At 39.7% G+C, this 57,671-nt stretch carries 56 protein-coding genes and 2 pseudogenes (1 of these 58 only partly in view); 20 read left to right on the top strand and 38 right to left on the bottom strand.

Annotated elements, in window-relative coordinates:
• Positions 1 to 438: 438 nt before the first annotated feature.
• The 11 genes and pseudogenes from rlmC to rpmH form a co-directional block, all read right to left on the bottom strand.
• On the bottom strand, positions 439 to 1,632 hold the full coding sequence (gene rlmC / locus ACXVWB_RS04390) for a 23S rRNA (uracil(747)-C(5))-methyltransferase RlmC (RefSeq protein ID WP_289901413.1): 1,194 nt from the start codon (positions 1,630 to 1,632) through the stop codon (positions 439 to 441).
• Positions 1,629 to 2,672 carry a beta-N-acetylhexosaminidase gene (gene nagZ, locus ACXVWB_RS04385; RefSeq protein WP_289901414.1) on the bottom strand — a complete coding sequence of 348 codons (1,044 nt, stop codon included), beginning with the start codon at positions 2,670 to 2,672 and terminating at the stop codon, positions 1,629 to 1,631. Before nagZ ends, rlmC begins: the two co-directional genes overlap by 4 nt.
• A gap of 3 nt (positions 2,673 to 2,675) precedes the next feature.
• The gene (locus tag ACXVWB_RS04380; protein ID WP_111387496.1) at positions 2,676 to 3,023 is read right to left on the bottom strand and encodes a DUF1425 domain-containing protein; all 348 of its coding nucleotides are present in this window, start codon (positions 3,021 to 3,023) and stop codon (positions 2,676 to 2,678) included.
• The gene (gene hinT / locus ACXVWB_RS04375; protein WP_005695575.1) at positions 3,023 to 3,373 is read right to left on the bottom strand and encodes a purine nucleoside phosphoramidase; all 351 of its coding nucleotides are present in this window, start codon (positions 3,371 to 3,373) and stop codon (positions 3,023 to 3,025) included. Before hinT ends, ACXVWB_RS04380 begins: the two co-directional genes overlap by 1 nt.
• Positions 3,374 to 3,473: 100 nt before the next feature.
• Positions 3,474 to 5,351, bottom strand: a complete 1,878-nt coding sequence (gene ppiD / locus ACXVWB_RS04370) for a peptidylprolyl isomerase (RefSeq protein WP_289901415.1) — start codon at positions 5,349 to 5,351, stop codon at positions 3,474 to 3,476.
• Between the two features lie 67 nt (positions 5,352 to 5,418).
• Positions 5,419 to 5,975: pseudogene (locus ACXVWB_RS04365) on the bottom strand (manganese efflux pump MntP).
• 10 nt (positions 5,976 to 5,985) lie between these two features.
• Positions 5,986 to 7,344, bottom strand: coding sequence for a tRNA uridine-5-carboxymethylaminomethyl(34) synthesis GTPase MnmE (gene mnmE / locus ACXVWB_RS04360; protein ID WP_197560648.1), 1,359 nt, complete (start codon positions 7,342 to 7,344; stop codon positions 5,986 to 5,988).
• Positions 7,345 to 7,471: 127 nt separating this feature from the next.
• Positions 7,472 to 9,100, bottom strand: coding sequence for a membrane protein insertase YidC (yidC, locus tag ACXVWB_RS04355; protein ID WP_111406815.1), 1,629 nt, complete (start codon positions 9,098 to 9,100; stop codon positions 7,472 to 7,474).
• On the bottom strand, positions 9,100 to 9,363 hold the full coding sequence (gene yidD, locus ACXVWB_RS04350) for a membrane protein insertion efficiency factor YidD (protein WP_005695569.1): 264 nt from the start codon (positions 9,361 to 9,363) through the stop codon (positions 9,100 to 9,102). The genes yidC and yidD overlap by 1 nt, the downstream gene beginning before the upstream one ends.
• Complete coding sequence (gene rnpA, locus ACXVWB_RS04345) at positions 9,318 to 9,686, bottom strand: ribonuclease P protein component (protein ID WP_111406817.1); 369 nt, start codon at positions 9,684 to 9,686, stop codon at positions 9,318 to 9,320. Before rnpA ends, yidD begins: the two co-directional genes overlap by 46 nt.
• A 12-nt stretch (positions 9,687 to 9,698) precedes the next feature.
• Positions 9,699 to 9,833 (bottom strand): 50S ribosomal protein L34, encoded by a 135-nt coding sequence (gene rpmH, locus ACXVWB_RS04340; RefSeq protein ID WP_005539760.1) that lies wholly within the window; start codon positions 9,831 to 9,833, stop codon positions 9,699 to 9,701.
• A 318-nt stretch (positions 9,834 to 10,151) separates the two neighbouring features.
• On the opposite strand from rpmH, the gene dnaA reads away from it, so the two are divergent.
• Genes dnaA through recF form a run of 3 tightly spaced genes read left to right on the top strand, consistent with a single transcriptional unit; the run spans position 10,152 to position 13,718 of the window.
• Positions 10,152 to 11,519 (top strand): chromosomal replication initiator protein DnaA, encoded by a 1,368-nt coding sequence (gene dnaA, locus ACXVWB_RS04335; protein WP_128787010.1) that lies wholly within the window; start codon positions 10,152 to 10,154, stop codon positions 11,517 to 11,519.
• Between the two features lie 10 nt (positions 11,520 to 11,529).
• On the top strand, positions 11,530 to 12,630 hold the full coding sequence (dnaN, locus tag ACXVWB_RS04330) for a DNA polymerase III subunit beta (RefSeq protein ID WP_014064018.1): 1,101 nt from the start codon (positions 11,530 to 11,532) through the stop codon (positions 12,628 to 12,630).
• 5 nt (positions 12,631 to 12,635) lie between these two features.
• Positions 12,636 to 13,718, top strand: coding sequence for a DNA replication/repair protein RecF (gene recF / locus ACXVWB_RS04325; RefSeq protein ID WP_070590556.1), 1,083 nt, complete (start codon positions 12,636 to 12,638; stop codon positions 13,716 to 13,718).
• Positions 13,719 to 13,781: 63 nt separating this feature from the next.
• On the opposite strand, the gene nagA is transcribed toward recF, so the two are convergent.
• The 6 genes from nagA to ACXVWB_RS04295 all read right to left on the bottom strand — a co-directional run bounded on the left by nagA (position 13,782) and on the right by ACXVWB_RS04295 (position 19,244).
• On the bottom strand, positions 13,782 to 14,927 hold the full coding sequence (nagA, locus tag ACXVWB_RS04320; RefSeq protein ID WP_289901509.1) for an N-acetylglucosamine-6-phosphate deacetylase: 1,146 nt from the start codon (positions 14,925 to 14,927) through the stop codon (positions 13,782 to 13,784).
• 36 nt (positions 14,928 to 14,963) lie between these two features.
• Positions 14,964 to 15,767: a glucosamine-6-phosphate deaminase gene (gene nagB / locus ACXVWB_RS04315; RefSeq protein ID WP_197546925.1), complete on the bottom strand. Its 804-nt coding sequence runs from the start codon at positions 15,765 to 15,767 to the stop codon at positions 14,964 to 14,966.
• A 90-nt stretch (positions 15,768 to 15,857) separates the two neighbouring features.
• Positions 15,858 to 16,736, bottom strand: a complete 879-nt coding sequence (gene nanA, locus ACXVWB_RS04310; RefSeq protein ID WP_049367080.1) for an N-acetylneuraminate lyase — start codon at positions 16,734 to 16,736, stop codon at positions 15,858 to 15,860.
• Between the two features lie 9 nt (positions 16,737 to 16,745).
• Entirely contained in the window at positions 16,746 to 17,612 is an 867-nt protein-coding gene (locus ACXVWB_RS04305) for a MurR/RpiR family transcriptional regulator (protein ID WP_289901416.1), read from the bottom strand.
• On the bottom strand, positions 17,605 to 18,543 hold the full coding sequence (locus ACXVWB_RS04300; protein ID WP_289901417.1) for an N-acetylmannosamine kinase: 939 nt from the start codon (positions 18,541 to 18,543) through the stop codon (positions 17,605 to 17,607). The genes ACXVWB_RS04305 and ACXVWB_RS04300 overlap by 8 nt, the downstream gene beginning before the upstream one ends.
• A gap of 11 nt (positions 18,544 to 18,554) precedes the next feature.
• Positions 18,555 to 19,244, bottom strand: a complete 690-nt coding sequence (locus ACXVWB_RS04295; RefSeq protein ID WP_070590546.1) for an N-acetylmannosamine-6-phosphate 2-epimerase — start codon at positions 19,242 to 19,244, stop codon at positions 18,555 to 18,557.
• Positions 19,245 to 19,459: 215 nt separating this feature from the next.
• On the opposite strand from ACXVWB_RS04295, the gene nagE reads away from it, so the two are divergent.
• Positions 19,460 to 20,926 (top strand): N-acetylglucosamine-specific PTS transporter subunit IIBC, encoded by a 1,467-nt coding sequence (gene nagE / locus ACXVWB_RS04290; RefSeq protein WP_128787006.1) that lies wholly within the window; start codon positions 19,460 to 19,462, stop codon positions 20,924 to 20,926.
• A 509-nt stretch (positions 20,927 to 21,435) separates the two neighbouring features.
• Here the strand turns inward: nagE and crp are convergent.
• The 5 genes from crp to coaBC form a co-directional block, all read right to left on the bottom strand.
• Positions 21,436 to 22,104 (bottom strand): cAMP-activated global transcriptional regulator CRP, encoded by a 669-nt coding sequence (gene crp / locus ACXVWB_RS04285; RefSeq protein ID WP_049357048.1) that lies wholly within the window; start codon positions 22,102 to 22,104, stop codon positions 21,436 to 21,438.
• A 16-nt stretch (positions 22,105 to 22,120) separates the two neighbouring features.
• Positions 22,121 to 22,339, bottom strand: coding sequence for a YheU family protein (locus ACXVWB_RS04280; protein ID WP_005695554.1), 219 nt, complete (start codon positions 22,337 to 22,339; stop codon positions 22,121 to 22,123).
• Positions 22,340 to 22,360: 21 nt separating this feature from the next.
• Positions 22,361 to 23,014: a nucleoid occlusion factor SlmA gene (slmA, locus tag ACXVWB_RS04275; protein ID WP_049357050.1), complete on the bottom strand. Its 654-nt coding sequence runs from the start codon at positions 23,012 to 23,014 to the stop codon at positions 22,361 to 22,363.
• A 3-nt stretch (positions 23,015 to 23,017) separates the two neighbouring features.
• On the bottom strand, positions 23,018 to 23,473 hold the full coding sequence (gene dut / locus ACXVWB_RS04270; RefSeq protein WP_049357052.1) for a dUTP diphosphatase: 456 nt from the start codon (positions 23,471 to 23,473) through the stop codon (positions 23,018 to 23,020).
• A gap of 73 nt (positions 23,474 to 23,546) precedes the next feature.
• Positions 23,547 to 24,749 (bottom strand): bifunctional phosphopantothenoylcysteine decarboxylase/phosphopantothenate--cysteine ligase CoaBC, encoded by a 1,203-nt coding sequence (coaBC, locus tag ACXVWB_RS04265; protein ID WP_289901419.1) that lies wholly within the window; start codon positions 24,747 to 24,749, stop codon positions 23,547 to 23,549.
• A 204-nt stretch (positions 24,750 to 24,953) separates the two neighbouring features.
• On the opposite strand from coaBC, the gene radC reads away from it, so the two are divergent.
• The 4 genes from radC to mutM all read left to right on the top strand — a co-directional run bounded on the left by radC (position 24,954) and on the right by mutM (position 27,143).
• Positions 24,954 to 25,619: a RadC family protein gene (radC, locus tag ACXVWB_RS04260; protein ID WP_289901510.1), complete on the top strand. Its 666-nt coding sequence runs from the start codon at positions 24,954 to 24,956 to the stop codon at positions 25,617 to 25,619.
• A 217-nt stretch (positions 25,620 to 25,836) separates the two neighbouring features.
• Positions 25,837 to 26,073 (top strand): 50S ribosomal protein L28, encoded by a 237-nt coding sequence (gene rpmB, locus ACXVWB_RS04255; RefSeq protein WP_005542826.1) that lies wholly within the window; start codon positions 25,837 to 25,839, stop codon positions 26,071 to 26,073.
• Between the two features lie 11 nt (positions 26,074 to 26,084).
• Positions 26,085 to 26,255, top strand: a complete 171-nt coding sequence (gene rpmG, locus ACXVWB_RS04250; protein ID WP_005613503.1) for a 50S ribosomal protein L33 — start codon at positions 26,085 to 26,087, stop codon at positions 26,253 to 26,255.
• 72 nt (positions 26,256 to 26,327) lie between these two features.
• Positions 26,328 to 27,143, top strand: a complete 816-nt coding sequence (mutM, locus tag ACXVWB_RS04245) for a DNA-formamidopyrimidine glycosylase (RefSeq protein WP_289901420.1) — start codon at positions 26,328 to 26,330, stop codon at positions 27,141 to 27,143.
• Between the two features lie 80 nt (positions 27,144 to 27,223).
• On the opposite strand, the gene ACXVWB_RS04240 is transcribed toward mutM, so the two are convergent.
• Positions 27,224 to 29,674, bottom strand: coding sequence for a YadA-like family protein (locus tag ACXVWB_RS04240; RefSeq protein ID WP_289901421.1), 2,451 nt, complete (start codon positions 29,672 to 29,674; stop codon positions 27,224 to 27,226).
• Entirely contained in the window at positions 29,646 to 31,496 is a 1,851-nt protein-coding gene (locus ACXVWB_RS04235) for an ESPR-type extended signal peptide-containing protein (protein ID WP_289901422.1), read from the bottom strand. Before ACXVWB_RS04235 ends, ACXVWB_RS04240 begins: the two co-directional genes overlap by 29 nt.
• A 358-nt stretch (positions 31,497 to 31,854) precedes the next feature.
• On the opposite strand from ACXVWB_RS04235, the gene nrfA reads away from it, so the two are divergent.
• The 8 genes from nrfA to ACXVWB_RS04195 all read left to right on the top strand — a co-directional run bounded on the left by nrfA (position 31,855) and on the right by ACXVWB_RS04195 (position 40,593).
• Positions 31,855 to 33,378 (top strand): ammonia-forming nitrite reductase cytochrome c552 subunit, encoded by a 1,524-nt coding sequence (gene nrfA / locus ACXVWB_RS04230; protein WP_289901423.1) that lies wholly within the window; start codon positions 31,855 to 31,857, stop codon positions 33,376 to 33,378.
• Between the two features lie 72 nt (positions 33,379 to 33,450).
• Complete coding sequence (nrfB, locus tag ACXVWB_RS04225; protein WP_289901424.1) at positions 33,451 to 34,116, top strand: cytochrome c nitrite reductase pentaheme subunit; 666 nt, start codon at positions 33,451 to 33,453, stop codon at positions 34,114 to 34,116.
• A complete protein-coding gene (gene nrfC, locus ACXVWB_RS04220) occupies positions 34,116 to 34,793 on the top strand; it encodes a cytochrome c nitrite reductase Fe-S protein (RefSeq protein WP_005695543.1) in 678 nt (225 codons plus the stop codon). The genes nrfB and nrfC overlap by 1 nt, the downstream gene beginning before the upstream one ends.
• Positions 34,790 to 35,755, top strand: a complete 966-nt coding sequence (nrfD, locus tag ACXVWB_RS04215) for a cytochrome c nitrite reductase subunit NrfD (RefSeq protein WP_289901425.1) — start codon at positions 34,790 to 34,792, stop codon at positions 35,753 to 35,755. The genes nrfC and nrfD overlap by 4 nt, the downstream gene beginning before the upstream one ends.
• Before the next feature lie 147 nt (positions 35,756 to 35,902).
• On the top strand, positions 35,903 to 37,807 hold the full coding sequence (gene nrfE / locus ACXVWB_RS04210; RefSeq protein ID WP_289901426.1) for a heme lyase NrfEFG subunit NrfE: 1,905 nt from the start codon (positions 35,903 to 35,905) through the stop codon (positions 37,805 to 37,807).
• On the top strand, positions 37,800 to 38,330 hold the full coding sequence (locus ACXVWB_RS04205) for a DsbE family thiol:disulfide interchange protein (RefSeq protein ID WP_289901427.1): 531 nt from the start codon (positions 37,800 to 37,802) through the stop codon (positions 38,328 to 38,330). Before nrfE ends, ACXVWB_RS04205 begins: the two co-directional genes overlap by 8 nt.
• A gap of 1 nt (position 38,331) precedes the next feature.
• Positions 38,332 to 39,387, top strand: coding sequence for a heme lyase NrfEFG subunit NrfF (gene nrfF / locus ACXVWB_RS04200; RefSeq protein ID WP_289901428.1), 1,056 nt, complete (start codon positions 38,332 to 38,334; stop codon positions 39,385 to 39,387).
• A 3-nt stretch (positions 39,388 to 39,390) separates the two neighbouring features.
• Positions 39,391 to 40,593 (top strand): BaiN/RdsA family NAD(P)/FAD-dependent oxidoreductase, encoded by a 1,203-nt coding sequence (locus ACXVWB_RS04195; protein ID WP_049357757.1) that lies wholly within the window; start codon positions 39,391 to 39,393, stop codon positions 40,591 to 40,593.
• Between the two features lie 65 nt (positions 40,594 to 40,658).
• On the opposite strand, the gene menH is transcribed toward ACXVWB_RS04195, so the two are convergent.
• The 3 genes from menH to ACXVWB_RS04180 are packed head-to-tail and all read right to left on the bottom strand — an operon-like array spanning position 40,659 to position 44,444.
• Entirely contained in the window at positions 40,659 to 41,402 is a 744-nt protein-coding gene (gene menH / locus ACXVWB_RS04190; protein WP_149785853.1) for a 2-succinyl-6-hydroxy-2,4-cyclohexadiene-1-carboxylate synthase, read from the bottom strand.
• Positions 41,403 to 41,451: 49 nt separating this feature from the next.
• Entirely contained in the window at positions 41,452 to 43,158 is a 1,707-nt protein-coding gene (menD, locus tag ACXVWB_RS04185) for a 2-succinyl-5-enolpyruvyl-6-hydroxy-3-cyclohexene-1-carboxylic-acid synthase (protein WP_128786994.1), read from the bottom strand.
• 5 nt (positions 43,159 to 43,163) lie between these two features.
• Positions 43,164 to 44,444 (bottom strand): isochorismate synthase, encoded by a 1,281-nt coding sequence (locus tag ACXVWB_RS04180; protein ID WP_289901429.1) that lies wholly within the window; start codon positions 44,442 to 44,444, stop codon positions 43,164 to 43,166.
• A gap of 154 nt (positions 44,445 to 44,598) precedes the next feature.
• Between ACXVWB_RS04180 and ACXVWB_RS04175 the strand changes: the two genes are divergently transcribed.
• The gene (locus tag ACXVWB_RS04175) at positions 44,599 to 45,813 is read left to right on the top strand and encodes a pyridoxal phosphate-dependent aminotransferase (protein ID WP_128786992.1); all 1,215 of its coding nucleotides are present in this window, start codon (positions 44,599 to 44,601) and stop codon (positions 45,811 to 45,813) included.
• A gap of 285 nt (positions 45,814 to 46,098) precedes the next feature.
• Here ACXVWB_RS04175 and era read toward each other — a convergent pair whose 3' ends face one another.
• The 5 genes from era to grcA form a co-directional block, all read right to left on the bottom strand.
• Complete coding sequence (gene era, locus ACXVWB_RS04170; RefSeq protein ID WP_128786991.1) at positions 46,099 to 47,013, bottom strand: GTPase Era; 915 nt, start codon at positions 47,011 to 47,013, stop codon at positions 46,099 to 46,101.
• Positions 47,010 to 47,693, bottom strand: a complete 684-nt coding sequence (gene rnc / locus ACXVWB_RS04165; protein ID WP_128786990.1) for a ribonuclease III — start codon at positions 47,691 to 47,693, stop codon at positions 47,010 to 47,012. The genes era and rnc overlap by 4 nt, the downstream gene beginning before the upstream one ends.
• 1 nt (position 47,694) lies before the next feature.
• On the bottom strand, positions 47,695 to 48,744 hold the full coding sequence (lepB, locus tag ACXVWB_RS04160) for a signal peptidase I (RefSeq protein ID WP_128786989.1): 1,050 nt from the start codon (positions 48,742 to 48,744) through the stop codon (positions 47,695 to 47,697).
• 12 nt (positions 48,745 to 48,756) lie between these two features.
• Positions 48,757 to 50,553 carry a translation elongation factor 4 gene (gene lepA, locus ACXVWB_RS04155; RefSeq protein WP_289901430.1) on the bottom strand — a complete coding sequence of 599 codons (1,797 nt, stop codon included), beginning with the start codon at positions 50,551 to 50,553 and terminating at the stop codon, positions 48,757 to 48,759.
• A 167-nt stretch (positions 50,554 to 50,720) separates the two neighbouring features.
• Positions 50,721 to 51,104, bottom strand: coding sequence for an autonomous glycyl radical cofactor GrcA (gene grcA / locus ACXVWB_RS04150; RefSeq protein WP_005628746.1), 384 nt, complete (start codon positions 51,102 to 51,104; stop codon positions 50,721 to 50,723).
• Between the two features lie 264 nt (positions 51,105 to 51,368).
• Between grcA and ung the strand changes: the two genes are divergently transcribed.
• Entirely contained in the window at positions 51,369 to 52,028 is a 660-nt protein-coding gene (gene ung / locus ACXVWB_RS04145; RefSeq protein WP_126469427.1) for a uracil-DNA glycosylase, read from the top strand.
• Here the strand turns inward: ung and tadA are convergent.
• From tadA to ampD, 6 genes and pseudogenes are all read right to left on the bottom strand, one after another.
• Positions 52,025 to 52,543: a tRNA adenosine(34) deaminase TadA gene (tadA, locus tag ACXVWB_RS04140; RefSeq protein WP_126469429.1), complete on the bottom strand. Its 519-nt coding sequence runs from the start codon at positions 52,541 to 52,543 to the stop codon at positions 52,025 to 52,027. The two genes, ung and tadA, sit on opposite strands and share 4 nt — an antisense overlap.
• Before the next feature lie 9 nt (positions 52,544 to 52,552).
• Positions 52,553 to 53,404 (bottom strand): thymidylate synthase, encoded by an 852-nt coding sequence (locus tag ACXVWB_RS04135; protein ID WP_126469431.1) that lies wholly within the window; start codon positions 53,402 to 53,404, stop codon positions 52,553 to 52,555.
• 10 nt (positions 53,405 to 53,414) lie between these two features.
• Entirely contained in the window at positions 53,415 to 54,224 is an 810-nt protein-coding gene (gene lgt, locus ACXVWB_RS04130; RefSeq protein ID WP_049357737.1) for a prolipoprotein diacylglyceryl transferase, read from the bottom strand.
• Positions 54,225 to 54,232: 8 nt separating this feature from the next.
• Positions 54,233 to 55,027, bottom strand: coding sequence for a sulfite exporter TauE/SafE family protein (locus tag ACXVWB_RS04125; RefSeq protein WP_289901431.1), 795 nt, complete (start codon positions 55,025 to 55,027; stop codon positions 54,233 to 54,235).
• 130 nt (positions 55,028 to 55,157) lie between these two features.
• Positions 55,158 to 55,620 (bottom strand): annotated as a pseudogene (gene rppH, locus ACXVWB_RS04120) (RNA pyrophosphohydrolase); the annotation flags it as partial.
• Positions 55,621 to 56,104: 484 nt separating this feature from the next.
• A complete protein-coding gene (gene ampD / locus ACXVWB_RS04115) occupies positions 56,105 to 56,668 on the bottom strand; it encodes a 1,6-anhydro-N-acetylmuramyl-L-alanine amidase AmpD (RefSeq protein WP_289901433.1) in 564 nt (187 codons plus the stop codon).
• Positions 56,669 to 56,809: 141 nt separating this feature from the next.
• Here ampD and ppdD point away from each other — a divergent pair, with 141 nt between their 5' ends.
• Both ppdD and ACXVWB_RS04105 read left to right on the top strand, forming a co-directional pair.
• On the top strand, positions 56,810 to 57,253 hold the full coding sequence (ppdD, locus tag ACXVWB_RS04110) for a prepilin peptidase-dependent pilin (protein ID WP_128786983.1): 444 nt from the start codon (positions 56,810 to 56,812) through the stop codon (positions 57,251 to 57,253).
• Between the two features lie 6 nt (positions 57,254 to 57,259).
• A protein-coding gene (locus ACXVWB_RS04105; protein ID WP_289901434.1) for a GspE/PulE family protein crosses the window boundary here: on the top strand, positions 57,260 to 57,671 show its beginning. The gene runs 971 nt beyond the window's last position; 412 of the gene's 1,383 nt are visible here — the first part of the coding sequence; the start codon lies at positions 57,260 to 57,262; the stop codon falls past the right edge of the window.

Raw genomic sequence — 57,671 nt, 5'->3', positions numbered from 1 at the left:
ACAATCAAGTAGTGTTAATTTACAAAATGCTAGATCAGATATATGTCCTAGAATGTCCATCTATAGTCTGTGGTACTATATAATCACCAAGAAATATAATATAAGCCTTGGAGGGAAACCTTTAGGGCTTTTCTTATACCCATTAGGAGATGGAAGGATTACCAAGAAAACCAAAGCGACCTTGCGCTTAAATCATTTTGAAATGTCTTAACGTATCCATGATAGTTTCTTCTTTTTCTGGTGTAATTGTGGAATAACCTGTTTCTCTTTTTGCGATTTATTATAATGCTCCCTCAGTACAACTCCACATTTCTTTTTGATTTGTGCTATATACGATGTAGAAACCTTAAATCCAAATTTCCCCAGTACATACTCTTTAATTTTCTCATAAGTAGCCTTGCTCTCAGCACTTGTCAAATCAAGTTCATCAAGCTCTATTTAAACACTTATATGTTCATTGACATTAAGTTTGGACAATAATGCTAGCGTCTCATAATGTGCCGTATGCGGGAACATATCAAATAATTGAATTTGAGTAAGCTTATAATTGGTTAGGTGTTGCAAATCTTTTCCCATGGAAATCGCGTTACAGCTGGAATAAAGAATAAAGTGCGGTTGCATTTCATTGAGAAATTCTGCGAGTTCCCTTCCGATACCTCGACGAGGCGGATTGACGATCACCAAATCCGGTTTATTTTCATCTTGTGTTAAAGCAAAATTAGCCGCATCCAAAGATTGGAATTTAACGTTGTTTAGCCCTAACACCTGAGCGGATTGCGTCGCTGCTTGAATAGCAGATGGGGAAATTTCAATCCCGGTCAATTCCACTTCTTGTTGATGTTTATCCTGTAAAGCTTTGGCACAATGCAGCCCAAACCCTCCAACGCCACAAAAGAGATCCCAGAGTTTAGCAATCGGCAAATCTTTAACCCAATCTTGGGCCGTTGCATATAGCCCTTGTGCTACCAGTGGATTCGTTTGGAAGAAACTTTGAGGGCGAATAAATAGCGGAATACCGTTAAAGCTTTCTGATAAAGTATGTTGGTCAGTTAAAAAGATTTCTTTCTCACCTTCTAAGATCGCCGCATGTTGAGGTTGGATATTTACGCTCACCACTTCAAGTTGTGGTAATTTTTCCAATAAGCCTGCAAATTCACGTTGAATTAACGATAATTTAGTTTCTGAACGCAATACAAAACGCAACATCAATTTTTTTGTATGTTGGCTTTCTGTAAGCAGAATGTATTTCAGTTCACCTTTTTGTTTAGCCACGTTATAAGGGACTAAACCAGCACGCCCAATGAAATCTTTTAGAATCGGGAATAGCTCTACAAAGCGTTGCGGATAAAGCGGACAATCACATAAATCGACCGCACTTTGTGGATCATTCGGGTCTTGTAAAATACCTAAAATGGGACGTTCCACCGCGCCACTTACCACCATTTTTGCTTTATTACGAAAGGCTGACTCGGAGGAATAAAAAGGCGGATGCCAAATTAAATTATCACAATCTAATTTGGCAAGTTGTTGTTTTAGATGCTCTTCTTTCTTGGCGAGTTGCTGTTCATAAGGCATTTCAAGCCATTGACAAGAACGGCAATCGCCTTTTTGATAATGATGGCAATCAATCATTTAGAAGCAAGCCACTCTTGTTGAATTGCGGTCAGTTTTTGATGATTTTCAATCCAACGTGAAGTTTTGGTGAGTTCTGACCAATCAAAGGATTTTTGTTTAAAGAGTGATTTCAAACGTTCTTGGCGTGCTACAAAATGCTCTGTGGTTTCCTCTAACTTCAGATTATCAAGCACTTGAATGACACCTTCACGTTCATTGCAAAGCAATAATAAGTCACAACCAGCATTCAAGGCTTTTTCACTACGAGCCACAAAATCACCCATAAAACCTGCGCCCTTCATACCTAAATCATCAGAGAAAATCGCCCCTTGGAAGCCTAGCTGTTTACGCAAAATTTCTTTCAGCCAATAACTCGAGCCACTTGCTGGCTGACTATCACACTGCGTATAAATCACGTGAGCCGGCATAATCGCATCAAGCTTACGCTGTTGAATTAATTGCTGGAATGGCAAAATATCATGATTAAAAATCACTTCTTTTGCACGCTCATCATAAGGGGTTTCAAGATGAGAATCGGCTAAAACATGACCATGCCCAGGGAAATGTTTTCCCGTTGTTGCCATGCCTGCTTGGTGCATACCATCAATAAAAGCAGCCGCCAAATTGACCGCACTTTTTACATCGCAGCCAAAACTACGATCGCCAATCGCACGACATTCATGCCCCAAATCCAACACGGGAGCAAAACTCAAATCAATATCTAGCGCCACCATTTCAGCCGCCATTTGCCAACCCGCTTCTTTCGCTATTTGCTGTTGCTGAGTTGAATCCTTAACTAATGTCGCAAAAGCTTGCATTGCGGGTAACTGAGTGAAACCTTCACGGAAACGTTGAACGCGACCACCTTCCTGATCGACCGTGATCAATAAAGGCTTTTTCACTCGTTGACGAATGGATTTAATTAGCGCTTGAACTTGCTGACGATCATAAAAATTGCGGGTAAATAAAATCAAACCGGCAACTAAAGGATGTTCCAGTAATTCAACTTCTTCTTGTTTGAGCTCATGACCTTCAAGGTCAATCAATAATGTGGACATAAACTATTGTAAATAAAGACGATAATTGGTGCTTTCTGTGCTTGGTTTTGGTAGTTCAAACACTTTCTTTTCTTGCGGTTGCAATAAAATATTGCCTGATTGGCTTTCTTGCTGATTCGGCCAAACTTGCGTTACACCTTGTGTGTTATACCAATAAAGATGGTAAAGCACATTGAGCTGTTGCGTAGTTTTATTTTTTAAAGCCGCGGTATTATCCGACAAATCGACATCTAAAGCCGGCGCTAAATTTGCCGTCATATTTAAAATTGGCTTATTGGTTCCCACAATATTTGGTGCGGATGAACAAGCCGTCAAAAATAATACCGTTGCTGTAATGAGGATCTTTTTCATTATTTCGCCAACATTCTACCTAAAGGTTCACCACCAACAAGATGCATATGAATATGGAATACTTCTTGTCCACCATGTTTATTACAGTTCACGATTAAACGATAACCGTCTTCGGCAATTCCTTCTTCTTTAGCGATTTTAGCCGCGACCGTAAATAAGCGACCTAAGGTGACTTCATCTTGTTCTGTCACATCATTAACCGTTGGAATCACTTTATTTGGGATAATCAAAATATGGGTTTTCGCTTGTGGTGAAATATCACGGAATGCGGTCACTAATTCATCTTGATAAACAATATTGGCAGGAATTTCTTTGCGAATAATTTTACTAAAAATGGTTTCTTGAGCCATAGTCTTCTCCTTATTTTATATAAAAAAGTGCGGTCAAAATTTACCGCACTTTGCTTTTATTTTCCATCAGAAATTGATGATGAATGACATTTCAATCGGCTTAGTGAGCCGCACCTTCTTCTGAATCATCTTGATTAATAAAGGTGTTATTAATCTCAATTTGTGCTTTTTCACGTAATGCTTGCATTAACTGTCCTTGCAATTCACCTTGACGTGCAAGAACAAGTTGAGTGCTAAATTTCGCTAATTCTTGCTCAGTTAAAGTAGGTTCTTCTACACGTTCAAGAGCAACCACAACTACATCACCTTTGCTGTTGCGAGCAACTTGATAAGCCGCTTTACCATCTTGTGGTTTAGCAATAGCAAATACCCCCTCATAAAGCATTGGATCTTTATTATCCATCAATGTAAAGGTTTGTGGTTCACTAAAACTAATACCTGCTGGTAATTTGGTAGGATCAGCAGATAACGCTTTAACCACTTGCTCTGCTTTTTCAGCTAATACTTTATCGGCTTTTTCACGTTTTAAGAATTGCTCAATCGTTGATTTTGCTTCATCAAGGCTTTGCAAACCTTCATCTTTGTGATCCACGACACGTACCACTACAAATTCATTTTCACCTACAGTTAATGGCTCAGAATTTGCACCGCCGTTTGCAATATCAGATTCAAAAATAGCAGAAGTCACATTTGGGAAATTTAATGCCGCAGGGACATTATTTTTACCAAAGTAATCCGTTTCTTCCATTTTCACACCAGCAGCTTCAGCTACCGAAGCTAAAGAATCACTGCTTTCTGCTGCTTTTTCACGAACCGCTTTTTCTACCGCTTGGAAACGGCTTTCTGCTAAGTTTTTACGTACAGTCTCTGCGATTTGTTCTTTCACTTCTTCTAAAGTACGTTCTTTACGATCTTGCACTAAAATAATATGGTAAGCCCCATCCACATTAACCGGTGTACTATATTGACCAACATTTAATAATAATGCTGCATCTTCAAAGTTTTTCGGTAATTCGTTGTCTTTTACCCAACCTAATTCACCACCTTGAGCACCAGAAAGTTTATCTAGGGATTTTGTTTTTGCTAACTCAGCAAAATCAGCGCCTTTTTGCAGTTCTTGATAAACGGCATCCGCTTCTTTCTCCGTTGATAATTGAATATGTGCTAATTTTTGGCTAATGAATTGCGCTTTATTTTCTTGATAATATTGTGCAATTTGTGTTTCAGTTACTGGTTGTAATTTACCTAATGCATCTGCTGAAACGCGAATATATTGCACTTTCGCTTGTTCAGGTTGAACAAGTGATTTCGCATTCGCATCGTAATACGCTTTAATTTCTTCGTCTGTTACTTTTTGTTTTGCAATTTCATCGGCTAATGGAAGAGTTGCAAGACGAGCGATACGTTTTTGGAAAAAGACTTGTGCGTTATCTTTTACTTGGGCTGGTACAACAAACTCACTGTCTGCCAAACCATTTTGCATTTGTTCAAGTGTTAATGCATTACGTAAAATAGCCGCATAAGTATCAGATGTTAAACCATTTTGAGTCAATAATTGTTGATAGCGCGCGTTATCAAATTTACCGTTAGATTGTAAGTTAGGATCGCTTACAATCGCACGTTTGATCATCTCATCACTTACACCTAATTTTAATTCTTTCGCATATTGACGGATTAATTCTTGATCCACCAAACGTTGAATTAAATTTTGACGAAGTGCAGTCACAAATTCCACAGAGTCAGTTTTCGCTAAGAAGCTCTCGCCTTCTTGTTGAGCTCGCGCTTCAAACTCTTGGTTATAACGATTTAAGAAATCTTGTTGAGAGATAGTCTCGCCATTTACTTTTGCCGCAAAACTATCATTGCTGCTATACAGATAACCTGACATCCCACCAATCAAAAATGAAACTGGAATTAAAGCAAAGATCGCTTTTCCGATAAAGCTATGGGCGATGCCATGCATTTTTTCAATTAACATTCAATTATTACCCTTTTAAAAAAGACAAAGTTCGTAAGATTATAATCTAAAAGGCGAAAATTCGCACTTAAAAAACACCATGTTCGTGTAGGATTTTCACAGCCATGACTAATAACACTAAACCGCCAAAAATCTCTGCTTTGCTTTTGAATTTTTTCCCTAAAAATGACCGCTCTTTACACCAATAAAAGAAATGGCAAAGGTTATTAAACCAATGATGAAGACAGCCAACAAAATGTCCACAGAAAGAAAAGCAAAAGAGACACCAACAGCTAACGCATCAATACTCGTTGCCACACCAAGTGTTAGTAAGTGTTTTAAACTAATCAATGAGGGCGCAGGTTCATCATCTGAGCTCAGCCCTTCTCGAATCATATTCACACCGATAATCGCAAGTAAAGCAAAGGCAATCCAATGATCCCAATTTTGAATCATCTGACTAAATTGTAGTCCGACAACATAGCCGATTGCCGGCATAATGCCTTGAAATAGCCCAAAACAGCATGCAATGGCCAGTGCTTGTTTCCATCGAAAAGCGCGCATTGCCAAACCTTTGGAAATGGATACTGCAAACGCATCCATCGAAAGACCAAGCGCAATGACCCACAACATATGAAAAGTCATAACCTAAAACCTATTTTCCGATACAAAAAGAGCTGAAAATATTACCGAGTAAATCATCCGAGGTAAATTGCCCCGTAATTTCACTGAGATTAGCTTGTACTAAACGAAGTTCTTCTGCTAACAATTCACCCGCATGAAACTCTGTTAATTGAACTAACCCAATTTGTAAATGTTCGGCCGCTTTTTCTAAAGCATCAAGATGACGACGACGTGCTAAGAAGCCACCTTCCATGCCGGTTTGGAAACCCATCGCCTGTTTTAAATGCTCACGTAATAAATCTACGCCTTGATGCGTTTGAGCCGATAAACAAATGGTCGTTGTTCCATTTTCTTCTTTTATCCCAACTGCCTCACCGCTTAAATCGACTTTATTACGAACAATGGTCACTGGCATATTATTTGGCAATTTCGATAAAAATTCTGACCGCACTTTTTCAATATTTTGGCTATCAGGATCACTGCTGTCTAACATTAAGATAATACGATCGGCTTGCTCAATTTCAGTCCACGCACGCGAGATGCCGATACGTTCAACTTCATCTGTCGCTTCGCGAAGCCCTGCAGTATCAATAATATGTAAAGGCATGCCATCAATATGAATATGCTCACGTAACACATCGCGAGTGGTTCCTGCAATATCTGTCACAATGGCCGCTTCTCTGCCTGCTAAAGCATTCAGTAAGCTTGATTTACCCGCATTTGGACGACCGGCAATCACTACTTTCATCCCTTCACGTAAAATCGAGCCTTGTTTCGCTTCGCTACGGACTAAATCAAGTTGATCAATAATTTCTCGTAATTTTGCTTCGATTTTACCGTCTGCCAAAAAGTCAATTTCTTCATCGGGAAAATCAATCGACGCTTCCACATAAGTACGAAGATAAATCACGGAATCCACCAACTGATTTACTTTATTGGAAAATTCACCTTGTAATGATTTTAATGCCGAACGAGCGGCTTGCTCCGAAGTGGCATCAATCAAATCTGCAATGGCTTCTGCTTGAGCTAAATCTAATTTATCGTTTAAAAAAGCCTGTTCTGAAAATTCACCGGGACGCGCAAGACGAACACCATCAAGTTGTAAGATTCGTTTTAGCAACAAATCTAATACTACTTGCCCACCATGACCTTGCAATTCCAATACATCTTCACCTGTAAAAGAATTCGGCGATTTAAAGTAAAGTGCAATGCCTTGATCTAATACTGTGCCATCAGCATCTTTAAAAGGTAAATAATCTGCCATTCTTGGTTTAGGACATTTACCTAGTACCGCTTGTGCCACTTCAACCGCTTTTGGACCTGATACACGCAAAATACCAATACCACCACGACCAGGCGCTGTCGCTTGTGCGACGATTGTTTCTTTCATAAAAACTCACTAAAAATTGACCGCACTTTTATCTGCGATAAAAAAATGAGAGGGCGCATTAATACGCCCATGTGATTATATATCAATCAATGATAGAAAAAAGGCATCTTTCGATGCCTTCTATTTGTTATTTTTTACGGGTATGTAACCCTTTTTTCTCTAAACCACGGTAGATCATTTGTTGTTGTACGATAGTGATTAAGTTAGACACTAACCAGTAAAGCACTAGACCTGCCGGGAACCAGAGGAAGAAGAACATGAAGATCAACGGCATGAAATTCATCACTTTTTGTTGCATTGGATCTGCAACGGGTGTCGGTGACATTTTTTGTAACAAGAACATTGATCCGCCCATTAAGATTGGGAGAATGTAGTAAGGGTCTTGTGCCGATAAATCTTGAATCCAACCAAAGAATGGTGCATGACGCAGTTCAACCGCTTCCATAAACGTCCAGTATAATGCGATAAAAATTGGCATTTGAAGGATTAATGGTAAGCAACCGCCAAGTGGATTTACTTTTTCTTCTTTGTAAAGTTTCATCATTTCTTGGCTCATACGTTGGCGATCATCACCAAAACGTTCGCGCATTTCTTGCATTTTTGGTTGCAACATACGCATTTTCGCCATAGACGTGTATTGTGCTTTTGTGAGCGGATATAAAATCGCTTTCACCACTAAGGTGACACAAATAATTGCCACACCCCAGTTAGATACAATACTTTGAATGAAAGTTAATAACCAGAATAATGGTTTCGCGATGAACCATGCCCAACCATAATCGACAGTTAAGTCTAAGTGGTTAGCCACTTCAGCCATTTTGTTTTGTAATTTCGGACCTGTCCATAATGAGCTGGTAATTGTTTCTGTTGCACCCGCTGGAACAGATACTACTGGACCACGATAACCAATAGACGCAACGTTATTTTTGCTATCTGTAATACTATAAAGTTGGTTATTTACATCTTGATTTGGGATCCAAGCTGATACGAAATAGTGTTGTAAAACAGCAACCCAACCTGCTTTGGTATCGATAGAAAGATTTTTGTCTTTCATATCGCTGAAGCTGTATTTTTTGTAATTTGTTTCAGAAGAAGAATACGCACCACCGGTATAAGTAGGCATTGCTACGTTACCGCTGCTTTCAACTAATGTATGTTTTAATTGACCGTAAGGTTCAACTTCAATTGCGCTACCACTTTGGTTCACAATTTCAAAGTTAACACCTACATCGTAGCTATCGCGTTTTAATACAAAGATTTTACGATAAGTGACACCATCTTTTTCAAATGTTAATGGTACAGAAAGTTCATTTTGACCTTCTGCTAATTTGAAATTATCACCCGTCACTTGATATTGTGCACGACCTGCTTTTGTATCGATCCCGTTTTTACCGATTAAGCCGCTTTGTGCAATGTAAACATGCTCGTTTGTATCTTTTAATAAAACGAAAGGTTCTTTTGAATTTAATTCTGCATCATATTTTAATAATTCAGAACTGATTACATCACCACCTAATGTATCCACTTTCAAACGGAATACATCATTTTCTAATGTGATAATGTGACCTTTGGTTTGTGAGTCTGCCACTACTTCGGCAGATGAAGAAGAACTTGCCGGTACATCAGAAGAGGCGGTTGTTGTTTGTTCCGTGGTCTGTTGTTGAACCGGTGGATTTTTATCAAGTTGCCATTGCTGATAAACAAGGAAAGAAATAAAGAGTAGTGCAAGCACTAATAGGCTACGTCTTGAGTCCATTATTTTTTCTCATCGTTATTATTAATCTTTTTCGGCGGAACAGGATCGAATCCACCGGCGCTTAAGGGGTGACATTTTAATACACGTTTTAGCGTAAGCCAACTACCTTTTAACAATCCATGTGTTTTTAACGCCTCAATACCATAGCAAGAACAGGTTGGCACAAAACGACAGCGAGGCCCGATTAAAGGACTAATCGCTACTTGATAAAACTTAATTAAAGCGATGAGGATTTTTGTGCCAAACGAATGTGACGTGCCCATAATTTATCCAAAGTTTGTAAAAACGTTTGATTATCAAGCTGACCAATGCCACGTTTCGCCACAAAGACAAAGTCACAAGAAGGCAAATTATGTTGGGACAAACGAAAACTTTCACGAACTAAACGTTTGATACGATTACGATCATGCGCTCGTTTAAGATGTTTTTTAGCCACAGTTAAACCTAAGCGTGGATGCTCAAGATTATTTTTGCGTGCGAGAATGGTAATTTCAGGGGTGCTTGCTCGAAACGGTTGTTCGAAGACATTTTTGAATTGAGCGGGAGTTAACAATCGTAACTCCCGAGAGAAGTTTAGCTTAATCACTAAAAGAGGTGATTATGCAGATAAACTTTTACGACCTTTAGCACGACGACGAGCTAAAACTTGACGGCCGTTTTTAGTTGCCATACGAGCACGGAAACCGTGAGTACGACTACGTTTTAATACAGAAGGTTGAAATGTACGTTTCATTATAATCTACCTAAATCAAAATGGTTTACTGTTTTGATAGCCAAAACACAACAAGGGTTATAAAAAATAGACCGCAATTTTAATCATAAATTGGGCTTTCGTCAAATAAGAAAAGAGAAAATTCCGAAATAATCTTCCGTTTCTTCTAAAATCGTGGGGATTATACGGATTTTGGGCAAAATCTCAAGCAACCTTTTTGTCTTTTTTTGATGAGCAACAGAAGATCTTTCGCCTAAATTATTGTAAAATCCTCTTCGATTTTTAACCGCACTTTTGCGGCTTTTATTTTATACGCATATAACATAAGGATAATTTATCGTGAGCCTTTCCACCCTATGGCAAGATTGCTTATCACAGCTACAAGATCAAGTTTCTCCGATGGATCTCAGCACTTGGTTACGCCCATTACAAGCGGATGTCATCTCACAAGATCAAGTGGTGTTATATGCGTCCAATATGTTTGTAAAAAGCTGGGTGGAAAATCATTACTTGGCTCAAATTCATCAAATTTGCCAAGCCCTTGCTAAAAATCCAAACCTACAAATTATCGTAAAAGAAGGGGTAAAACCAGCGCCAAAAGCAGTTGAATCAGCCCCGAGTCAAACAGCTAATCATCAAGAAAGTGCGGTGAGTTCTCAGCAAGAATCTGATTCACTAACTAAATTTGAATCACATCTAAATCGTAAACATGTATTTGATAACTTTGTTGAAGGTAAATCAAACCAACTCGCCCGTGCAGTAGGTCAAAAACTTGCCCTTGCACCTGGTGAACCAACAGCAAATCCATTCTTTTTATATGGGGGGACAGGTTTAGGTAAAACTCACTTATTACACGCCATCGGTAATGGTATTTTAGCGAATAAACCGAATGCCCGCGTGCTTTATATCCATGCGAATAATTTTATGCAGCACATGGTAAAAGCAATGCGTGATAATAAAATGGATCAATTCAAAAAATTCTATCGTTCTCTTGATGCCTTATTAGTGGATGATATTCAATTCTTTGCAGAGAAAGAAAAAACACAAGAAGAATTTTTCCATATTTTCAATAGCTTATTTGAAACCAGCCGTCAAATTATTTTGACCTCTGACCGCTATCCAAAAGAAATTGAGAAAATTGAAGAACGCCTAAAATCTCGTTTCGGCTGGGGTTTAACCACTGCGATTGAACCACCTGATTTAGAAACCCGTGTTGCGATTTTGCTGAAAAAAGCAGAAGAACATAATATGGCGCTGCCAGAAGAAGTGGCATTCTTTATTGCTCAACGTTTACGCACTAACGTTCGTGAATTAGAAGGTGCGTTAAACCGTGTGAAAGCGATGCAAGACTTCAAAGGTGGTCACATTGATATTGATTTTGTCCGTGACACATTAAAAGATATTCTCGCCTTACAAGAACGTTTAGTAACCATTGAAAACATTCAAAAAATCGTGGCAGAATACTATCGAATTAAAGTGGCGGATTTAAAATCAAAAAGCAGAGCGAGATCAGTCACTCGTCCACGCCAAGTTGCGATGGCATTAGCCAAAGAATTAACCAATAAAAGTTTACCCGAAATTGGACGAGCTTTTGAACGCGACCATACGACCGTCTTAAATGCCTGCCGTGAAGTGCCAAAATTCCGTGAAAAAGACAGCAGTATTCAAGAAGATTGGGCGAATTTAATTCGCACATTATCGGCATAAGGAGCCAATGATGCAATTTAGCATTTCAAGAGAAAACCTATTAAAACCCTTACAGCAAGTTTGTGGCGTATTGAGCAATCGTCCGAATATTCCTGTATTAAATAACGTGTTATTACAAATTGAAGATAACCGTTTAACGATTACAGGGACAGACCTTGAAGTTGAGCTTTCTAGCTATACTCAACTTTCGTCTTCAACCGCTGATGGCGCGTTCACTATTCCGGCTAAAAAATTCTTAGATATTTGCCGTACATTATCAGATGAATTTGAAATTACAGTTACCTTTGAAGAAGATCGCGCCATTGTAGAATCGGGTCGCAGTAAATTTAATCTCACTACGCTGCCCGCTGAAGAATATCCAAATCTAACGGATTGGCAATCTGAAGTGGATTTTGCCTTACCGCAAAGCACCTTACGTCGCTTAATTGAAGCCACCCAATTTTCAATGGCAAACCAGGATGCTCGCTATTTCTTAAACGGCATGAAATTTGAAACGGAAGGTAATTTATTACGTACTGTTGCAACTGACGGTCACCGTCTTGCCGTTTGTACGATCGAATTAGATCAAGATCTGCAAACTCATTCCGTTATTCTCCCTCGTAAAGGTGTATTAGAACTGAATCGCCTATTAGAAAGCAGTGATGAACTTGCTCGTTTGCAAATCGGCACGAATAATCTTCGTATTCACTTAAACCACATTGTGTTTACCTCAAAACTTATTGATGGCCGCTTCCCGGATTACCGTCGAGTATTACCACGTAATGCAACGCGTATCGTAGAAGGTAACTGGGAAACCTTAAAACAAGCCTTTGTACGGGCTTCTATCCTTTCAAATGAACGTGTACGTAGCGTGCGTTTAAACTTAAGTGAAAACCAACTTAAAATTACCGCATCTAACCCAGAACACGAAGTGGCAGAAGAAATCGTGGATGTGAATTATCAAGGTGAAGAAATGGAAGTGGGCTTTAATGTGACTTACATTTTGGATGTATTGAACGCCTTAAAATGCCAACAAGTACGTATTCGCCTCACGGATGCGTCATCAAGCTGCTTAATTGAAAACAGCGAAGATGCAAGCGCTGAATACGTCATTATGCCAATGCGCCTCTAAGAATAATGGCCATTTCTCGCTTAATTGTTGAAAAATTTAGAAATTTAAATGCCGTGGATCTTGAATTTGATCACGGCTTTAACTTTTTAGTCGGCAACAACGGCAGCGGAAAAACGAGCTTATTAGAAGCCATTTTTTATCTCGGGCATGGACGCTCTTTCAAAAGTGCGGTCGCAAATCGCATCATTTCTTACGACGAACCTCATTTCACGCTTTTTGGCCAAATTCAAGAAAGCCAACATCAATGGTCTGTTGGCTTACAAAAACTTCGTCAAGGTAATACCATCGCAAAAATAAACGGTGAAGACGGCAATAAAATTGCCGATCTCGCTCACCTTTTACCCATGCAATTAATTACGCCTGAAGGACTTACCTTATTAAATGGCGGCCCTAGTTTTCGACGTGCATTTTTAGATTGGGGCTTATTCCACCACCATAACAGTTTTCATTCCTCTTGGGTTGCATTAAACCGCTTATTAAAACAGCGAAATGCCGCATTAAGTCAAAATCAGCCTTATTCTGCGATTAAAATTTGGGATATTGAATTAGCCAAATTAGCCCACCAAGTGAGTGATTGGCGTGCTGAATATGCAGAAGCCTTACGTCCAGAAATTGAAAAAACCTGCCAGTTATTTTTACCTGAATTAGAAATTACTGTTAGCTTTCATCAAGGCTGGGAGAAAGCGACAGAATATGGTGAATTATTGGCGCAAAACTTTGAGCGAGACAAAGCCATTGGTTATACAGTTTCAGGCCCACAAAAAGCGGATTTCCGCTTTAAAGCCAATGGACTACCTGTAGAAGATGTGCTCTCTCGTGGTCAATTAAAATTATTGATGTGTGCGCTACGTTTAGCGCAAGGTGAACATTTAATGATTCAAAAACAGCGTCATTGCATCTTTTTAATTGATGACTTTGCCTCTGAGTTGGATCAACATAAACGCGCCCTGCTTGCGGAACGCTTGCAACAAAGTGGTTCTCAAGTTTTCGTAACCGCTATTACTCAAGGGCAACTCAAAGAGATGCAAGTGGGAAAAGGAAAATTGTTCCAAGTAGATACTGGTAAGATCGCCGAACTACAGTCATAAAAAATAATCCGATCTGTTTGAAGATCGGATTACGTTTAAAACAATACTATTTTTGACCGCACTTTAGTTTGGTTTCCACTCACCATTCAATACGGTACCAATCACGTCATAATCTTTTGTGAATACCGCCAAGTTTGCGACTTTTCCTGCTTCAACAGAGCCTAAACGATCATCTACGCCGATTGCTCTTGCTGGGTAAAGGTTACTCATGCGAATCGCTTCTGCTAATGGCATTTCTACATACTCTACAGCATTCTTAATAGATTCCATCATGGTAATTGATGCACCTGCAATCGTACCATTTGCATCATAGCAACGACCGTCTTTCACATAAATCGGTTTTCCTACAAAGGTGAAGGTTTCCAATTCAGGTGGTGCACCTGCAGCAGCAAGAGAATCAGTCACAATACAAAGCTTGTCACCTTTCGCTTTTTTATCTAAGCGAACGTTACCAAAATTCACATGCACACCATCTACAATAATGCCTGTGTAAACATCGGAATCTAGCACTGCACCAACTACGCCCATTGCACGTCCTGAACTGATCGGCGACATGGCATTGTGTAAGTGAGTCGCAAAAGTTGCCCCTTTATGAAAAGCGTCTTTCGCCACTTCATAAGTCGCATTAGAATGCCCAATAGACACAATAATGCCTGCTTTTACAAAATCCGGAATATATTGCACCGTTGGGTTTTCAGCGGCAATGGTAAGCTTGGTAATAACATCAGCATTATCACATAAGAAATCCTTCATCTCTGGCGTCGCTTCACGGATATATTCCGGGCGATGCACGCCTTTTTTCTCAAGACTTAAATAAGGGCCTTCGATGTGTAAACCAAGCGCTTGATTTTTATGCTTATTCAAATACTCACGCATAATGTTTACTGCCAGTTTGATATCTTCATCTGGTGCAGTAATAAACGTTGGTAAGAAACTGGTGCAGCCTGATTTCAAGTTAGTGGCTTGCATGATTTCTAATGTTTCCACGCTTGTTTGATCGTTAAACATCACGCCGCCACAGCCATTTAATTGCAAATCAATAAAGCCTGCTGTGAGATTATGCCCTTTTAAATCAATGGTTTTAATCCCACTTTCTAATTCGCTTTGTGGAATAACGGATTGAATATATTCCCCTTCAATAACCACCGCATAATCTCTTAACACCTCATTTTTGGTGTAGATTACGCTGTTAATTAACGCATACTTCATCATACCTTCCTAAAATCAAATTAAAATTAACCGCACTTATAATACACTATGAATCGCGCGACCTTCCAATTCGGTAAAATATTTCACTGTTTTCACTTTTAATTCTTGCAGAGCAGGCTCATCACATACCAAAACGAAATGACGATGAAGCTGTAAAGCACTCACTGTCCAAAGGTGATTAATACTACCCTCAACTGCAGCTTGTACAGCTAAGGCTTTATTATGACCCGTTGCTAAAATCATCACTTCTTCTGCATCAAGTAATGTACCCACGCCGATTGTTAAAGCATATTTGGGCACTTGATTTACATCGTTATTAAAGAAACGAGAATTAGCAATAATGGTATCAGGTGTTAAAGTTTTAATACGGGTACGCGAACTTAAAGAAGACGCAGGTTCGTTAAAGGCAATATGTCCATCAACACCTACGCCGCCCATAAATAAATGAATCTTGCCGTAAGATTTAATTTTTTCTTCATAACGACGACATTCTTCATCATGGTCATCGGTGTTACCATTCAAAATATTGATATTTTGCGGTTGAATATCAATATGGTTGAAGAAATTATTATGCATAAAACTGTGATAGCTTTCGGGATGTTCTTTTGGTAAACCCACATATTCATCCATATTAAAGGTCACCACATGTTTAAAACTCACTTCTCCTGCTTGATTTAATTTAATCAATTCTTGATAGGTCTTAAGTGGTGTACTGCCTGTTGGTAAACCTAATACAAAAGGACGTTCTGCGGTAGGTTTAAAATGATTAATTCGATCAGCAATATGACGCGCCGCCCAACGGCTGACTTGTTGTTCATTGTTCAGAGGAATGAGACGCATAATAACCTTCCTTATCAGTACCACACTGACATTCTTTCCGCCCCGCTATAGAAGGAAGAAAGAAGTAAGTGCGGTCACTTTTCCATTAATTTATAAATATTTTGCTTTTAACTCTTTCGCTTTCGCTAATTGCTCTGGTGTTGCTTTCGCTGTCATTGGCTCACGGCAATAACCTGCATCCACACCCTCTAGTTTCAATAACTCTTTGATAGTGAGATATAAGCCATTCGCTAAAATGCCCTCAATAAGATCATTGGTCACGTGTTGAACTTGAAGCGCATCAGCCAATTTACCTTGTTTGGTTAATTCAAAGATTTGTCTTGCACGGACACCGTTTACGTTGAATGTACTACCGATCGCACCATCTACACCTAGAGAGACTGCAGGTACCATCATTTCATCAAAACCAGCCCAAATTAAGTGATTTGGATAAGCTTTTTTCAAGCGTTCTAATAGATAGAAATCCCCAGCGGTAAATTTCACACCTAGCACTTTCGGGTTTTTATAAAGTTCGCCGAATTGCTCAATCCCCATATTCACGCCAGTTAAGAACGGAATTGAGTACACGATCATGTTATTGCCTGTTTCAGCAATGATCGTGTCATAGTAATGTTTGATTTCAGGGAAGCTAAATTTATAGTAGAACGGGGTTACTGCAGAAAGACTGTCATAGCCTAATTCCGTTGCATATTTACCTAATTCCACTGCTTCATGTAAGTTCACACTACCCACTTGTGCGATTAGCGCGACTTGGTCTTTTGCTTCATCTTTCGCGATACGGAAAATTTGTTTTTTCTCTTCCGTAGAAAGCATGAAGTTTTCACCTGTTGAACCGCCTACATATAAACCATCAATTTTCATCTTATCAATGTTATAGCGAATGATTTCACGCAAACCTTTTTCATTGATAGAGCCATCTTCATTGAATGATACTAATAACGCACTAAAAATACCTTTTAAGTTACGCATTTTTCTCTCCTATTTGATACGTTGTTCTAAAATGACATTTAATGTTTTTTGCTTTATTTTGACCGCACTTTCCTGCGATGCCTGTACTAATAAAGCGTAAATCAAATCTAATACGAATAATTGGGCAATCTTCGTGCCGATAGAATCGCCTTGCAACTTACCTTGCTTATTCCCATTCACTAAAACAAGATCAGCATATTCAGTGATGGGGGAACGCAAACTGTGCGTAATCGCAATGGTTTTGGCGCCATTTTCTTTCGCAATTTTCATGGTATGAGTGGTTTCTTGCGAATAACCGGAATGGCTCAAACCAATTGCGACATCCTTTTTCGTCAATAACGATGCCTGCATATACATAAAATGATTATTACCCGTCGCATCCACTTGCACACCGATACGCATCAGTTTATTTTTGGCATCTTCCGCAGTAATACCGGATGTACCCACACCAAATAAGAAAACACGATTCGCTTGTTGAATGGATTTTACTGCCTCTTCCAACTGCTCAAAATCCAACAAATTAATGGTTTCATCCATCACGTTATTGATGGCAGATTTCAGCTTATGCGCAATATTCAATGAGTTGTCAGAATCGGTAATATCGGAATCTAATACGGTGTTATCTTTGCCATCTTTTGTGGCTAGCTCGATGGATAATTCCAATTTAAAATCACTGAAACCTTTAAAGCCGAGAGTACGGCAAAAACGTACAAAGGTCGCCTCCCCCACTTCTAAATGGGCGGCAATTTCAGCTAAAGGCGCTTGCACCGCAAGATCGGGATTCAATAAAATCGCATCCGCAATTTTCTTTTCTGTTTTCGTTAAACTACGATATAACGAGCTGATGATATTTAAAATATTGCCGTTTTTAGCCATAAACCACTCCCGTATTTTTGGCTTGTAATAAGCAATCTTTTACCCAGTAAGCCGCGCCAATCAAGCCCGCATCTTGTCCAAATTGAGCACGTTCTAATTCACAATGATAAACAGCAGGAAGTTCACTTAATAAAGCTTGAACTAACGGTAAATAACCTTCTGCCAACCCTACGCTACCGCCAACCACGACTTTTTGCATGTCTAATCCAATCTTCAAATCCGCAATTAAATTCGCAATAGCTTGAGCTGAACGAGTCACAAGTGCGGTTGCTTTTTCATCATTTTGACGGAAACGCGCAAAAACTTCTTTAGGATCGCAAGGCTCATCCCATTGAGAAGAAACTGCTTCAATCGCGCGACCGGATGCAATAGCTTCAACACAACCGCGGCGGCCACAACCACAAACAGGGCCATTAGGATCGGCCAAAGTATGCCCTATATGCCCCGCAATGCCGTTTGGCTCAGTAAGTAAACGATGATTTAAAATTAAACCGCCCCCTACGCCTGTTGAAACCGTAATAAAGGCAAAGTTTTGAACATCATTAGGGTTTTGTAATTGATATTCTGCATAGGCTGCAGCTTGCACATCATTAAGCAAACCAATCGGTTTATCGGTATGTTGTGCAATACTGTCTTTTAATGGGAATTGAGCCAATCCACCCAAATTTTTAGGGTTAAGTGCGGTCAGAACGCCTTGATTAATAATGCCCGTTGAAGCAACGGCGACATAATCAAACTGCCCTTCATATTCTTTTAGTAACTGAGCAAGGATTTGATGCATGGCTTGAGCGGCATCATCCTGTGGCGTAGAAATCTGTTTTCGCTGCTGAATTTCACCATTTTTCACTATAGCAGAAGCGATTTTCGTGCCACCAATATCTAATGCCAAACAACGCTGTAATGTCTGACCACTATCCACTGTTAATGACATATCTTCTTCCTTTATTTTTTGGCTGAATGAATGGCTTCGGTGAACCAACTTACGATATGCTCTAAGCGAGTTAATGCAGAACCAACTGTCACACAATAAGCACCAATTTCAATGGCCGTTTTCGCCAACTCAGGGGTGTTATAACGTCCTTCCGCCATGACTCGACAGCCTGCCGCTTTCAAATCTTTAACTAATTGATAATCAGGCTCCTCTGGCACTGTACCACCTGTGTAGCCAGACATCGTACTGCCCACAATATCAAAACCCAGTTTTTGACAGTACAAGCCTTCTTCTAAATTCGAACAATCTGCCATGGCTAAACAGCCTAATTCGTGGATTTTTTTGACCGCACTTTCAATATCTACTGGTCTAGGACGATTTGTCCCATCCACGGCGATAATGTCTGCACCGGCTTTCGCTAAATCTTCAATATCATGCAAAAATGGGGTAATTCGCACTGGACTGTCAGGTAAATCTCGTTTCACAATACCAATAATCGGCACATTCACAGTAGGGCGTGTTGCTTTAAGATTTTCTATACCCTCTATACGTAATCCGGCAGCGCCACCAGCAACAGAAGCCTGTGCCATGGCCGCCACGATTTCTGGTTTATCCATCGGGCCATCATCAACTGGTTGACAAGACGCAATAAGACCAAATTTAATTTTATCTAAGACTTCATTATGTGATAATTTCGACATATAAACTCCTATTCTAAGCACGGATACCTGGTTTCCTTTTAGTTGAGTCTCATTATAGTAGATGTTACACCATAAAAAAATATTTTTTGAAGTATAATTTCAAAATTTGTGATCGGCTTCTCAAATTTGAGATAAAGTAACAACATCTATACAAAATATTTTTTTTTACTTTAGAATATGAAGTAATACTTCATTACTATAAATAGGAGAAAAAAATGAATGTGTTAGGTTATGCGCAAAAAATTGGGCAGGCCTTAATGGTACCTGTTGCGGTCTTACCAGCAGCGGCTGTACTGATGGGTATTGGTTATTGGCTTGACCCTGATGGCTGGGGCGCTAACAGTCAACTTGCTGCATTTTTAATTAAATCAGGTGGTGCTATCATCGATAACATGGGTCTGCTTTTTGCCGTTGGCGTTGCTTTCGGTTTATCTAAGGACAAACATGGTTCTGCTGCACTTTCAGGTTTAGTGGGTTACTATGTGGTAACCACTCTACTTTCACCTGGTAGTGTTGCTCAGCTACAACATATCGATGTAAGTGAAGTGCCCGCCGCTTTCGGGAAAATCAATAACCAATTTATTGGGATTTTGATCGGGGTGATTTCAGCTGAACTTTATAACCGCTTCTATCAAGTAGAATTGCCAAAAGCGCTTTCCTTCTTCAGCGGAAAACGCCTTGTGCCAATCGTCGTTTCTTTTGTCATGATGTTAATTAGCTTCGTACTGCTTTACATCTGGCCATATATTTTCGGCGGTTTAGTATCATTCGGTGAAAATATTAAAGATTTAGGCGCTGTTGGTGCAGGTCTTTACGGTTTCTTCAACCGTTTACTCATTCCTGTTGGCTTACACCATGCATTAAACTCGGTATTCTGGTTTGACGTGGCTGGCATCAATGACATTCCAAACTTCTTAGGTGGTGCGAAATCACTTGCTGAAGGCACTGCAACAGTTGGTGTAACCGGTATGTATCAAGCCGGTTTCTTCCCTGTTATGATGTTCGGTTTACCGGGTGCCGCATTAGCGATTTATCTCAGCGCTAAACCAAGCCAAAGAACAAAAGTGGCATCAATCATGCTTGCAGGGGCATTTGCCTCATTCTTTACTGGTATCACCGAGCCATTAGAATTCTCTTTCATGTTTGTTGCGCCAGTGCTTTACTTCATCCATGCAGTATTAACCGGTATTTCTGTCTTTATCGCCGCAACAATGCATTGGATCGCAGGCTTCGGTTTCAGTGCAGGTCTCGTGGATATGGTGCTTTCATCACGCAACCCGTTAGCCGTTGAATGGTATATGCTAATCGTACAAGGCTTAGTATTCTTCGTGATTTACTATGCAGTATTCCGTTTTGCAATTAAAGCGTTCAACTTAAAAACATTAGGTCGTGCAGAAGAAGCAGAAGAAACCCCTGCAGCACAACCAGCAGCAAGCCAATCTCGTGAAGAAAGAGCGGTCAAATTTATTGATGCTTTAGGTGGAGCTGATAACTTCAAAAATATTGATGCTTGTATCACTCGCTTACGTTTAAGCTTAGTGGACCAACACAAAATTAATGAAGAACAGCTTAAGTCTCTTGGTGCAAAAGGTATCGTGAAAATCGGTAACGATGGCTTACAAGTGGTTCTCGGCCCTGAAGCTGAACTTGTGGCAGAAGCCATGAAACAAAAAGTGAAATAACACACCAAATAAAATACCGTCTCAGAAATGGGTCGGTATTTTTTTGCGAAAAATAAAGTAAAAAATGACCGCACTTTAGCTGAGAATTTCTCGTTTAAAGTAAGTTAATGAATGTTTGAAAATTGAAGATTGTTTTGAAGGGTGGTGGAACTAAGCAGAATTGGTCTTAACAGCAAGTGGCTTACTGTATCGCATCCCTGCGGGATTTCTACCTAGCCCACCATAGATTTAAAGCATCTCTGGGGTTCCAGTCTGCGATATAAAATTAAAAGATTAAGAATCTTTTAAAAGAAGCCACTTATATATTCAGGAGACCAATCCTGACTTCCAAACAAACCACGTTGGAAGGTAGTATTATAATAGAAGTCTTCCGCTATTTTGTCAATTAAGATATTGCACTAAAAGAAGTATTTTTTCGCTTTTCGTATAAAAATTAACAAAGGCATTTCAACTATCACATCAATGTAACAAAAACAAAATAACCGTCTTATTAAAGACGGTTATTTTTTCTATCGAGTGCCATAAACCACAATGGTTTTGCCGTGCGCATGAATTAGATTTTGATCTTCCAGCATCTTAATTATTCGCCCTACGGTTTCACGAGAACAACCCACCATTTGACCGATTTCCTGGCGCGTGATTTTAATCTGCATACCATCCGGATGAGTCATGGCTTCAGGCTGTTTTGCTAGATGCATAAGCGCCTGAGCAATACGCCCTGCCACATCCAAAAAGGCCAAGTTAGTCACTTGTCGAGAGGTATTTTGCAAGCGTTTTGATAACTGAGAAGTAAGAAACATTAAAATCTCAGGATTAATTTGAATAAGCTGACGATATTTTTTATAGGAAATTTCCGCAATTTCACAAGGCGTTTTGGTTTTCACCCAAGCAGAACGTTTCGATCCCTCATCAAATAAACCTGCTTCACCAAAAAATTGCCCAGCCCCCAAATAAGATAAAATCATTTCTTTGCCTTCGTCATCTTTTGATGACACCATTACTGTTCCTTTAATTAAGAAATACAGAATATTGGCATCCTCCCCAGCATGAATTAAAGTCGACTTTGCTGGATATTTATGTAAATGGCAATGTGTTAGGAACCAATCAAGCGCAGGATCGCGTTGCTGCTCATCATCCTGAGGCTTTTGTTCTTCAAGTAATTCTACATCTTCTGACATATAAGCTCCTATTGATTCATTTTAGAAATTCCATTTTATCTTTGATATCAATGGATTCATGTAATTCTGACCAAACAATCACTGCACTTCCATTGTGAATTTTGTTTAGTAGGTGTTGTTTTTTTTGTTCTAAAGAAAATTCGTGTGAACCATAATCAGTCCCTTCTCTAAGCACCACACTTTCCACAATATTTTCTAAGGTTTCTGTTGGCAATTCTTGCCACGGAATAATCATATATTTATCAACTAAAGTCAATTAAGCAAAAAGCGGTTCAAGAAAACGCCATTGCTGTTCAAAACTTTGATTGGCGCCTAAACGGAAGTTTGTGCGGACATAACGCATAAACTGCCCTTCACAAAGCGTGACTAAATGCGCAGCAATGACTCGTTCATCAACATTAAAGCTACGACCTTCACGTAATTTTCGCATTTGTAGAATATTCACCAATTGCATTTCAAGACGATCGAAAAATTGCGCAACACGAGCCTGCAAAAGAGGCGCTTCAAACATCAAGGCATGCCCTGTCAAAATACGGGTTAAACCAGGATTTTTACGCGCAAAGTCGAGGATCATCTGCATAATATCACGCACTCGATTCATCGTATTGGTTTCATGACGAATTGATGTGGTGATACGGCTAAATAAATTCGCTTCAATATTATCGATCAACGCTTCAAACATTTTGGTTTTGCTTGGGAAATACCGGTAAAGTGCCGCTTCTGACACCCCTACTTCTTTCGCTAAACGTGCTGTTGTCATACGTTCCATTCCCCGTTCAGAATGCAGCATATGCGTCAGCACCGTCAACACTTGTTGCCGACGTTCTTTTACCGTGCGTTTTTCGATTTTTGGCGGTTTGATTTCCGCTGCTACCTCATCTACTTCTACGAGAGATAATTGTTCTACCATAGTTTATTTTTTACCTGAATGACCAAAACCGCCTTCACCACGCTCAGTTTCGGCAAATTCGCTGACAATATTGAATTCAGCTTGTACGACTGGCACAAAAACTAACTGTGCAATGCGGTCACCAACTTCAATTTTGAACGGTTCATGACCACGATTCCATACAGACACCATTAATGGGCCTTGATAATCTGAATCAATTAAGCCCACTAAGTTACCTAATACGATACCGTGTTTATGACCTAAACCTGAACGAGGCAGAATCACGGCTGCAAGGTTCGGATCGGCAATATAAATTGAAAGGCCTGTTGGAATAAGTTTGGTTTCGCCTGGTTGAATTTCAATGCCCTCTTCAAGCAATGCTCGCAAATCCAAACCAGCTGAACCTTCGGTTGCATAGGTTGGTAAAGGAAATTCGTTGCCAATACGACTATCTAAAATTTTTACATCAATTTTTTTCATGCCTATTTATCCTTTAAAAGAAATCTGTCATACAAAAGTGCGGTCACCAAATCCAACGAATTTTGAACGTATTTTATTTGTGATAATGCTCAACAATTTCAGTGACCAACACGTCTGCCAATTTATTTTTATCAGCTAACGGCAACGCTTTTTCGCCTGTTTTCCAAAAGATCTGCAAAGCATTTTGCTCTTGTCCGAATACTTGCCCACCCGATACATCATTGGCACAAATCATATCTAAATTTTTGCGTTGAAGTTTGCTCTTCGCATATTCAGCGACATTTTGCGTTTCAGCTGCAAAGCCCACTACAAATGGACGATCTTTTTCTAAACTTGCCACAGTGGCGATAATGTCTGGATTTTTCACCAATTTAAGAGAAAACTCATCGTTATCATTGGTTTTCTTAATTTTTTGATCTGCAACTTCCGCTACTCGATAATCTGCTACCGCAGCACAGCCAATAAAGATACGATTTTTGACCGCACTTTCAAGGGAGGCTTGCCACATTTCATGGGCGGTTGTCACATCAATACGATGAACATTTTTCGGTGTAGCCAGATTAACAGGCCCCGCAATTAAGGTGACATTTGCCCCACGTTTTGCAAAAGCCTCAGCAATTGCAAAACCCATTTTGCCTGAGCTGTGGTTAGAAATATAACGAACAGGATCGATAGCTTCACGCGTCGGGCCTGCCGTAATAGTGACACTTAAATCAGCTAAATCCTGCTGAACAGCAAAAAGTGATTGAAGCGACTCAAAAATTTCAGCAGGTTCAGACATTCTACCCGCTCCCACATCACCGCAAGCCTGAAAGCCACTATTTGGCCCAACAAAATGAATGCCTCGCGCAGAAAGAGCGGTCAAATTTTGTTGTGTAATTGCCTGTCGGTACATCTGTTGATTCATAGCCGGTCCGAGCAAAATAGGTGCACTTGTCGCAAGACAAATCGTGCTAAGTAAATCATTTGCCATTCCAACGGTTAAACGCGCAATAAAATCGGCACTAGCTGGCGCAATTACAATCGCATCAGCCCATTTGGCCAGCTCAATATGCCCCATGGCTAATTCAGCTTGAGGATCAAGTAAAGATTGAGAAACTGCATTGCCAGAAATGGCTTGTAGCGTTAAAGGTGTGACAAATTCAGCGGCAGCGGGTGTTAAAGTCACTCGAACTTCTACGTTAGATTTGCGTAATAAACGAATAAACTCAATGGTTTTATAGGCGGCGATGCCTCCTGTAATTCCGACAACAATACGCTTTCCGCTCAAGCTCATTTGCTACTCCGCTACGACTTAATAGAATGGATATGTTTTTTTGTGTGTTAGTACTTAACAACTTAAGGTCGCCTATTTTACTTCAAATTTCGCCAATAAAAAATTTTATTTTTGCGATCTCGATTTCAAAAATAAAACTGACTTCTCGCCAAGATTGAAAACATCATGAAAATTGACCGCACTTTTTTCTTTTCATTAATTAATATGCAGACAAACTCTCCTTTAATGCCTCGTGAAAAATTATTGAAATACGGCGTTGAGGCCCTAGAAGATCACGAATTACTTGCTATTTTTCTACGAACAGGGATTAAAGGTTGCCCTGTCATGGCATTATCACATAACGTGCTGCAACATTTTGGCTCCCTTCGAGCCTTATTAAGTGCAGATAAAGAAGCCTTTTGCAAAGTAAAAGGATTAGGCATTACGCAATTTGTTCAACTGCAAGCCACCACCGAAATGACAAAGCGTTATCTGAAACAAGAATTACTGATAGAGCATGTATTTAGCGACACATCTACAGTAAAGCTTTATCTTCAAGCAGAGCTTCACCACGAAGAACGTGAAATTTTTATGGTGTTATTTTTAGATAATCAACATCGTTTGATTAAAAAAGAGCGGTTATTTTTAGGCACAATTAATGTGACGAATGTTTATCCTCGTGAAATCATCAAAGAAAGTCTTTACTGCAATGCAGCTGCCTTAATTTTAGCCCACAATCATCCTTCTGGTATCGCAGAACCCAGTTATTCCGACAAACTGATTACACAAAAAATTATCGAAGCCGCCGAGTTAATAGATATTCGTATTTTGGACCATTTTATTGTCGGCAAAGGGACTTGTTATTCTTTTGCAGAACATAATCTGTTATAGTTTTAGGGAATTTGATGATTTTTTATCATTTATTTCTATTTAAAGACGGAAAAATCGCTTTTAGACTTGAGAAATAAAAATAAAGTCAGTATAATTTGCGACCTTTAATATAGTAAGTGGGTCGGATACTGCGACCTGACGAGGAAGCAAGCTTAGTTTTAAGCTTTATTATCCGAACCATAAGCTCGAGCTTATATTTAAATTATTGGAGATTATTATGTCTAGAGTTTGTCAAGTAACAGGCAAGCGTCCAGCTGTGGGTAACAACCGCTCACACGCAATGAATGCGACACGTCGTCGTTTTCTTCCAAACCTTCACACTCACCGTTTCTGGGTTGAAAGTGAAAACCGTTTCGTAACCTTACGTTTAACGGCGAAAGGTATGCGTATTATTGATAAAAAAGGCATTGATGCAGTGTTAGCTGAAATCCGTGCTCGTGGCGAAAAAATCTAAGGAGCTAAAACATGGCAGCTAAAGGCGCTCGTGAGAAAATCCGTTTAGTTTCTACTGCAGAGACCGGTCACTTCTACACAACTGATAAAAACAAACGTAATATGCCTGAAAAAATGGAAATCAAAAAATTTGATCCAGTAGTGCGTAAACACGTTATCTATAAAGAAGCAAAAATCAAATAATTTTGCTGATTTGAAAAAAGCCCGACATTGTTCGGGTTTTTTTATACCACAAATTCATTATCGAGATTATCTATGCCTGAACTTCCTGAAGTTGAAACAGCCCTGCGTGGTGTCAGCCCCTATTTGAAAGGTTTTATTATTGAAAAAATTGTAGTGCGCCAACCTCAATTACGCTGGGTGGTTTCTCCTGAATTAACAACGCTTAAAAACGTCAAAATTTTAGATACCTCTCGTCGTGCGAAATATCTCATTATTCATACTGAAAAAGGTTATATCATTGGTCATTTAGGCATGTCTGGCTCTGTTCGAATCGTGCCGCACAATAGCCCTATTGATAAACACGATCACCTTGATATTGTAATGAATAATGGCAAATTACTGCGTTATAACGACCCGAGACGCTTCGGTGCATGGTTATGGACTGAAAACTTAGATGACTTTCATCTTTTCCTAAAACTTGGTCCTGAACCACTTTCTGATGAATTTAATGCGGAATACCTTTTTAAAAAATCACGCAAGAAATCGACCGCACTTAAAACTTTTTTAATGGATAATGCTGTCGTCGTGGGCGTAGGAAATATTTATGCCAATGAAACGCTCTTTTTATGTGGTTTGCACCCAATGAAACTAGCCGAAAACCTCACGCGAAAACAATGCGTCTTAATCGTTGAAACGATTAAAAACGTATTAGCGAAAGCCATTATACAAGGTGGTACAACATTAAAAGATTTCTTACAACCCGATGGTCGTCCAGGTTATTTTGCGCAGGAATTGCTAGTTTATGGAAACAAAGGTAAACCTTGTCCTAAATGCGGCACTAAGATTGAAAGTATGATTATTGGGCAACGCAATAGCTTTTATTGCCCTCATTGTCAGAAAAAGAAATAGCTGTATAAAACTATATTTTTATGGCATAAATTAAATAATAAAAGGCATGGAATCCATGCCTTTTATTATTTTTACATCAATTACCAATGGTAACCTGCACCAACTGCTACACCCATTTTACCTTGTGTATCGCTAGTACCTGCTAAACGAATAATGATTTTACCGTTATCTGAAATACGTGACATACCTAATGCCACAGCATTTTGACCTTGGTAATTACCCGCCGCTACAGATACCATGCTTCTACCTGGAATGTAAGCTTGTGGTAATTGAGACGCTGCTAACGCACTTGCTGTACCTGCATTAACACGTTTGCCTAACTTGTTCACTTGACCATTTAACTTATTGATCTTGTTATTCATGTCAGCTTTTACTTCGTGTAATTGGCTGCCGTTTACTACATCAGTACTATCTGCTGCAATGCGTCCAGGTGCAACATTGGTAATTGGTTTATTACCTGCATCAATACCATTTTTAGTCATACTTGGACCATTTTTAATGGTAACACCATTGCTATCAATCACAGTATCCCCCGCAGTGAATTTATTCGCTGTTACAGTATTCACTTTAAGATCTTTATTTAGCTTAACTTTAACACCTTTAGGGTTAGCCACTGTAGTGATATTATCATCACCAGTAATCTCAACTTCATCGCCTAATTTTTTCACATCAGATTTATTACTATCACCAACAAAAGTTAAGCCTTTTGAGCTAATTGCCGTATTAGCATCTGCACCTTTTTGGATGTCATTTTTGGTTTTTTGCGATAAATCAATATGATAATTAGTCACAGATGTACCGTTGATATCTTTCTCACCTCTGTTTTCAACAACTAATGCTTCTGATGTAGTTACATTCGCTGAAGTATTCTTGGCACTAACACTATAAATAACTTGGCCGTTAGCTCCAATTCTTGATGTAACAATCGTATTTTTACCCTCTTCAACTTCTGTTTTGGCTGACTTTAATTGCGCCACATTAACAGCATCTGTATCTTTCTTACCAGCCGTAACGTTACTAATTGCTTTGCTCCCTGCATCAATTCCCATTGATGTCATGCTTGGACCATTATTAATAGCGACACGATTGCCCTCAATAACAGTATTGCCTGCAGTAAATTTATCCGCTGTCACATTTCCTGCTTTCAAGTCTTTCGTGGTTGAAATCGTGAAGTTAATACCATTTTGTTCAAGTTTGATATTATCACCAGCGATATAGTTTACCGTCTGACCTGATGCCACATTTGCAACTTCAGTTCCGGTCACTTCGCCAGTTGAACCTTCTTTCTTCGTCGCAGTGGCATTCCAACCTTTACTCGCAAGTTCTTTCACTTCGTGTAACTGACTACCATTCACTGCATCTTTACTATTGGCATCCAAAACACCATCTGCAACATTGCTAATTTTATTATCAGCAACATCAATACCTGTTTTAGTGACACTTGGACCATTAGAAATCGTTAAACCATTATCATTAATGATTGTATCACCTGCTTTTACACTATCTACTGCAATATTTTTATTTAATGTTACCTCAACTTGGCTTCCGCTTGCTTTGGTAGTGATATTTTTATCTCCCTTGATTGCAACTTCGTCATCAAGTTTTCTCACACCAGTTTTAGTACCGTTATCGCCTGTGAAAGTTAAACCTTTTGTGTTTACCGCAGTACTCGCATCAACACCTTTGTTGATATCTTCTTTCGTCTTATCTGACAAATCAATATCATAATTGGTCACTGTAGTATTACCAGCTTTATCTAAAACAGGTTCACCTGTTTTTACTTTTAATGTACCTGACTCGCTTGTCACACTCGCTGATGTATCTACGGCATCAATTGTATAAATACTTTCACCATTAGTGCCTTTAGATTTCTTGATAGACGTATTTTTACCTGCTACTACTTCTGTTTTAGCTGCATTAACAGTCTTGTTCAATTGTGAAACATTTACAGCATCAGTATCAGCAGTACCAGCGGCTACATTTGTGATTTTATTATCTGCAGCATCAATTCCTGATTTAGTAACACTTGGACCACCAGCAATAGTTAAACCTTCGTTATTAATGGTTGTATCACCTGCTGTTACATTATCTTTAGCATTAATATTAGTCACATTAATCATATCATTTAACTTAAAGGTGACATTATTGCCCTCTTTAGTGATTTGAATGTTGTCATTCTCACTTTTTAAATCGACTGTCGCATCTGGTGCGATATTAGATTTATTTTTACCGCCATCGACTGACAGATTCCAACCTTTGTTAGCAATCTCTTTCACTTCTTTCAATTGTGAAACATTCACTGCATCAGTCCCTGCCTCTCCTGCTTCTACATTGCTAATTTTCTTATTACCAGCATCAACCCCTTTATCTTTATCGATTGAAATAGGACCAACACCAATATGATCAAAACTTACCTCATTACTTGTTCCAATAGTAAATTCCTTACCATTTTGAGAAATAGATATATTTTTACCATCAATAAATTTAACAGTACTGCCCGCCTTAACCGCTTCTTTTTTTGGTATTGTCATTTGCAACAACATTCCAATAAGTCTTGTTGATGGCATCTGCAACAGAAGTTGCTGTCACTGGCGCATCCCCGTTAGCAGGTGTATTAACTTGTCCATTGTCACCGGCAGAAATCGTAGTTGTATTTACATCCACCTTGAAGGTTTTGACGCCATTCTCATCTCGACTACTTGCTGTCGTATTTTTGCCATTTTCAATATCAACTAAGCCTTTAATCACATTTTTGCCATCAGAATTAATATTATTTAGGCTTTGATTTGCAGCATTATCAATTTTATTTTTCGTTGCATCATCAATTTTCACTTCAACACCATTGTTAGCTGCAACTGTCGTTAAACCATTTGAACCTGTGATATTTAAAGATTGAGCTTCGAGATTAACCGCACCATTCCCTGTATCACCTGCTGTCTTCAAGTTGATGGCTTTAATGGCAGTATCAACTGCACCACTGGTTACAGCCTTATTATCCCCTTTCGTTACTGCAGTTGATTTATTTAATGTAAATGTCACATTGTCTGCATCGGCTGTACTGGTAATATCGGTACCATCCCCTACAATGCTTAAAGATTCACCCAATTTTTTCGTAGTACTTCCAGTATTACCTGTAAATGTAATTGGTTTATTACGTACACTATTAATTGCCTCTACAACATCACCAGCCTTTGCAATCGCATCGCCATCTGGCGTAGACGCATTACTTTGTGTATCAGAAGAAATTGTCGTCGTATTTACATTAAACGTCACATCAGTTCCATTTGCTGTTTTCGTTACAACTGCGGTTGTTTGTGTGCCATTTTTAAAATTAACGACATTATTATTGTTAATTCTCGCTTTAGAAGCATTATTTTCTAATACATTAAAGCCACTATTGTGTAATACCGTATAAAGTTGAGAACCATTTACAGCATCCGTTGAAGTTGGTGAAAGACGCCCTGCTGCCACATTATGAATTTGGCGTTCGTTACCGGCCTTGCCGACAGAAACAGCGCCATTGATTAAAGACTTATAAGCTGCAAAGTCAATCTTTTTACTTAAACCAGCATCATCTTTAAATTCTGCATTTCTAGTTGTACTATCGAACATATTCCCATTAGCTTGCGAATCAGCACCTAAAGCAACCGCATCCTGTGCAATTGCTTCAGCATAGCGACCGATTGCCACAGCTCGTCGCTGAGTAGCTCTCGCCGTATAACCTAGCGCCAACGACTCTCGCCCAGTTGCCTCTGAATTAGCCCCTTGAGAAATAGCAAAAGCCTCCGCTGCATTGGCGGCAAAACCTATTGCGATACCATGCTCTTTTTTCGCCTCTGAATCTCGTCCAGCTGAAATAGCGTAGCGTCCCAGCGCTTTCGCCCCATAGCCTAAAGCAATAGCTGAAGTATCTGCGGCTTTACTTTCTTCACCTATAGCAATCGCAGCGAAATATTTCTCTTTCGTTGTTGAATTTTCTATTGCTGTCGCATTACGTCCTATCGCAATAGAAGTCCAATAACCGGGTTTCTCATTTTCGCTTGTTTTAGCCCCCGATCCAATGGCAATAGCCCATTTTCCTTTGGCACTTGTTGTACTATCTCCAATTCCCACTGCATCTTCGCCAACATTAACTGGATTAACGTTCTCCCCCACAAATTTAGCTTGCGTAGGCATAATAGTGATTAAACCAATCGTAAGAATAGAAAGTTTAAAAAAAGAAAGCGAAGGCATCTCACTTATCGTACATTGTTTTAAACTGGCTGAGGCTTTTGTTTTACCTTTTGCAAACTCAGATGCAACAACAAATGATCGCATCGTTTTATTCCAAATAATTTTAAAAACGCAATTCATAAAAACTCCATTAAAATAAGCTCAATGAGCTACCATAAATATATGCTATAGTATTACTGAATAATACTGATGACAGTATAATCAATCATCATATTGATTGAAAGAAATCATTTATCAACAAGTCGGTATTTCTTTTCCCATATTCCCATAGAATAATCATGCTAAAATGATACCTCTTTATAGGTATTTTTATTCGAAAATTTGATCAACCCCAAGCTTTCCCAAAAAAAGCGTAGAAAAAGCCCTTCTTTTTGGTATCTTACACTTGCCTTGAACTATTTTTATGAGTGTATTCAAAAGCTTAATAAGAAACGTTCGCATTTTGTTTTTTTATTCTTTCCTGAATGGAGTAATTATCGTGAGCATATTGAGAAAAAGTCTTATACTGGCGACTTCTTTCGCAGCTTTAGGTGTATATAATTCAGCAATGGCTGAAATGGTTTATAAGCCTCTTGAACAACCTGTGGAAGCACCAAATTCTAGCTTAAAAATTGAAGCAGTAAATGAAAAATTTGCTGAGAAATATCCTAGCCAATTCAATTCGTGGAAAGCGACTGAAAAAGGTGACAAAATCATCTACGCCGACGAACAAGATCCTCGTTTAATCGTGTTATGGGGAGGCTATTCTTTCGCAAAAGAATATAATGCACCGCGTGGTCACGTTTATGCAGTGGAAGATGTACGTAATATTTTACGTACTGGTGCGCCAAAAAATGCAAATGATGGTCCACAACCAATGGCATGTTGGACTTGTAAAGGCCCTGATGTTCCTCGTTTAATTGCGGAATGGGGTGAAGATGGCTACTTTGGTGCAAAATGGGCTAAAGGTGGTCCAGAAGTGGTTAACTCTATCGGTTGTGCAGACTGTCACGATACTACATCAAAAGACTTTGCTGAAGGTAAACCTGCATTACGTATTGCGCGTCCACACGTTCTTCGTGCATTGGATCACTTAAATACTGCACTTCAAGCAAAAGCAAAAGCTGAAGGTAAAGAACAAGCTAACTTAAGCTTTAACACAGCTGCTCGCACTGAAAAACGTGCTGAAATCTGTGCGAACTGTCACGTTGAATACTACTTCGCAGGTGATTTAAAACAAGTAACCTTCCCTTGGGATAACGGTCAAACTGTTGATGACATCGAAAAATACTACGATGATATCGGCTTCAGTGACTGGACTCACTCGCTTTCTAAAGCACCAATGTTAAAAGCGCAACACCCTGACTTTGAAATTTGGTCTTTAGGTATGCATGGTAAAAACGGCGTAACTTGTGTCGACTGTCACATGCCTAAAGTACAAGGTAAAGACGGTAAAGTTTATACCGATCACCAAATCCAAAACCCATTCGATGCATTTGATAGCACTTGTGCAAACTGTCACGATCAAAGCAAAGAAAAACTTAAAGACATCGTCGCTTCACGTAAAAAAGAAGTGAAAGATGCAATGGGGCGTTTAGAAGATCAAGTTGTTCGTGCTCACTTTGAAGCAAAAGCAGCATGGGATGCAGGTGCAACTAAAGAAGAAATGGAACCTGCTTTAATGGATATCCGTCACGCTCAATGGCGTTGGGACTACACTGCAGCAAGCCATGGTGGTCACATGCACGCTCCAGATGTAATACTTCGTGTATTAGCTTCCGGTTTAGACAAAGCAGCAGATGCTCGTGCTAAACTTGCAGCAATCTTAACTAAACACGACGTGAAAACTCCGGTTGAAGTACCAGATATTTCTACAGCTGATAAAGCATGGAAAGTAATGGGTATCGATATCGAGAAAGAACGTAAAGCGAAAAAAGAATTCTTAGAAACTGTTGTACCTCAATGGGTAAAAGAAGCGAAAGCCAATGGCAAATTAGCTGAAGATACCGCAACAAAACAATAAAAAAAGAACCGCACTTTGTAGCTGAAGTGTCGAAGTGCGGTCATTTTTAACCCTATATTTGAGGTAATCAGAATGAATTTAACTTCTTTAATCAGCAAATCGGCAAAATCCTTTGCATTGCTTGCAATGCTTGTGGCACTGCCAATGGCTGCAAATGCTGAAGAGATGGCTAAAACACCAGCCTCTCAACTCACTTACGAGCCACAAATGGATAACCAACGTGATCCAAACCAATATTGTGCAAAATGTCACAAATTTGACAAAGTCGATAAAAACCAAACTTTAGATCAATCTGGTGGTGAATTACACTTTGGTAAATTCCACGGCGCTCACTTAAATCAAAAAAGCCCTAACACGGGTAAACCGATCAACTGTGTCAACTGTCACGGTAATATTTCGCAAGATCACCGTCGCGGAGCAAAAGATGTGATGCGTTTTGAAGGTGATATCTTTGGTGATAAAAAACCAATGTATACCGCGCAAGAACAAAACCAAGTTTGTTTTGCTTGTCACCAACCTGCAAAACTTCGTGAAAAACTTTGGGCGCACGATGTTCACGCAATGAAATTGCCTTGTGCAAGCTGCCACACATTACACCCGAAAGATGATGCGATGAAAGGTATTCAACCGAAAAATCGTGTGAAACTTTGTGTAGATTGCCACGGCGAACAACAAAAACGCAAAGCGGCAAAAGAAGCACAATCACAAACGCAATCAACCGAACAAAAGGATAAATAATGACAGCTTGTTCACGCCGAAACTTTGTTTCCGGCATGGGGGCATTAATCCTTATGACGGGGACATCAGTCACCTCTTTAGCGAAAGAGGAAAAGGCGGATAAACCGAAACGCTATGCAATGGTACACGACGAAACAGCTTGTATCGGCTGTACCGCTTGTATGGATGCTTGTCGTGAAACTAACCACGTTCCTGAAGGCGTTTCACGTTTGGAAATTCTCCGTAGCGAACCTTATGGCGAATTCCCAAATCAAGAATACGAGTTTTTCCGTCAATCTTGCCAACACTGTACAAACGCCCCTTGCGTGGCAGTTTGTCCAACCGGTGCATCATTTATTGATCCTGAAACAGGTATCGTAGATGTGCATAAAGATCTTTGTGTAGGTTGCCAATACTGTGTTGCAGTTTGTCCTTACCGCGTACGTTTCATTCACCCAGTACACCGTACTGCGGATAAATGTAACTTCTGTCGCGATACAAACTTAGCAGCTGGCAAACAACCTGCTTGTGTAGAAGCTTGTCCAACCAAAGCATTAACCTTTGGCGATATGAATGATCCAAGCAGTGCAGTTTCCCGCAAAGTGAAAGAAAATCCGGTTTATCGCACGAAAGTGGAATTAGGTACTCAACCAAATCTTTACCATATTCCATTCCAACATGGGGAGCCAAGAAGATGACATTAGATTATCCTGTTCCGTTTCACACGCCTAATTTGGTGTGGGATTCAACAATCGCTATCTATTTGTTCTTACTTGGTATTTCTTCCGGTGCGGTACAATTAGCGATTGCTTATAAACGTAGTCACAAATTAGAAAATCCTAGCAAAAACTGGATTATCAGAGCAGCCGCCGTTTTAGGTTCTGTGCCAACATTAATTGGTTTAACCCTGTTAATTTTCCACTTGGCACGTCCTTGGACATTCTGGAAATTGATGTTTAACTATCAATTTAACTCTGTAATGTCTATGGGGGTAATGTTATTCCAAGTTTATATGCTGTTCTTGGTATGTTGGTGTGCGGTTATCTTCAAAGAAGATATCATGGCGTTCATTCAACATTTTATGCCAAAACTTGGGTTCGTCGGTAAAATTATCAATGTATTAGAACGTTTAACTGGTCCTGTAGAAGTCATTCTCTTCATCTTAGCTGCTGTACTAGGGGCTTATACCGGTTTCTTACTTTCAGCATTGATTAGTTACCCAATGTTAAATAACCCTGTTCTACCAGCGTTATTCTTGGCTTCAGGTACATCTTCAGGTATCGCTGCAACCTTCTTATTTATCCTCATTGCAGGTAAATTAAAAGGTGATAGCCATGAATCACACTTCATTCATAAATTTGAAGTGCCAATTATGGTGACTGAACTTGGTTTATTAATCTGTTTCTTTGTTGGTCTACACTTCGGTGGTGGTCAGAAAGTAGTTGCATTGCATAATGCGCTTTCCGGCTTCTGGGGTGCAGTGTTCTGGATTGGGGTATTCTTAATTGGTATCATCATTCCTCTACTTGCGAACCTTGCAGCAAAAGACAGCTTAAAATACAATAAGAACTTTATTATCCTTGTGTCAATCTTCGACTTAATCGGGGTTCTCTGCTTACGTTACTTCATCTTGTACGGCGGACAACTTACCGTTGCATAAGGATAAATTTCTTATTTAATCAAAAGGCGTATACAATACGCCTTTTGTTTATTTAAAAGACTAAAGTGCGGTTAATTTTACGTATGTTTTTCATGCTTAAAATCAACCTTATTTTGTAAAATACAACCTTTAATACTGAAGAATACTATGATTCCCGAACTCGGATTTCTCTCATTACTCTTTGCCACCACCGCGGCGCTATTACTTTCTATCGTGCCGCAAATTGGTATTTGGCGAAATAAACCCTCTCTCACCAACACGGCTTGGGGATTAAGTTATTGCTTCGGTATTTTTACGAGCGTTTCAATCGGTATTCTTGCCTACTCTTTTGCAACAGATGATTTCACTTTGGAATACGTGGCAGCGCACTCCAATTCTCAACTACCAACATTTTTTAAAGTCGCCGCCACATGGGGCGGACATGAAGGCTCTATTTTATTTTGGCTTTTTACATTAAGTCTTTGGTTAGTGGCTTTTGCCTTTTTCTCTCGCAAAAATGACCGCACTTTTTCTGCACAAACCCTTTCTTTACTTGGCTTAATTTGTCTTGGGTTTGCTATTTTTATTTTGTTCTACTCCAATCCATTCGGACGTGCGTTTCCTGCCCCTTCGGAAGGACGAGATCTCAATCCAATGCTGCAAGATATTGGCTTAATTTTCCATCCACCACTGTTATATGTGGGTTATGTGGGCTTTGCTGTTAACTTTGCCATGTCAATTTCAGCCTTAATTTTTAATCGCTCTGCACAAGCGATCGCACGTACGATGCGAGCCTGGGTTCTCGTTTCTTGGTTATTCTTAACCTTAGGGATCGTTCTCGGTGCCTGGTGGGCATATTACGAGTTAGGCTGGGGCGGCTGGTGGTTCTGGGACCCTGTTGAAAACGCCTCACTTATGCCATGGTTATTGGGACTCGCACTGCTACACAGCTTGATGGTGACGGAAAAACAAGGTATGTTTAGCTACTGGACAATACTCTTTTCCCTGCTCGCTTTTGCATTCAGTGTATTAGGCACATTTATTGTCCGTTCAGGTGCATTAACCTCTGTTCATGCTTTTGCTTTAGATAGCTCCCGTGGTTATGTGCTATTACTGATTTTCTTTTTATTGACTGTCGGCTCGCTCAGTTTATTTGCCCTACGCACAAATACCAATGAAAGTGCGGTCAAATTCCCGCTCATTTCTAAAACCGGAGCTATTTTAGGCTTAAACATCGTATTAACCGTGGCCACCGTCAGCACATTCTTAGGCACTTTCTATCCAATGCTATTCCAAGCCATGAGTTGGGGAAGCATTTCCGTGGGCGCGCCTTACTTTAATAGCATTTTCTTGCCATTGCTCACTTTAGTGCTTTTTGCGATGGCGGCGACACTTTGCTTAAGCTGGTTTAAATCTGATAAAAAACGCTTTTTCAAACGCTTGTTATTACTTATTCCTGCTGCAATGATTGCTTATGGCATGATTTGGAATGCGCTACAAAATGACAACGCATTACGCTTTCATTTCTTCGCTTATGTATTACTCACCCTTGCTATTTGGGTATTATTCGTCACCTTATGGCAAAATTGGGCAAAAGTAAGACTTGCCTATTTCGGGATGATTCTCGCACACTGTGGCGTGGCGATTGCCACAATGGGTGCCGTGATGAGTAGTTACTTTGGCAGTGAGTTAGGTGTTATAGTTGCGCCACAGCAAAGCCAACAATTAGGCCAATTTGAATTCCACTACGATCGTTTTTCCAATGAAATAGGTCCAAACTTTACCGCCGAAGTCGCTTTCTTTAGCGTGTCAAAACAAGGCAAACCTTACGCTGAAATTTTACCGGAGCGCCGTTATTATGATGTTCGCACCATGACTATGAGTGAAGTGGGCTTAGATGCAGGCTTTTGGGGCGATTTATATATTGTGATGGGCGATAACTTAGGTAAAGGTGAATTCACATTCCGCTTACATTACAAACCACTTATTCGCTGGTTATGGCTCGGAGGCATTTTAATGGCACTTGGCGCATTATGTTCAGCCATCAATTTGAAGAGAAAACGTGATGAATAAAAAGTTTATTTTGTTTTTACCGCTGATTTTGTTATTGAGTATTTGCTTACTGCTTTTTGTTGGCTTACACAAAGATCCAAAACAAATTGCCTCTGCACTCATTGATAAACCTGTGCCGGAATTCTATCAAGCGAATTTGCTTGAACCGAGTCAAATTGTCAGCCCAAGAGATTTTCCAAAAAAGCCTTTTCTGCTTAATGTGTGGGGAAGTTGGTGTGGCTATTGCCAACAAGAACATCCTCTTTTGATGGAAATTTCAAAAGAAGTACCCATTGTTGGAATCGACTATCGTGACAAACCTCAAAATGGCATTGCGATGCTAGAGCGCATGGGCAATCCATTTATACTCACTATTGACGATAGCCGTGGTGAATTTGCGATGCAATTGGGCGTAGATGGTGCGCCAGAAACCTATGTTGTCGATGAACACGGCATGATCCGTTATCGTCATTCTGGCTATATGGATAAAGAAACATGGCTCACTGAGATCAAACCAAAACTTGATGGATTAACTAAAAAGTAAAATGAAAAAATTAACCCGATTTCTGACCGCACTTTTACTGACGTTTGCCCTTTTTGCTCACGCAGAAATGGTGGATACCTATGCGTTTAAAAACCAAGCCGATCGTACTCGTGCTGTTGAACTGGCAAAATCCTTACGTTGCCCACAATGTCAGAATCAAAACTTAGTTGAGTCCAATTCACCAATTGCTTATGACTTACGTATTGAAGTCTATAAAATGGTGGATGAAGGAAAAACGAATCAGCAAATTATCGACACGATGACAGCTCGTTTCGGTAATTTCGTAAACTATAAGCCACCTTTTCAATGGAATACGGCACTACTCTGGCTATTGCCTATTTTGTTATTAATTGGGGCTTTTGCATTAATTTTATTTTCTACTAAAAAATCAGAAGGCGAGCCAAAACAACTCGAAAATCAACCTCATCGTGCGCCTAAAGAAGAAAAAAGTGCGGTCAAATTTGAAACCAAATCCGCCATTTGGGTCTTTGCTATTTTATTAATTCTTCCCTTAAGTTATTATTTTTCCCTTGATCGTTTTGAGCGAGTTCAACAAGGTGAAAAAGAAATGATTGAGCTTGCCAATAAAAAAACAGATACATCAATGGTGCATCAAAAAGAAGATATGGTGCTCAAAATTCAAAATAAAATTCGAGAAGATGTAAATAACCCTGAGCTTTGGGCTCAGCTAGGTGATGCCTACATGCAAAATGATGAATTTGATCATGCGCTCATCGCCTATGGCAATGCAGAAAAAATTTCAGGCACAACGCCCGCTATTTTAGGCCTAAAAGCGACCGCACTTTATTATCAAGCCGGTCAAAACATCACACCACAAATCCAGCAAATAATGGATGAAGCCTTAAAACAGGATAAAAATGAAATTTCAGTCCTCACGTTACTAGCGACTGAGGCCTTTAAAAATCATCAACCGGAACAATCCAAAGCCTATTGGCAGCAATTATTAGATTCGGGTAATGCTGCCGTGGATCGCCGTACTGTCATCCAACGAATCAAAATGATAGACTATTTTGAAAAAGGACAAACCTCACAATAAGCTATGTCTCATTATTCAGAAAATATCATTATTGGCGCCGGTGCTGCCGGCTTATTTTGTGCCGCACAGTTAGGCAAGCTGGGCAAACAAGCCACCATTTTTGATAACGGTAAGAAAATTGGTCGAAAAATTTTAATGTCTGGCGGTGGATTCTGTAATTTCACCAATATGGAAATCACATCTGGCCGTTATATCAGCCAAAATAAACATTTCGTCAAATCTGCCTTAAAACGTTATACACAATGGGATTTCATTGCTTTAGTCGCTGAATACGGCATTCCTTACCACGAAAAAGAATTAGGTCAGTTATTTTGTGATAACGGCGCAGAAGATATTGTGAAGATGCTCGGAACTGAATGTGACAAATACAGTGTCAACATTCAACTACGAAGCGAAGTGAATGATGTTGAAGCCGTTGAAAACAACCCTAGCGTACGGTTCAAATTAAAGGTAAATGCAGTTGAATGGCAATGCCAAAATTTGATTATTGCCACGGGCGGGCTCTCTATGCCTGGCTTAGGCGCTTCGCCTTTTGGCTATCAAATTGCAGAACAATTTGGGTTAAATGTGATTCCTCCGCGAGCAAGTCTTGTGCCATTCACGTGGCGAGAAAGTGACAAATTCTACTCGGCGCTCTCTGGTGTTTCATTAGATGTAGCTGCAACGAATCAGCACAAAACCTTTACTCATCAAATGCTGTTCACCCATCGTGGCTTATCAGGCCCTGCTATTTTACAAATCTCCAATTATTGGCAACCTGGTGAAAGCATTCATTTAGATTTATTGCCTTATAACAATATTCGACATCACCTAGATGAGATGCGTCAATCTTCGCCAAAATTGCAATTAAAAACCGTATTAAGTCGCTTATTACCGAAAAAATTAGTCGAGCTTTGGTTAGAACAAGGCTTGATTCAAGATGAAGTGATTGCGAACTTAAGTAAAGTGCGGTTAGAAAATTTAGAGAATTTAATCCACAACTGGCAATTTGTTCCTAATGGCACTGAGGGCTACCGAACGGCTGAAGTCACGATGGGTGGTGTCGATACTCATGAGATCTCATCTAAAACCATGGAGGCGACAAAGATTAAAGGTCTCTATTTTATCGGTGAGGTGCTAGATGTTGTCGGCTGGTTAGGTGGCTACAACTTCCAATGGGCATGGAGTTCGGCTGCTGTTTGTGCAATGGGGATTGCTGAAAGTTAAGCCCCTCTTTACATTTAAAAGACAAAAAGCCGATGTTCACGCATCAGCTTTTTGTTGTTTAGGACTTAAGGATTAGCGATTTTTAAAACGATATCTTCAATTTTTTTAGCAAAATATGTCGAATTTTCTAAATGAGCATTATGCCCAGCATGAGGAGTAATCGTTAAATCAAGTTGATTATCCTCTGCCATTTGACGAAACTTTTGATCTCGTTCTCCACAAAAATAAAAAAATGGCTGCAAACTTAACCGCACTTTCTCTCGAAAATCAGGCTGTTTGGCAAGGCTAGTGGCTAATAACATCTTACCAATATTTGCCCCGCAATTGGCTTTTCGCTTTTCAATTAATGCTTTGCGTTGTTGTTCATTCAAATGAGAAAAGACGGGTTGTTGATACCAATCTTCGAGTACGGCTTCAGGGGTTTCATGGAAAAACCGCTCCGCCCACATTTTGTCATTAGCTAAACGGCTTTGTTTTTCTTGCTCAGACTGTAAACCTAAATTTGCCCCTTCTAAAATGACCGCCTTTAAATGCCCTATTTTTACTCTAGCTTGCAGTGCATAATATTGTGCGATTCGTCCACCAAGTGAATAACCGATCAGGATATAAGGTTCATCTTTTATGAGACTTTGTATTTGGCTTTCAAGAAATTGAGCCGTTTGCTCAAAATCTTCAACCACTACAGCTTTATTCTCGCCATGAAACGGTAAATCGAGAGAGAGACAACGAAAGTGCGGTAGATTTTCGATGACTTTTTGCCAGTCCGATTTTGTACCTAATAAACCATGGAGAAAAACAAGATTCATCATAATGCCATATAAAGAAATCCCCTCTTAAGAGGGGAAATGAATGAATAAATTATTCACCAACCACAGCGTGGCTGATTTGTTCAATCAAGCGTTTATAAGTCTCGCTACCATCACTAGGATTCGTTTTGATTTCAATTAAGGTTGCGCGGCGACGTGTGTAAGCCTGTTTCAACACTGCGCTTAAATCCGCCCAAGTGTAAGGTAAGGCGTATTTCAAGCCAAACATATTCGCAATCTGTGAGAAATCACCATTATGCGGCAAGCGATAGAATTGTTCTTTCACCTCTTCATCAACGGGCAACATATCAAAGATTGCGCCACCATTATTGTTGATTACAAAAATAATGGTTGGTTGAGTCACGTTCTTAAATAAGGCTAAAGAGTTCAAATCATAAAGCGTGGACGTATCGCCAATCATCGCCACTACAGGTTGATTAGAACCAATACCAATACCCGCAGCGGTTGCTAATAAACCGTCAATTCCGCTTGCACCACGGTTGGTGAAAATTGGATAACCTTCTGGCAATTTCGTTAACGCATCCACCAAGCGCACAAAAAGGCTATTTCCTAAAAACAAAATACCGTTGTAAGGTAGAACACGCTCAATATGATGTGCTAATGAGGCTTCATTAAGATTGCCGCCGACTTGTTGCTCGATAAAAGTTGCACAGAATTTTGAAAGCGCAAGTGGTTCGAGTAACCAAGGTTTTTGACGCAATGGCGGATGTGCACGCAACCAATGATGCGTTTTTGCATTAAAGCGAGTTTGGGTATGATGATTTGGGTCAACTGCATTTTGACTTTGCTCCACCACCCAAAATTCGCCTTGGAATTCTGCTAAGAATTGGTTGATACGTTTACTGATAAAACGAGAACCAAATTGGATCACAATATCTGCTTGAAGCAATTTTTGCTTCACAGTTTGATTTGCTAACCAAATATCCGCATAAGGCATGAGCGGTTCTACACCAGATTGAATATCCGTCAGCAAAATCCACCCCATGGTATTTGCCCATGAGTTAATCCCCATTGCTTGTTCTGGGGTTAATTGCCCTGCAACAATAACACCTCGTTTCGTGCGCCAAGTATCCCAATTTTCATGCATAAGCACTTCTTGTTGCAATGGCTGATGATCAACCCAATTTTTAGACTGGCTTAACCAACGTTGAATTGGCATTAACCACGGATGGCTGTCAATTTCTTGTTCTTGTGCATTATAAAGTGGCTCTGCAAAAGGTACATTAATATGCACCACGCCTGGTTGTTGCTTTTGTTTATAACACGCTTGTTCTAACGTAGAAATTAACCATTTTGCTGCATAATCGGCTTGAGGTTTAGGTAAATTTACGCTTGCGACAGGATAGTCCGCAAACATATTTTGTTGTACGATGGCTTGATTCGCACCACATTCCCATAATTCAGGTGGTCGATCGGCAGTAAGAATAATTAAATTCACGCCTGTTTGGCGAGCTTCAATAATCGCAGGATATAAATTGGCTGCTGCCGTGCCTGACGTCACAATCACGGCAACAGGCGCTTGTGTGGATTTCGCTATCCCCAAAGCAAAAAAGCCTAAGCCACGCTCATCAAAATGACTATGACACGTTGCTCGAGAGGCATTTTGTAAACGCACAGCTTCTAACGTTAAAGGTGTTGAGCGAGAACCTGGCGCAATACAAAAGTGACTCACTCCTTGGCGAACCAAGGTTTCTAAGATCACTTTTGACCAACAACGATTAAATACGCTTACAGACATTCTTCTTATTCTCCGTTATTCTCTGCAAACAGGGAAATGAGCCCTGCCGCTTTACGTTCAATTTCCAACCACTCTTCTACAGGTTGTGAGCCTTCCACAATACCGGCGCCAGCAAATACACGCACTCGGTTTTCTTCAATAAAAGCCGAACGAATGGTGACGCAAAATTCTGAAAGATGTTGACTCATCATGCCTAATGTACCGGCATACCAACGACGATCAAAAGTTTCAATTTCAGCCAAGGCTTTCTTCGCTTGCTGCTGTGGTAAGCCTGACACTGCGGCCGTTGGATGGATCGCTTTCAGCAAATCGGCATCCGTACAAAGTGCGGTCAATTTTGCTTGCATTTTTCGAATCAAATGCTGCACTTTGCGTAATGGCTTTAATGCGACATCATCAACAGTAATTTGCTCCACTAAGTGACTGATATTTTCTGAAATATCCTCAACGACCAACCAGTTTTCATTGAGGTTTTTTTTATCATTTAACAGCCAATTCGCACGTTCATCATTTTCACTCGGATTATCACTAACAGGCGCCGTGCCCGCAAGGGCCTCTGTAAATAACAGACGATTATCTCGTGCAAACAGGCGTTCTGGTGTTGAGCCCACAAAACAGTTTTGGGCGTTATCTGCCCATAGAAAATGGTAACAACCGCTATTTTGGGCTTGGCTTGCAGCAAGAAAATCTTTTCCGTTTAACTCACCTTGAATATGAAGCACCGTTTCATTTGCTAAGACAAGCTTGGTTAATTCCCCTTGTCGAATTCGAGTGAGCGCTTGATTGACCCAATCACACCACGTACCTTGATTCGCTTTTGGCTCTACACTTTCAATAGTTAATTGATTAAACGGTGAAAGTGCGGTCATTTTTTCAAATGAATTCAAAATCGTTTTTGCCGAATCAAGCTTATTTGTTTCAACAAAAACTGAAACCACGGTCTCACCATTTTGCTGTTCAATTAAAACTTGAGGCAAAATAAACTGACTTTCACCTTGAAACTGTAAACGGCCCACTAAAGGGAAATCATGCTCTTGAATAAATTGCTGTGCCAAATTCACATCTGAAAATGACCGCACTTTACCCACGGCAGCGACGGTTTTAGCTTCATCACGAAAACGCAAATAAAATTGCGGATAGACTGACTGCCCTTTCATCCACGCCAAAAGATCAACATCCGATTCCACCTTCGTTTGAAGATGTACAATAGATGCTTGCAGATCCGTTGTCGCCAAAGCATCAAATTGGCGAATTAGCGCAGATTTAGCTTGTTCTAAAGGGCTCATGAAAAATAATAAAATACACAAAAAATTAGCCCATATTCTACCGCACTTTAATACATTCAAAAAATTTTTTTATTAAATCTTTTCAAGATAAGAATTTAAGCGTAAATTAGGCATAATTTTTGAATGAAAATCTAATTATCATAGGATGTTATTAATGCGCTCATTTCCAAAATCAGACAAATTAGAACACGTTTGCTACGATATTCGCGGGCCGGTTCACAAAGAAGCTTTACGCCTAGAAGAAGAAGGCAACAAAATCTTAAAGCTTAATATCGGCAACCCTGCCCCATTTGGTTTTGAAGCACCTGATGAAATTTTAGTTGATGTGATCCGCAACCTACCATCTGCACAAGGTTATTGCGATTCCAAAGGTTTGTATTCTGCGCGTAAAGCTATCGTGCAATACTATCAATCTAAAGGTATTCATGATGCGACCGTAAACGATGTATACATCGGGAATGGTGTATCTGAATTAATTACCATGTCCATGCAAGCACTCCTTAATGATGGTGATGAAGTATTAGTTCCAATGCCAGACTATCCATTATGGACAGCGGCTGTCACTTTAGCGGGCGGAAAAGCGGTACATTATTTATGTGATGAAGAAGCGGGCTGGTTCCCTGCTATTGATGATATTCGCGCGAAAGTCAATGCCAAAACTAAAGCTATCGTCGTGATCAACCCTAACAACCCGACAGGTGCAGTTTATAGCAAAGAGTTACTCGAAGAAATTATCCAAGTGGCACGTGAAAATAATCTGATTATTTTTGCAGATGAAATTTATGACAAGATTCTCTACGATGGTGCAATTCATCATCATATCGCTGCTCTTGCACCAGACGTATTAACCATTACATTCAATGGATTATCAAAAGCATATCGTGTTGCGGGTTTCCGTCAAGGTTGGATGATTTTAAATGGGCCAAAACAACATGCCAAAGGCTATATTGAAGGCTTGGATATGCTGGCGTCGATGCGTTTATGTGCAAACGTACCAATGCAGCATGCGATTCAAACCGCATTAGGTGGCTATCAAAGCATTAATGAGTTTATTCAACCTGGAGGTCGTTTACTTGAACAACGTAATAAAGCCTACGAATTACTAACTCAAATCCCGGGTATTAGCTGCGTAAAACCAATGGGGGCAATGTATATGTTCCCGAAACTCGACATCCAAAAATTCAATATTCATAGTGATGAAAAATTTGTACTCGATTTATTACGTAAAGAGAAAGTACTTTTAGTACATGGTAAAGGGTTTAACTGGCATTCACCGGATCACTTCCGTGTGGTGACACTTCCTTATACTGGCCAATTAGAAGAAGCCATTGGTAAATTGGCACGATTCTTAGAAACTTATCGTCAATAATCAGAATAAAAAAGAATCGATAAATTTAATCAGCCTTCTCAAATTGAGGCGACACAACCAAAGATTGAAGCCTTGCTAAGCATGCCGTCATGACTATATTGAAGAAGGCAGGCGCAATGATTTTTGTGGACGATAAAACATCATGTTTTTCTAGCCAGAAATTGACTAACAGAGAAGAGATTCAACCAAAAATTAAAAGGACTGAGCCCAATACAATATTGTCATCAGTCCTTAAATAAATCATCTAAATTTTGGAGTCAAATCATCGCTCTTTTTGGCTTAAATTCATTCATCCATATAACCTAAACTTCTTAAGGCGCGTTCATCGTCCGCCCAACCCGACTTCACTTTAACCCAAAGTTCAAGGTGTACTTTATTATCAAATAAGCGCTCCATGTCAGCGCGTGCTTCCATACCAATGGTTTTAATTTTTTGCCCTTGAGCACCAATCACCATTTTCTTTTGACCTTCGCGCTCAACCAAAATCAAGCCATTGATTTCATAAGTACCACGTTCATTTACTTTAAATTGTTCAATTTCAACAGTCACCGAATAAGGCAGCTCTTCTCCGGTGAAACGCATTAATTTTTCACGGATAATTTCTGACGCCATAAAACGTTGTGAACGATCGGTTACATAATCCTCTGGGAAGTGATGAACGCCTTTACGTAAGGACTGACGAACAATTTTCTCTAATTGATGGACATTATTACCACGTTGCGCGGATATTGGCACAATGTGAGCAAAGTTAAACTTACTGCCTAAATCCGTAATAAATGGCAACAAATCATCTTTATTCTTGACGTTATCAACTTTGTTGATAGCGAGTACAACAGGCGCTTTGGCATTACGTAATTTGTTTAACACCATTTCATCATCGGCATTCCAATGTGTGCCATCTACGACAAAAATAATGAGATCCACATCCCCGATCGCTGAACTTGCTGCACGATTCATTAAACGGTTAATCGCGCGTTTTTCTTCGATATGAAGCCCCGGCGTATCCACATAAATTTCTTGGTAGATGCCTTCGGTTTTAATTCCCACAATACGGTGACGCGTGGTTTGCGCCTTGCGAGACGTAATCGAGATTTTTTGACCCAAAATTTTGTTTAACAGGGTAGATTTCCCCACATTTGGGCGGCCTACAATGGCGATAAAACCACAATAGGTCTCTTGTTCTTGATTTAATTCGGTCATTTTATTTCCAATATTTTTAAAATTTGTTCTGCGGCCGCTTGTTCTGCTTTACGGCGGCTAGAACCTTTTGCAATAAAAGTGCGGTCAATATTTGGTACGTTTTTTACCGTACATTCCACGGTGAAGGTTTGGCAATGAGCTTCACCTTCAATTTTAATTACTTCATAAGTTGGCAAGGCGAAATGCTTACCTTGTAAATATTCTTGCAAGCGTGTTTTGGCATCTTTCTGGTTATCACCCGGCTTAATTTCAGCGAGTAAAGTTTTATACCAACTACGCACAATATCTGCCGCTTTATCAAAGCTTGAATCCAATGCCATTGCGCCAATTACCGCTTCAACACAATCGGCTAAAATAGATTCTCGACGAAATCCCCCGCTTTTCAACTCGCCAGAACCTAAGGACATATAATCCCCGAGTTCAAAATTTCGGGCAATCATTGCCAGTGTCGGCTCACGCACTAATGTTGCTCGCATTCTGCTTAGTTCACCTTCATTACAACGAGGGAATTGATGATAAAGCGCATCTGCGATGACATAATTGAGGATAGAATCACCTAGAAACTCTAGGCGTTCATTATGTTGAGTGGCGGCACTGCGGTGTGTCAGTGCCAATTTTAAGTGTTTTAGATCGGAAAATTGATAACCAATTTTTCGTTCTAGTCGATCTAAATGATTCATATTAATTAATTTTTGTAAAGAAACGGTCTAAACGGAAGCCTGTAGGCCACTCATTTGGTTCTTTTTCTAAACTCATCCAAATATAAGTGGCTTTACCCACGATATTTTTTTCCGGTACAAATCCCCAAAAACGGCTGTCATCACTATGATCACGGTTATCCCCCATCACAAAATATTGCCCTTCAGGCACAATCCATTCTGCAGTAGGTAAGCCTTCTTGTGGATAGAATTCAATCCCCGAATAACGGCGCATTGGCTCCACTAAAATCGTGTGTGTCACGTCACCGATTTCCAAATATTCCACTTGCGTTGGGAATGCTGGATTTGTGGGTTCTTGTTTATATTCAAACGCTTTAGTTTGGCAATCTACTTCGCATGGTTTGCCATCTTTACCATAAACCAGTGTTAAAGCACTTTTTTCAACATCAAGGATAATACGGTCACCGCCTTTACCCACAATACGTTTGATGTAATCCACACCTGACATATTGTTTTTAGATGTTAACGCAAGATTTTCAGCATATGACGCTCTCGTTGCACCTAAACTCGTACGAAGTAGTGCTTGTTCCGGCGCTTTAAACACGATCACATCACCACGTTCTGGTTTGTTACCTTCAATAATCGTATTTTGGAAAATAGGATCTTTAATGCCATAAGTATATTTATTCACGACGAGAAAATCCCCTACGCGCAAGGTCGCTTCCATTGATCCCGATGGAATTTGGAATGGTTCAAAAATAAATGAACGCACAAGGAATACCACGGATAACACAGGGAAAAGCGAAGAAATAAATTCTGAACCTTCTGAAATTGGCTCAATTTTCGCTTTTTCTTCATCCGTTAATGCTTTGCCTGAACGTTGTTCTGCGCGTGCGATTTGACGACGACGTCTTGGCATCACCGCAAAACGGTGATAGCACCATAAAATGCCAGAAAGTGCGGTTAAAATCAGCAATAAAATACTGAATGTGTTAGGCAGTTGGAAATGGTCTAACGCTTTCCAACCGGCAAATCCCACAACTAACAACAGAATAAAAAATACATTCGACATTGTTCTACTTTCCTATTTATCTTTACCAACGTGTAAGATCGCTAAAAACGCTTCTTGCGGCACTTCCACGTTACCTAAAGATTTCATTCGTTTTTTACCTTCTTTCTGTTTCTGTAAGAGTTTTTTCTTACGGCTCACATCACCACCATAACATTTTGCTAATACGTTTTTACGCAATTGTTTTACGGTTGAACGCGCAATAATGTGGTTACCAATCGCAGCTTGGATCGCGATATCAAATTGTTGACGTGGAATCAGCTCACGCATTTTTTCAACTAACTCACGACCACGATAAGGGGCGTTATCTTTATGAACAATTAACGCTAACGCATCAACACGATCACCATTAATCATGATATCCACGCGCACCATGTCCGCCGCTTGGAAACGTTTAAAACCATAATCCAAGGAGGCATAACCGCGAGAAGTTGATTTCAAGCGATCGAAGAAATCTAATACGACTTCGCCCATTGGGATTTCATAAGTTAACGCAATTTGGTTGCCGTGATACACCATATTGGTTTGTACACCACGTTTTTCCACACAAAGAGTAATCACGTTACCTAAGAATTCCTGTGGTACTAACATATTACATTCTGCGATAGGCTCGCGAATTTCTGAAATATTATTCAATGGCGGTAATTTCGCTGGACTATCCACATAAACCACTTCACCATTGGTCATTTCGACTTCATAAATTACAGTTGGTGCCGTGGTAATCAAATCAAGATCGTATTCACGCTCTAAACGCTCTTGAATGATCTCCATGTGTAAAAGCCCCAAGAAACCACAACGGAAACCAAAACCTAAAGCCGTCGAGTTTTCTGGTTCATAGAAAAGTGATGCATCGTTTAGGCTTAATTTACCTAACGCATCACGGAAAGCTTCATAATCGTCAGAGCTAACTGGGAATAAACCAGCATAAACCTGCGGTTTTACTTTCTTAAAGCCTGGCAATACATGGCTTGCCGGATTATGTTGATGGGTTAAGGTATCCCCTACTGGTGCACCTAAAATATCTTTAATTGCACAAACAACCCAGCCTACTTCGCCGGTATTTAATACGGTCGTATCCACTTGTTTTGGCGTAAAAATCCCTAAACGATCAACGTTGTAAGCCTGTCCGGTAGACATTACTTTGATTTTATCGCCTTTACGCAATACGCCATTTTTAATACGAACCAATGACACCACGCCTAAATAGTTATCGAACCAAGAGTCAATAATCAATGCTTGTAATGGTGCATCAGAATCACCTTCTGGTGCGGGGATTTTCGCAACAATTTCTTCTAATACATCTTCGATACCCACACCGGTTTTCGCCGAACAACGTACCGCTTCCATCGCATCAATACCGACAATGTCTTCAATTTCTTCGGCAACACGTTCAGGATCAGCAGCAGGTAAGTCGATTTTATTTAAAATCGGCACGACTTCTAAATCCATTTCAATGGCGGTATAGCAGTTTGCCAAGGTTTGGGCTTCTACACCTTGTCCCGCATCCACAACTAACAATGCCCCTTCACAAGCCGCAAGAGAACGCGATACTTCATAAGAGAAGTCCACGTGTCCTGGTGTATCGATAAAGTTTAATTGATATGTTTCACCGTCTTTAGCTTGATAATTTAAGGTTACACTTTGCGCTTTAATGGTAATGCCACGCTCACGCTCAAGATCCATGGAATCCAACACTTGCGCTTCCATTTCACGATCCGAAAGGCCCCCACAGGTCTGAATTAATCGGTCAGAAAGGGTCGATTTACCGTGGTCAATATGGGCAATAATAGAAAAGTTACGAATATTCTTCATAAATAGATTAGTTTTCTCAAAAATCATTAAATTTAACTGGCGGATTGTACCTGAAAAGCACGGAAATCGCTAGGGATCAAAGGGAAAAGTGCGGTCAAATTTTCAAACCTTTTAGATAAACAAAACCCCGAATGACTTCGGGGTTTCTTTTTTCATTCAAACTGAAATTATAGGCTTTCAGTGAAAGTACGAGTAATAACGTCGCGTTGTTGTTCTGGTGTTAAAGAGTTAAAACGTACTGCGTAACCAGAAACACGGATAGTTAATTGTGGGTATTTATCAGGGTTGTTTACTGCATCTTCTAACGTTTCACGACGTAATACATTTACGTTTAAGTGTTGACCACCTTCAACTTTAACAGTTGGTGCTACGTTTACTGGTAATTCACGATATTCGATTTGGCCTAATTCGCTAACTGCTACAACTTGGTCTTCAGCAAATTCGCCTTTGGCACATAAGCAACGCGCTTCATTTTTCTCGCTATCTAATAACCAGAATGAGTTTAAAAGATTGTCATTTGCTGCTTGAGTAATTTGAATACCTTTGATCATAAAATGCCTCCTAGCTTGGCGTTTGTATATTAATTGAACTGTGCAAATTTTATCAAATTATTTTAAAATTTCAATTTATTTTGACTTAGAACAGATTCTTTTTTTCAAACTATCTTATAAAATTGATCTAAATTAAAGTTTTAGATATAAAAAATACAATATATATTTTTATTTAACAAAATATTAACATACTTAATCAAATAAAGTCTTTATAAGTCATTTCACCTATAATATTCGGAAACTTATCTAATAAGGAAATATAACATGAAAACTTGGACAGATGTTATCGGTCAAGAGAAAGAAAAACCTTACTTTAAACACATTCTACAACAAGTGCATCAAAAGCGACTTGCCGGAAAAACCATTTACCCACCGCAAGATGAAGTATTTAATGCCTTTAAATATACGGCATTTGATGAGGTGAAAGTCGTCATTTTAGGACAGGATCCCTACCATGGCCCAAATCAAGCACACGGTTTAGCTTTTTCGGTAAAACCCGAAGTCGCTATTCCCCCTTCTTTACTGAATATGTATAAAGAATTAGCTAACGATATTCCTGGTTTTCAAATGCCAAATCATGGTTACTTGGTGAAATGGGCGGAGCAAGGTGTGCTGTTGCTTAACACTGTGCTAACTGTAGAGCGCGGTATGGCACATTCACACGCTAAATTTGGTTGGGAAATCTTCACCGACCAAGTAATTGCAGCACTCAATGAGCATCGTGAAAAAATAGTATTTTTACTTTGGGGAAGCCATGCGCAGAAAAAAGGGCAATTTATTGATCGCAATCGTCATTATGTTTTAACTGCCCCGCACCCCTCTCCACTTTCTGCACATCGTGGTTTTCTCGGATGTCATCACTTTTCTAAAACCAACGAATACTTAAAACAACATGGTTTAACTGAAATTGATTGGCAGGTTTAAGATTGTGATTCAACATCAAGCGGGAGAGTCTTTTCCCGCTTTTCTTCTTTTTTCTGCTCTCGTCTCTTTTTGAAAAAATCACTCAATTTCTGACCGCACTTTTCTGCCAACACGCCAGATGAAATTTGTAGTGTGTGGTTCATTTTATAATCATCAAAAAAGTGGAAACGAGAACCTACAGCCCCTGTTTTATAATCTGATGCACCGAAGACTAATCGTTTAATACGGCTATGTAAAATCGCGCCCGCACACATGGTACAAGGCTCAAGGGTGACATAGAGTGTGGTATTGAGCAGACGATAATTTTGAATATGTTGTGCGGCATTACGCAATGCGACAATTTCAGCGTGAGCTGTCGGATCATTTTCAATGATAGATAAATTCCAGCCTTCACCGAGAATATTTCCTTCATCATCTACCAACACAGCCCCGACAGGAATCTCGCCGAGTGCTTCTGCACGATCGGCAAGCATCAGGGCGTGTTGCATAAATTTCTCGTCTAAATCTGACCGCACTTTGAATGCCTAAACTGAGAAAGGATACTTGATCGGTTCGTGAGATTGATACCCCACCACCTTGAAATCATCCATCGTTACCCAAGTTTCAAGATCTTCAAGGGTTTTAATATCAGGATTAATTTCTAATTGTGGTGAAGGGAATGGTTCACGTTTTAATTGCACATCACGCATTAACTCAAGTTGGTCTTCATAAATATGCGCATTTACAATTTTATGATATGCCTTACCCGGTTTATTGCCGGTAATTTGCGCTATCAAAGCAAGGAAAGTAAAGACCTGAATTTGATTGAAGTTTAAGCCAAGTGGTACATCACAAGAGCGTTGGTAGCTCGTTAAGTGCAATGTATCGCCGACTAAAGAGAAAGTATGTGTGTGCATGCAAGGACGCAAACAGCCTAGGTCAAATTCGCCTGGATTGAAGAACGTCAGGATTTCACCGCGGTCATCAATGCCTCGGCTTAAATTGTTCACAATTTTACGAAGTTGATCGATGGTTTCGCCATTCGGTTTACGCCATGCTCTACCTTGCACACCATAAACGCGCCCCATATCATCGGTGCCTTTACGATGTGGATTGGCAAGCCAAGCGGCATTTTCATTGGCATTGGCATCCCATGTTTTGGTGCCAAGCTTGCGGAAATCTGCCGCATTATCATAACCACGGATATAACCTAAAAACTCCGCAATTGCCGCTTTCCAATAGCTTTTACGTGTTGTAATTAAGGGAAATTGATTATTGGCAACATCATATTCTAAATCTGCATTAATCACCGTAAGGCAACGCTTGCCAGTACGCTCGTTAGCAACCCACTCACCTTCATTTACAATGCGTCGGCAAAGAGCTAAATATTGTTTCATCAAAAACTCCTTACTTTTTAACCGCACTTTTCGCACGATTGTATGCCCATGCCATAATTAACCCACCACCGATAATCATCGGTAAGCAAAGAGCTTGGCCACGTGTCATGATGCCTAAGAAAGATTCCACTTCAGGCTCACGGACATATTCAACGATAAAACGGAAAATTCCGTAACCAACCAGGAATAATCCTGCTACTGAACCTACTGGGCGAGGCTTTTTAATAAAGACATTCAGAATAGTAAACAGCACGAAACCTTCTAAGAATGCTTCATAAAGCTGTGAAGGATGGCGTGGTAATAACAATGGATCATTTGGGAAAATCATGGCCCAAGGTACATTGGTTTCTCGTCCCCAAAGTTCTAAATTAATAAAGTTACCAATGCGTCCCATCCCTAAACCAAATGGAATCAAGGGTGCAACGAAATCTGCCGTTTGCCAAAAACTTCTTTTTTGAGAATAAGAGGTCCAAATCATTGAGATAATCACCCCAATTAATCCACCATGGAATGACATTCCCCCTTCCCAAACACGGAATAAATACAGTGGATCTTGCACAAAATGATCGAAATTATAGAAGAATACATCACCAATGCGGCCACCTAAGAATACACCCATAAAGCCATTAAAAAGTAACGTATCAACTTGATCGACGGTCCAACCACTATTCGGTTGATTTGCACGACGAACCGCTAGCCAACGAGCAAAGATAAAGCCTAATAAATACATTAAACCATACCAACGCAACCCTATATTGCTATCACCTAAAGTGAAAATAGTCGGATCAAAATGTGGAAGCATCAAAAATTCTGAATTCATAACATTCCTTATTTCATAAACATATCAACTGCGATGGCAATTAATAGCAAGGCGAAGCCTTTTTTCAAGGTTGATACAGGGAGTTTTGAGGTCGCCGTTGCCCCTAATTTAGAAGTGAAAAATGAGGTGGCGGTAATACCGAGCACTGCGGGCAAATAAATATAACCTAGGGAATAATCCGGCATGGAAGGATTCCCCCACCCACTCACTATAAAGCTTAACGTGCCAGATAAACCAAGAAGTGCGCCACAAAACGCAGAAGAACCGATAGATTTTTTCATATCGACACTGCGAGAGTTTAAAAATGGTACGATAAAACCACCGCCGCCAATGCCTGCTGCGCTTGATGCCATACCAATCAAAATACCGCCAATAACGGAGGATTGTGTTGTTAAAGGCTTAGCATTTACTGTGTTTTTCTTAATAGAAATGACCATTTTGGCTGCTAAATAAACAACTAAACAAGCAAAGATTTTAGCGGATACATCACGATCGAGTTTGCCAATAAATAAACCTGAGATAAATACCGTAATCATAATCACTGGTGCTAATACTTTAACGGCACTCCACTCTATATTACCCAATTTATGGTGGCGCTGAGCGGAAGAAAATCCGGTAATCACAATAGTCGCAAATGAAGTCCCTAAGGCTGTGGACATCAACATTTGATCTGGAATGCCCATCATCGGCAATAAATAAACCAAGGTTGGTACAACAACTAATCCGCCACCAATACCAAATAATCCAGCAAGAAAACCAACGATAGCCCCGACAAGCAAACAAAGTAAGATAAAAGTGAACATTATTGCCCCCTTGATTTATAAGATGGACGTTTTTGATATTTAGAAAAACCGTTCTTACGAGGCGCGTGATACGGTTTACTTATCTCATGCTCCTGCGTATTTTCAAGCAATGTCTTGTCGTTACCAAATATCGCTTGGGCAAACTCTTTCATCGCTTTGCGGTAAACATCTTTCTTAAAGGACACAACCTGACGTACGGGATACCAAAAACTTACCCAACGCCAACCATCAAATTCGGGTGATTTTGTTGTGTTCATATTAATATTTTTTTCATCACCCACTAATTGCAACAGAAACCAACGTTGTTTTTGCCCTATACACATGGGTTTGCTGTCATAACGCAACAATCTTTTCGGCAGCTTATAACGCAACCAATGTTTAGAGGCATAAAGCACCTTCACATCTTTGGGTTGTAAGCCAACCTCTTCATATAATTCACGATACATGGCTTGTTCGGCACTTTCGTTATCGTTAATTCCACCCTGTGGGAATTGCCACGAATTTTGCCCGTATCGTTTAGCCCAAAGCACCTGCCCTTTGCGATTACAAATGACAATGCCTACATTTGGACGGTAGCCATCAAAATCGATCACTATCGTTCACCTTAAATTTTGTACAAAAATAATTTGCAGATTGTTTCATAAATTGGCTTTTTTATCAACCGAATGGGCATATTTAGCCTATTGTGGATAACTCTGTTAACAACACTTGGATAGTCCAAATTTAACTGTATATGAAGTTTAAAAACTGCTTTTCACTCTTCACTTTTTTCACTTCTGCATAACATTTAATCAAAAATGTCTCGAAAAAAATGACCGCACTTTTTTTCATCAAAGTACGGTCAAAAATTAAGCCATTTTTTAGTTTAAACATCGCTTGCTTGATAAATAAATAGCAGCTGTGAGTTATTCAATATTTCTGTGGATAAAATTGTGATTGAGCAAATAGAGAGTGTTGCATAACTCTTCTCTGCATTTTAGCGTCAATTTTGGAGAGAAAATTTTCTCTTTAATTTCATTAAGATAAAGCTTATTCACAGAAATCATCTTATTCACATTCGAGCAAAAAATTTAGTGATTATTTTTTATCCAAATCTTTTTTAACTAATGCTAAATAGCGTTCCCATTCAAAATATTGACCTGGATCGATCTTACGACCAGGCGAAATATCGCAATGCCCAACGATACGATCGAGCGTTATTTTCGGATAAGCTTGCATGATATCTCGTGTTAATGCAGCAAGCATCTGGTATTGTTCCGCTGTAAAAGTTTGTTCATTACTGCCCTCTAGCTCAATCCCAATCGCAAAATCATTACATTTATTGCGTCCTTCAAAGCAAGAGAGTCCTGCATGCCATGCCCTGTCATCAAAACTGACATATTGTGTTACCTTACCATTGCGTTCAATTAAGCAATGGGCTGACACACGAAATTGATAAATTTCTTTAAAATAGGGATGGATGGTTGGATCGAGTTTTCCTTGGAAGAAATCATCTACATACCCCCCACCAAACTCTTCTGGCGGCAAACTGATGTAATGAATGACGAGTAATGAAATATCTTCTACATCAGGACGTTCATCAAAATGTGGTGAAATCACTTTTCTTGTCTGGCTTAACCAGCCATTTTTTATCTTATTCATCTGTTTTTCTGCGATTAAATTTTATTTTTGCGCTCTCGATCGCAAAAGAAGTGCGGTCGGTTTTACTTTCATTTTTCTCTTTTACACAATGTTGTCGCCAATTCTGGCATTTTTTTATTCAACCAAAAGGAAATTAATTTAATGAAACTGACTTTTTCTAAACCTTTACATAAAGGTTTTACGTTAATTGAATTGATGATCGTGATTGCGATTATTGCTATTCTCGCGACGATCGCTATTCCGTCTTATCAAAATTATACCAAAAAAGCAGCCATCTCTGAATTGTTGCAAGCTTCAGCACCTTATAAATCTGATGTAGAGTTATGCGTCTATAGCACCAATTCCACAACAAACTGTTCTGGTGGTTCAAATGGTATTGCGGCAGACATCACTACCGCAAAAGGCTATGTTAAATCCATTACCACGAAATCGGGCGTGATTACGGTAACAGGAAATGACACATTGGATGGAATCAGTTATTCTTTAACAGCGACAGGCTCAACCTCATCAGGTGTCACTTGGGCAACCGCTTGTCCAAGCAATGCGGATTTATTCCCTGCGGGTTTCTGCTCTCCTACTAAATAGCGAAACATGGCCTATCAAGCAATCGCAAAAAATGGCGAGATTTACCAAATCTCGCCACAATATTGGCAACAAAACCAACAGCAGCAAGCTTTACTGCTGCGTTACTTTGCGCTACCACTTAAAGAAGACGAGCACCATTTATGGCTTGCAGTGGATTCACTCAATAACCTTGCGGCTTGTGAAAGCTTTGCTTTTTTAAGTGGAAAATTAGTTGAACCGATTTTATTTGAAACACATCAACTCAAACAACTTTTACAATCCCTTGCACCTAAAGCAAATCAAATAATAGAAGAGCAAACGACGTTTTATCATCATTCAGAAGACGAAAATACTGCCAATATATCTAATGACGATGAACCTGTTATTCAATTATTAAATGGTATTTTTGAAACAGCCCTGCAAAAAAATGCCTCCGATA

The sequence above is a fragment of the Haemophilus sp. SZY H53 genome (assembly GCF_054332375.1).
Note: the sequence above shows the minus strand (reverse complement) of the source record. Positions and strands in the feature narration are given on the sequence as shown.

Excerpts from the sequence above, each read along its gene's own strand:
- rlmC (WP_289901413.1), bottom strand. The coding sequence starts at position 1,632 with ATGATTGATTGCCATCATTATCAAAAAGGCGATTGCCGTTCTTGTCAA.
- nagZ (WP_289901414.1), bottom strand. The coding sequence starts at position 2,672 with ATGTCCACATTATTGATTGACCTTGAAGGTCATGAGCTCAAACAAGAA.
- ACXVWB_RS04380 (WP_111387496.1), bottom strand. The coding sequence starts at position 3,023 with ATGAAAAAGATCCTCATTACAGCAACGGTATTATTTTTGACGGCTTGT.
- hinT (WP_005695575.1), bottom strand. The coding sequence starts at position 3,373 with ATGGCTCAAGAAACCATTTTTAGTAAAATTATTCGCAAAGAAATTCCT.
- ppiD (WP_289901415.1), bottom strand. The coding sequence starts at position 5,351 with ATGTTAATTGAAAAAATGCATGGCATCGCCCATAGCTTTATCGGAAAA.
- mnmE (WP_197560648.1), bottom strand. The coding sequence starts at position 7,344 with ATGAAAGAAACAATCGTCGCACAAGCGACAGCGCCTGGTCGTGGTGGT.
- yidC (WP_111406815.1), bottom strand. The coding sequence starts at position 9,100 with ATGGACTCAAGACGTAGCCTATTAGTGCTTGCACTACTCTTTATTTCT.
- yidD (WP_005695569.1), bottom strand. The coding sequence starts at position 9,363 with ATGGGCACGTCACATTCGTTTGGCACAAAAATCCTCATCGCTTTAATT.
- rpmH (WP_005539760.1), bottom strand. The coding sequence starts at position 9,833 with ATGAAACGTACATTTCAACCTTCTGTATTAAAACGTAGTCGTACTCAC.
- dnaN (WP_014064018.1), top strand. The coding sequence starts at position 11,530 with ATGCAATTTAGCATTTCAAGAGAAAACCTATTAAAACCCTTACAGCAA.
- recF (WP_070590556.1), top strand. The coding sequence starts at position 12,636 with ATGGCCATTTCTCGCTTAATTGTTGAAAAATTTAGAAATTTAAATGCC.
- nagA (WP_289901509.1), bottom strand. The coding sequence starts at position 14,927 with ATGAAGTATGCGTTAATTAACAGCGTAATCTACACCAAAAATGAGGTG.
- nagB (WP_197546925.1), bottom strand. The coding sequence starts at position 15,767 with ATGCGTCTCATTCCTCTGAACAATGAACAACAAGTCAGCCGTTGGGCG.
- nanA (WP_049367080.1), bottom strand. The coding sequence starts at position 16,736 with ATGCGTAACTTAAAAGGTATTTTTAGTGCGTTATTAGTATCATTCAAT.
- ACXVWB_RS04305 (WP_289901416.1), bottom strand. The coding sequence starts at position 17,612 with ATGGCTAAAAACGGCAATATTTTAAATATCATCAGCTCGTTATATCGT.
- ACXVWB_RS04300 (WP_289901417.1), bottom strand. The coding sequence starts at position 18,543 with ATGTCATTAACAGTGGATAGTGGTCAGACATTACAGCGTTGTTTGGCA.
- ACXVWB_RS04295 (WP_070590546.1), bottom strand. The coding sequence starts at position 19,244 with ATGTCGAAATTATCACATAATGAAGTCTTAGATAAAATTAAATTTGGT.
- nagE (WP_128787006.1), top strand. The coding sequence starts at position 19,460 with ATGAATGTGTTAGGTTATGCGCAAAAAATTGGGCAGGCCTTAATGGTA.
- crp (WP_049357048.1), bottom strand. The coding sequence starts at position 22,104 with ATGTCAGAAGATGTAGAATTACTTGAAGAACAAAAGCCTCAGGATGAT.
- ACXVWB_RS04280 (WP_005695554.1), bottom strand. The coding sequence starts at position 22,339 with ATGATTATTCCGTGGCAAGAATTGCCAACAGAAACCTTAGAAAATATT.
- slmA (WP_049357050.1), bottom strand. The coding sequence starts at position 23,014 with ATGGTAGAACAATTATCTCTCGTAGAAGTAGATGAGGTAGCAGCGGAA.
- dut (WP_049357052.1), bottom strand. The coding sequence starts at position 23,473 with ATGAAAAAAATTGATGTAAAAATTTTAGATAGTCGTATTGGCAACGAA.
- coaBC (WP_289901419.1), bottom strand. The coding sequence starts at position 24,749 with ATGAGCTTGAGCGGAAAGCGTATTGTTGTCGGAATTACAGGAGGCATC.
- radC (WP_289901510.1), top strand. The coding sequence starts at position 24,954 with ATGCAGACAAACTCTCCTTTAATGCCTCGTGAAAAATTATTGAAATAC.
- rpmB (WP_005542826.1), top strand. The coding sequence starts at position 25,837 with ATGTCTAGAGTTTGTCAAGTAACAGGCAAGCGTCCAGCTGTGGGTAAC.
- rpmG (WP_005613503.1), top strand. The coding sequence starts at position 26,085 with ATGGCAGCTAAAGGCGCTCGTGAGAAAATCCGTTTAGTTTCTACTGCA.
- mutM (WP_289901420.1), top strand. The coding sequence starts at position 26,328 with ATGCCTGAACTTCCTGAAGTTGAAACAGCCCTGCGTGGTGTCAGCCCC.
- ACXVWB_RS04240 (WP_289901421.1), bottom strand. The coding sequence starts at position 29,674 with ATGACAATACCAAAAAAAGAAGCGGTTAAGGCGGGCAGTACTGTTAAA.
- ACXVWB_RS04235 (WP_289901422.1), bottom strand. The coding sequence starts at position 31,496 with ATGAATTGCGTTTTTAAAATTATTTGGAATAAAACGATGCGATCATTT.
- nrfB (WP_289901424.1), top strand. The coding sequence starts at position 33,451 with ATGAATTTAACTTCTTTAATCAGCAAATCGGCAAAATCCTTTGCATTG.
- nrfC (WP_005695543.1), top strand. The coding sequence starts at position 34,116 with ATGACAGCTTGTTCACGCCGAAACTTTGTTTCCGGCATGGGGGCATTA.
- nrfD (WP_289901425.1), top strand. The coding sequence starts at position 34,790 with ATGACATTAGATTATCCTGTTCCGTTTCACACGCCTAATTTGGTGTGG.
- nrfE (WP_289901426.1), top strand. The coding sequence starts at position 35,903 with ATGATTCCCGAACTCGGATTTCTCTCATTACTCTTTGCCACCACCGCG.
- ACXVWB_RS04205 (WP_289901427.1), top strand. The coding sequence starts at position 37,800 with ATGAATAAAAAGTTTATTTTGTTTTTACCGCTGATTTTGTTATTGAGT.
- nrfF (WP_289901428.1), top strand. The coding sequence starts at position 38,332 with ATGAAAAAATTAACCCGATTTCTGACCGCACTTTTACTGACGTTTGCC.
- ACXVWB_RS04195 (WP_049357757.1), top strand. The coding sequence starts at position 39,391 with ATGTCTCATTATTCAGAAAATATCATTATTGGCGCCGGTGCTGCCGGC.
- menH (WP_149785853.1), bottom strand. The coding sequence starts at position 41,402 with ATGATGAATCTTGTTTTTCTCCATGGTTTATTAGGTACAAAATCGGAC.
- menD (WP_128786994.1), bottom strand. The coding sequence starts at position 43,158 with ATGTCTGTAAGCGTATTTAATCGTTGTTGGTCAAAAGTGATCTTAGAA.
- ACXVWB_RS04180 (WP_289901429.1), bottom strand. The coding sequence starts at position 44,444 with ATGAGCCCTTTAGAACAAGCTAAATCTGCGCTAATTCGCCAATTTGAT.
- ACXVWB_RS04175 (WP_128786992.1), top strand. The coding sequence starts at position 44,599 with ATGCGCTCATTTCCAAAATCAGACAAATTAGAACACGTTTGCTACGAT.
- era (WP_128786991.1), bottom strand. The coding sequence starts at position 47,013 with ATGACCGAATTAAATCAAGAACAAGAGACCTATTGTGGTTTTATCGCC.
- rnc (WP_128786990.1), bottom strand. The coding sequence starts at position 47,693 with ATGAATCATTTAGATCGACTAGAACGAAAAATTGGTTATCAATTTTCC.
- lepB (WP_128786989.1), bottom strand. The coding sequence starts at position 48,744 with ATGTCGAATGTATTTTTTATTCTGTTGTTAGTTGTGGGATTTGCCGGT.
- lepA (WP_289901430.1), bottom strand. The coding sequence starts at position 50,553 with ATGAAGAATATTCGTAACTTTTCTATTATTGCCCATATTGACCACGGT.
- grcA (WP_005628746.1), bottom strand. The coding sequence starts at position 51,104 with ATGATCAAAGGTATTCAAATTACTCAAGCAGCAAATGACAATCTTTTA.
- ung (WP_126469427.1), top strand. The coding sequence starts at position 51,369 with ATGAAAACTTGGACAGATGTTATCGGTCAAGAGAAAGAAAAACCTTAC.
- ACXVWB_RS04135 (WP_126469431.1), bottom strand. The coding sequence starts at position 53,404 with ATGAAACAATATTTAGCTCTTTGCCGACGCATTGTAAATGAAGGTGAG.
- lgt (WP_049357737.1), bottom strand. The coding sequence starts at position 54,224 with ATGAATTCAGAATTTTTGATGCTTCCACATTTTGATCCGACTATTTTC.
- ACXVWB_RS04125 (WP_289901431.1), bottom strand. The coding sequence starts at position 55,027 with ATGTTCACTTTTATCTTACTTTGTTTGCTTGTCGGGGCTATCGTTGGT.
- ampD (WP_289901433.1), bottom strand. The coding sequence starts at position 56,668 with ATGAATAAGATAAAAAATGGCTGGTTAAGCCAGACAAGAAAAGTGATT.
- ppdD (WP_128786983.1), top strand. The coding sequence starts at position 56,810 with ATGAAACTGACTTTTTCTAAACCTTTACATAAAGGTTTTACGTTAATT.